The organism is Uniformispora flossi, assembly GCF_049534875.1.
Taxonomy (GTDB): Bacteria; Actinomycetota; Actinomycetes; order Streptomycetales; family Streptomycetaceae; genus Yinghuangia; species Yinghuangia aomiensis.
This window is the reverse complement of sequence record NZ_JBMULZ010000005.1, coordinates 370403-428073: the sequence shown is the minus strand read 5'-3', so window position 1 is coordinate 428073 and position 57671 is coordinate 370403. Positions and strand designations below refer to the sequence as shown.

Annotated in this window: 44 protein-coding genes and 1 tRNA gene (1 of these 45 cut by a window edge); 30 read left to right on the top strand and 15 right to left on the bottom strand. The window is 70.6% G+C overall.

Annotation, left to right across the window (positions count from 1 at the left end):
* The 3 genes in view from ACPA54_RS14555 to ACPA54_RS14545 are tightly spaced (at most 33 nt apart) and all read left to right on the top strand, a layout consistent with a single transcriptional unit that may run on beyond the window.
* Nucleotides 1-1081, top strand: the 3' portion of a protein-coding gene (locus ACPA54_RS14555; RefSeq protein ID WP_345680906.1) for a lipid II:glycine glycyltransferase FemX. Its footprint begins 38 nt before the window's first position; the window shows 1081 of its 1119 coding nt (coding positions 39-1119); its start codon lies off the left edge, out of view; it ends in the stop codon at nt 1079-1081.
* Nucleotides 1082-1114: 33 nt separating this feature from the next.
* Nucleotides 1115-2146: an alanine racemase gene (locus tag ACPA54_RS14550; protein ID WP_423529644.1), complete on the top strand. Its 1032-nt coding sequence runs from the start codon at nt 1115-1117 to the stop codon at nt 2144-2146.
* 29 nt (nt 2147-2175) lie between these two features.
* Nucleotides 2176-2688: a nitroreductase/quinone reductase family protein gene (locus ACPA54_RS14545; protein ID WP_423529642.1), complete on the top strand. Its 513-nt coding sequence runs from the start codon at nt 2176-2178 to the stop codon at nt 2686-2688.
* Here the strand turns inward: ACPA54_RS14545 and ACPA54_RS14540 are convergent.
* From ACPA54_RS14540 to ACPA54_RS14525, 4 genes are all read right to left on the bottom strand, one after another.
* Nucleotides 2681-3262, bottom strand: coding sequence for an LppU/SCO3897 family protein (locus tag ACPA54_RS14540; protein ID WP_423529640.1), 582 nt, complete (start codon nt 3260-3262; stop codon nt 2681-2683). The genes ACPA54_RS14545 and ACPA54_RS14540 overlap by 8 nt on opposite strands.
* 112 nt (nt 3263-3374) lie before the next feature.
* Nucleotides 3375-4580, bottom strand: a complete 1206-nt coding sequence (locus ACPA54_RS14535) for a mannosyltransferase family protein (RefSeq protein WP_423529638.1) — start codon at nt 4578-4580, stop codon at nt 3375-3377.
* Between the two features lie 13 nt (nt 4581-4593).
* Entirely contained in the window at nt 4594-6093 is a 1500-nt protein-coding gene (locus tag ACPA54_RS14530; protein WP_423529636.1) for a glycosyltransferase family 87 protein, read from the bottom strand.
* A 173-nt stretch (nt 6094-6266) separates the two neighbouring features.
* Nucleotides 6267-8807: a transglycosylase domain-containing protein gene (locus ACPA54_RS14525; RefSeq protein ID WP_423529634.1), complete on the bottom strand. Its 2541-nt coding sequence runs from the start codon at nt 8805-8807 to the stop codon at nt 6267-6269.
* A gap of 711 nt (nt 8808-9518) precedes the next feature.
* On the opposite strand from ACPA54_RS14525, the gene ACPA54_RS14520 reads away from it, so the two are divergent.
* The 5 genes from ACPA54_RS14520 (at nt 9519) to ACPA54_RS14500 (ending at nt 14202) form a co-directional block, all read left to right on the top strand.
* The gene (locus tag ACPA54_RS14520) at nt 9519-10187 is read left to right on the top strand and encodes a PadR family transcriptional regulator (RefSeq protein ID WP_423529632.1); all 669 of its coding nucleotides are present in this window, start codon (nt 9519-9521) and stop codon (nt 10185-10187) included.
* Between the two features lie 50 nt (nt 10188-10237).
* On the top strand, nt 10238-11317 hold the full coding sequence (locus tag ACPA54_RS14515; protein ID WP_423529630.1) for an inositol-3-phosphate synthase: 1080 nt from the start codon (nt 10238-10240) through the stop codon (nt 11315-11317).
* Between the two features lie 94 nt (nt 11318-11411).
* Complete coding sequence (locus ACPA54_RS14510) at nt 11412-12731, top strand: MFS transporter (protein WP_423529628.1); 1320 nt, start codon at nt 11412-11414, stop codon at nt 12729-12731.
* Nucleotides 12732-12966: 235 nt separating this feature from the next.
* Entirely contained in the window at nt 12967-13461 is a 495-nt protein-coding gene (locus tag ACPA54_RS14505) for an LppU/SCO3897 family protein (RefSeq protein WP_423529626.1), read from the top strand.
* 210 nt (nt 13462-13671) lie between these two features.
* On the top strand, nt 13672-14202 hold the full coding sequence (locus ACPA54_RS14500; protein ID WP_423529624.1) for an LppU/SCO3897 family protein: 531 nt from the start codon (nt 13672-13674) through the stop codon (nt 14200-14202).
* Nucleotides 14203-14277: 75 nt separating this feature from the next.
* On the opposite strand, the gene ACPA54_RS14495 is transcribed toward ACPA54_RS14500, so the two are convergent.
* Nucleotides 14278-15786 (bottom strand): CCA tRNA nucleotidyltransferase, encoded by a 1509-nt coding sequence (locus tag ACPA54_RS14495; protein WP_423529622.1) that lies wholly within the window; start codon nt 15784-15786, stop codon nt 14278-14280.
* A gap of 222 nt (nt 15787-16008) precedes the next feature.
* Between ACPA54_RS14495 and ACPA54_RS14490 the strand changes: the two genes are divergently transcribed.
* The 9 genes from ACPA54_RS14490 to ACPA54_RS14450 all read left to right on the top strand — a co-directional run bounded on the left by ACPA54_RS14490 (nt 16009) and on the right by ACPA54_RS14450 (nt 29142).
* Nucleotides 16009-16470 carry an NUDIX hydrolase gene (locus ACPA54_RS14490; protein WP_423529620.1) on the top strand — a complete coding sequence of 154 codons (462 nt, stop codon included), beginning with the start codon at nt 16009-16011 and terminating at the stop codon, nt 16468-16470.
* Entirely contained in the window at nt 16467-18863 is a 2397-nt protein-coding gene (locus ACPA54_RS14485; RefSeq protein WP_423529618.1) for a DUF6049 family protein, read from the top strand. Before ACPA54_RS14490 ends, ACPA54_RS14485 begins: the two co-directional genes overlap by 4 nt.
* Before the next feature lie 159 nt (nt 18864-19022).
* On the top strand, nt 19023-21629 hold the full coding sequence (gene murJ / locus ACPA54_RS14480; RefSeq protein ID WP_423529616.1) for a murein biosynthesis integral membrane protein MurJ: 2607 nt from the start codon (nt 19023-19025) through the stop codon (nt 21627-21629).
* Nucleotides 21630-22005: 376 nt separating this feature from the next.
* Nucleotides 22006-24054, top strand: coding sequence for a serine/threonine protein kinase (locus tag ACPA54_RS14475; protein ID WP_423529614.1), 2049 nt, complete (start codon nt 22006-22008; stop codon nt 24052-24054).
* 71 nt (nt 24055-24125) lie between these two features.
* Nucleotides 24126-24779 (top strand): RNA polymerase sigma factor SigM, encoded by a 654-nt coding sequence (gene sigM, locus ACPA54_RS14470; RefSeq protein WP_423529612.1) that lies wholly within the window; start codon nt 24126-24128, stop codon nt 24777-24779.
* On the top strand, nt 24776-26140 hold the full coding sequence (locus ACPA54_RS14465; RefSeq protein WP_423529610.1) for an anti-sigma factor family protein: 1365 nt from the start codon (nt 24776-24778) through the stop codon (nt 26138-26140). The genes sigM and ACPA54_RS14465 overlap by 4 nt, the downstream gene beginning before the upstream one ends.
* Nucleotides 26141-26305: 165 nt before the next feature.
* Entirely contained in the window at nt 26306-27259 is a 954-nt protein-coding gene (trxB, locus tag ACPA54_RS14460; protein ID WP_423529879.1) for a thioredoxin-disulfide reductase, read from the top strand.
* A gap of 136 nt (nt 27260-27395) precedes the next feature.
* Nucleotides 27396-27722, top strand: coding sequence for a thioredoxin (gene trxA / locus ACPA54_RS14455; RefSeq protein ID WP_345673942.1), 327 nt, complete (start codon nt 27396-27398; stop codon nt 27720-27722).
* A gap of 232 nt (nt 27723-27954) precedes the next feature.
* Nucleotides 27955-29142, top strand: a complete 1188-nt coding sequence (locus ACPA54_RS14450; RefSeq protein ID WP_423529608.1) for an N-acetylmuramoyl-L-alanine amidase — start codon at nt 27955-27957, stop codon at nt 29140-29142.
* 173 nt (nt 29143-29315) lie between these two features.
* Here ACPA54_RS14450 and ACPA54_RS14445 read toward each other — a convergent pair whose 3' ends face one another.
* Nucleotides 29316-29540, bottom strand: coding sequence for a hypothetical protein (locus ACPA54_RS14445; RefSeq protein WP_423529606.1), 225 nt, complete (start codon nt 29538-29540; stop codon nt 29316-29318).
* A 337-nt stretch (nt 29541-29877) separates the two neighbouring features.
* Between ACPA54_RS14445 and ACPA54_RS14440 the strand changes: the two genes are divergently transcribed.
* Complete coding sequence (locus tag ACPA54_RS14440; RefSeq protein ID WP_479729420.1) at nt 29878-31209, top strand: aminotransferase-like domain-containing protein; 1332 nt, start codon at nt 29878-29880, stop codon at nt 31207-31209.
* Between the two features lie 290 nt (nt 31210-31499).
* Nucleotides 31500-32453 (top strand): D-alanine--D-alanine ligase family protein, encoded by a 954-nt coding sequence (locus tag ACPA54_RS14435; RefSeq protein WP_423529604.1) that lies wholly within the window; start codon nt 31500-31502, stop codon nt 32451-32453.
* A 1653-nt stretch (nt 32454-34106) separates the two neighbouring features.
* Here ACPA54_RS14435 and ACPA54_RS14430 read toward each other — a convergent pair.
* The 8 genes from ACPA54_RS14430 to rpmH all read right to left on the bottom strand — a co-directional run bounded on the left by ACPA54_RS14430 (nt 34107) and on the right by rpmH (nt 40375).
* Complete coding sequence (locus ACPA54_RS14430) at nt 34107-35258, bottom strand: ParB/RepB/Spo0J family partition protein (RefSeq protein ID WP_423529602.1); 1152 nt, start codon at nt 35256-35258, stop codon at nt 34107-34109.
* Nucleotides 35258-36343: a ParA family protein gene (locus ACPA54_RS14425; protein ID WP_423529875.1), complete on the bottom strand. Its 1086-nt coding sequence runs from the start codon at nt 36341-36343 to the stop codon at nt 35258-35260. Before ACPA54_RS14425 ends, ACPA54_RS14430 begins: the two co-directional genes overlap by 1 nt.
* A gap of 235 nt (nt 36344-36578) precedes the next feature.
* Entirely contained in the window at nt 36579-37376 is a 798-nt protein-coding gene (gene rsmG / locus ACPA54_RS14420; RefSeq protein WP_423529873.1) for a 16S rRNA (guanine(527)-N(7))-methyltransferase RsmG, read from the bottom strand.
* A 143-nt stretch (nt 37377-37519) separates the two neighbouring features.
* On the bottom strand, nt 37520-38062 hold the full coding sequence (locus ACPA54_RS14415; RefSeq protein ID WP_345673949.1) for a Jag family protein: 543 nt from the start codon (nt 38060-38062) through the stop codon (nt 37520-37522).
* 91 nt (nt 38063-38153) lie between these two features.
* Nucleotides 38154-39308 carry a membrane protein insertase YidC gene (gene yidC, locus ACPA54_RS14410; protein ID WP_423529599.1) on the bottom strand — a complete coding sequence of 385 codons (1155 nt, stop codon included), beginning with the start codon at nt 39306-39308 and terminating at the stop codon, nt 38154-38156.
* Nucleotides 39309-39310: 2 nt separating this feature from the next.
* Nucleotides 39311-39658, bottom strand: coding sequence for a membrane protein insertion efficiency factor YidD (yidD, locus tag ACPA54_RS14405; protein WP_345673951.1), 348 nt, complete (start codon nt 39656-39658; stop codon nt 39311-39313).
* Nucleotides 39655-40071 (bottom strand): ribonuclease P protein component, encoded by a 417-nt coding sequence (gene rnpA / locus ACPA54_RS14400; protein WP_423529597.1) that lies wholly within the window; start codon nt 40069-40071, stop codon nt 39655-39657. Before rnpA ends, yidD begins: the two co-directional genes overlap by 4 nt.
* A gap of 166 nt (nt 40072-40237) precedes the next feature.
* Complete coding sequence (gene rpmH, locus ACPA54_RS14395; protein WP_010849920.1) at nt 40238-40375, bottom strand: 50S ribosomal protein L34; 138 nt, start codon at nt 40373-40375, stop codon at nt 40238-40240.
* Between the two features lie 555 nt (nt 40376-40930).
* Here rpmH and dnaA point away from each other — a divergent pair.
* From dnaA to ACPA54_RS14350, 9 genes are all read left to right on the top strand, one after another.
* On the top strand, nt 40931-43333 hold the full coding sequence (gene dnaA / locus ACPA54_RS14390; RefSeq protein WP_423529594.1) for a chromosomal replication initiator protein DnaA: 2403 nt from the start codon (nt 40931-40933) through the stop codon (nt 43331-43333).
* A 1162-nt stretch (nt 43334-44495) separates the two neighbouring features.
* A complete protein-coding gene (gene dnaN, locus ACPA54_RS14385) occupies nt 44496-45626 on the top strand; it encodes a DNA polymerase III subunit beta (protein WP_345673953.1) in 1131 nt (376 codons plus the stop codon).
* A 97-nt stretch (nt 45627-45723) separates the two neighbouring features.
* The gene (gene gnd, locus ACPA54_RS14380) at nt 45724-46680 is read left to right on the top strand and encodes a phosphogluconate dehydrogenase (NAD(+)-dependent, decarboxylating) (protein WP_423529871.1); all 957 of its coding nucleotides are present in this window, start codon (nt 45724-45726) and stop codon (nt 46678-46680) included.
* 129 nt (nt 46681-46809) lie between these two features.
* Nucleotides 46810-47940 (top strand): DNA replication/repair protein RecF, encoded by a 1131-nt coding sequence (recF, locus tag ACPA54_RS14375; RefSeq protein WP_423529592.1) that lies wholly within the window; start codon nt 46810-46812, stop codon nt 47938-47940.
* Nucleotides 47940-48518, top strand: a complete 579-nt coding sequence (locus tag ACPA54_RS14370) for a DciA family protein (RefSeq protein ID WP_423529590.1) — start codon at nt 47940-47942, stop codon at nt 48516-48518. The genes recF and ACPA54_RS14370 overlap by 1 nt, the downstream gene beginning before the upstream one ends.
* A gap of 366 nt (nt 48519-48884) precedes the next feature.
* Complete coding sequence (gene gyrB / locus ACPA54_RS14365) at nt 48885-50927, top strand: DNA topoisomerase (ATP-hydrolyzing) subunit B (protein WP_423529869.1); 2043 nt, start codon at nt 48885-48887, stop codon at nt 50925-50927.
* 154 nt (nt 50928-51081) lie between these two features.
* Nucleotides 51082-53646 (top strand): DNA gyrase subunit A, encoded by a 2565-nt coding sequence (gene gyrA / locus ACPA54_RS14360; protein ID WP_423529588.1) that lies wholly within the window; start codon nt 51082-51084, stop codon nt 53644-53646.
* A 382-nt stretch (nt 53647-54028) separates the two neighbouring features.
* Nucleotides 54029-54559, top strand: a complete 531-nt coding sequence (locus ACPA54_RS14355) for a DUF3566 domain-containing protein (protein ID WP_423529586.1) — start codon at nt 54029-54031, stop codon at nt 54557-54559.
* Between the two features lie 86 nt (nt 54560-54645).
* Nucleotides 54646-54719: transfer RNA gene (locus ACPA54_RS14350), tRNA-Ile, on the top strand.
* Between the two features lie 360 nt (nt 54720-55079).
* Here the strand turns inward: ACPA54_RS14350 and ACPA54_RS14345 are convergent.
* Nucleotides 55080-56123, bottom strand: coding sequence for an SGNH/GDSL hydrolase family protein (locus ACPA54_RS14345; protein ID WP_423529584.1), 1044 nt, complete (start codon nt 56121-56123; stop codon nt 55080-55082).
* A 455-nt stretch (nt 56124-56578) separates the two neighbouring features.
* Here ACPA54_RS14345 and ACPA54_RS14340 point away from each other — a divergent pair, with 455 nt between their 5' ends.
* Both ACPA54_RS14340 and ACPA54_RS14335 read left to right on the top strand, forming a co-directional pair.
* Nucleotides 56579-57244, top strand: a complete 666-nt coding sequence (locus ACPA54_RS14340; protein WP_423529582.1) for a hypothetical protein — start codon at nt 56579-56581, stop codon at nt 57242-57244.
* A gap of 148 nt (nt 57245-57392) precedes the next feature.
* Nucleotides 57393-57527, top strand: coding sequence for a DLW-39 family protein (locus ACPA54_RS14335; protein WP_345673961.1), 135 nt, complete (start codon nt 57393-57395; stop codon nt 57525-57527).
* Nucleotides 57528-57671: the final 144 nt, after the last annotated feature.

The window sequence follows — 57671 nt, the reverse complement described above, 5'->3', positions numbered from 1 at the left end:
CCTCGCCTTCATCAAGGGCAAGCCCTCCGTGAGCTTTCTCCAGTGCCCGTCGTGGGGTGAAGTGAAGAGCGAGTGGCGGAGCGAGAGCATCGGCTGGATCGACGCCGGCGGCGCGGTGGTCGGCGCCGCCGAGGTGCTGTACCGGCAGCTGCCCAAGATCAAGCGCTATCTCGCGTACATGCCCGAGGGGCCGGTCATCGACTGGTACGACGGCGACCTGAACCGCTGGCTGAACCCGATGCTGGCGCACCTGAAGAGCCAGGGCGCGTTCTCGGTGAAGATGGGCCCGCCGGTGGTGGTGAACCGCTGGGAGTCCGAGACCATCAAGAAGGCGATCGCCGCGAAGTCCGCCAACCGGCTGCGCGACCTGCCGCCGGACTGGACCGACGAGCGCGCCGCCGACGTGGGCCGCAACCTGCGCCGCCTCGGCTGGCTCCAGGACACCTCCGGCGGTGCCGGCTTCGGCGACGTGCAGCCGCGCTACGTCTTCCAGGTCCCGCTGATGCGCCGCTCGCTCGACGACGTGCACTCCGGCTTCAACCAGCTGTGGCGCCGCAACATCAAGAAGGCGCAGAAGGCCGGCGTCGAGGTCGTGCAGGGCGGCCGCGAGGACCTCGCGGTGTTCCACGAGGTCTACAAGGTCACCGCCGTCCGCGACCACTTCACGCCGCGGCCGCTGCCGTACTTCGAGCGCATGTGGGACGTCCTCAACGCGGAGGACCCCGAGCGGATGCGGCTGTACCTGGCCAAGCACGAAGGCGAAGTGCTGGCGTCGACGACGATGGTGACGGTCGGCGACCACGTCTGGTACTCATACGGGGCATCCGCGAACCACAAGCGCGAGGTTCGCCCGTCCAACGCGATCCAATGGCGGATGCTGCGCGACGCCTACGCGCTCGGCGCCTCGGTCTACGACCTGCGCGGCATCAGCGACACGCTCGACGAGAACGACCACCTGTTCGGCCTGATCCAGTTCAAGCTGGGCACCGGCGGCCAGGCGGTCGAGTACCTCGGCGAGTGGGACTTCCCGCTGAACAAGGTGCTGCACAAGGCGCTCGACATGTACATGTCGCGCCGCTGACAACCGCACGACCCAACGGGAGGTCCCGCGCCGATGGCGCTTTCGCTGTACGTCGATTCCGCGCGCTGGCGCAAGCACATCGACCAACTCGCAGGTACCTATCCGGGCATAGTGCCGGTCATGAAGGGCAACGGCTACGGCTTCGACAACGCCCGCCTCGCCGAGGAGGCGTCGCGGATGGGCGTCGACACCGTCGCGGTCGGCACCACGTACGAAGCCGCGCGCGTGAAGGACCACTTCGACGGCCGCGTCATGGTCCTCACCCCGCATCTGCGCGGCGAGGACGCGGTGCCGCTGCCCGACCGGGTGATCCGCACGGTTGCGTCCGTGCAGTCGGTCCGGGACCTGGTCGGCACGCGGGTCGTGGTCAGCTGCATGACCAGCATGAAGCGCGACGGCATCACCCAGGAAGACCTGATGGCGCTGCGCGGGTCCCTCGAAGGCGTGCGCTTCGAAGGCTTCTCGGTGCACCTGCCGCTCGACCACCCGGACGGCGGCAGTCCCACCGACGAGGTATCCCAGTGGGTCGAGCGGCTGGGCGCCGCCAAGCTGCCGCTGCACACCATGTACGTCAGCCACGTTTCCGCGACGGGCCTCAACACGTTGCGCGAACGCCACCCGCACACCACGTTCCGCCCGCGCATCGGCACCGACCTATGGCTGGGCGACCACGGCGCGATGGTCGCCCGCGGCACGGTGCTGGACGTCGTGCCGATCGCCCGCGGCGAGCGGTTCGGCTACCGGCAGCGCAAGGCGCCCGCGGACGGGCACCTGCTGGTGGTCAGCGGCGGCACCGCGCACGGTGTCGGCCTGGAAGCGCCGAAGACGGTGCGCGGCGTGATGCCGCGGGCCAAGGGCGTCGCGCGGGCCGGTCTCGCCACCGTCAACCGGACGCTGTCGCCGTTCTCGTGGGCGGGCAAGCAGCGCTGGTTCGCCGAGCCGCCGCACATGCAGGTCAGCCTGCTGTTCCTGCCCGGCGAGGTCGCCCCGCCGCAGCCCGGCGAGCAGCTCGACGCGGAACTCCGGCACACCACCACGCACTTCGACCGGGTGGTGCTGCACTGACCCGGGGCTGACGCGGGTACGCAGCACGCATGGGCCTGTATACGCGTGTCCTCAAGCGACTCGGCCACCGCCGCTGGATGGCCGCGTTCGGCCGCCGCATGGTGCCCGCCGACCGGTGGGTCCAGCGGCGGACCGGCGGCCGGGTCGCGATGATGGGCCGCGGATTCGACGCACTGCTGCTCACCACCACGGGGCGGCAGTCCGGACAGCCGCGCGTGTCGCCCCTGGTGTACGCCCGGGTCGACGGCGGCTTCGTCGTCGCGGGCACCAACTTCGGGCAGCCGCACCACCCGGCGTGGACCGCGAACCTGCTGGCGCACCCCGACGCGACGGTGTCGGTCGGCGGCGAGTCGGCCGCCGTCCGCGCCCGGCTCGTCGCCGACGGGCCGGAACGCGAACGGCTGTGGCGGGCGATGACCGCGGTGTGGCCCGCCTACGACACGTACGCGGCGCGGGCGGGGCGCCCGATCCGGCTGTTCCTGCTCTCCCCCGGGCAGGCCGCCGCGGACGCCCCGAAGGCACAGGGCACCGACGTTACTTGACGTCCCGCACACCCAGCAGGTCGAGCTGGTCGCGCATCCGGTCGAGGCCCGCCTGGTCCGGGTTGAGGCCCTTGTACTGGTCGAAGTCCGAGGGCTTGGTGTGCTTGGTGATGGTCAGGCACAGCACCTGCTTGTCGCGGCCGGTGAACTCCAGCGCCGCAACGCGCCCCTGCTCCTGCAGCGCCGGGGTGTCGCACTTGTTCGTGTCGCCCGTGTCGTCGAACTTCTCGACGACCCGGAACGCCGCGTTCTCCGCGCCGCAGGAGACGATCTTGGGCTGCTTGGCGCCCGTGATGCAGTCGTCCTTCTTCGCGTTCGCCGCGTCGTCGCGGGTGGTGAAGTAGCCGATGACCGCCAGCGCGACGAAGCAGACCACGACGCCGCCCACGATCCACGGCCACTTCTTGCGGCGCCGCGGCGGCGGCGCGTAGTAGCCGGGCGGCGCCGGGTATCCGGGCGCGCCCCAGGCGGGTGCGCCGGGCTGGGGCATGCCCGGATAGGGATTGGCGGCGCCGTAGGGATTCTGCGGCGGTATGGGGCCGCCCTGCTGCGGCCCGCCGTACTGATGCGACACGAGGTCCCCCCTTGTGTGCTTGTGTGTGCTTTCTCGGGACGCCGTGGCACCGCGGGCGGTTGCACAACAGGGCCCGCGGAGCCCGCCGAGGCCGCCTAGCTGTATTGCCCGTTTAGCCCGCCCACCGCCCCGCGCCGAACAGCAGGGCGAACACCACGGCGAACGGGGCGATCAGTGCCAGATAGCCGGTGAAGGCCGCCCGGTACTTGAGGGTGATCTGCGCCAGGACGATCCACAGCGGCCACCACAGCAGCGTCGCGCGCGGCACCGAGAAGTACGTGCTGGAGATGCCCAGCGAGACCACCGTCAGGCCCACATAGGTGGCCTCCGCCCAGCGCCGTTTCCGCAGCAGGTAGCCGGTCAGCAGCACGCCGACGAGCACCGCGACCATCTCCCAGCGCGCCATCCAGGTGAAGTTGAGGATGGTGCCCGGGCCGGTCTTGAAGGCTTCGTGCCATGTGTTGGTGAACGCCTGGACCGGGCCCACCAGATGGCGGTCCCAGCCGGTGGCCTGCGCGCTGTTCCACGCCGTCCAGTCGCCCGTGCGGCGGTACAGGTAGGCCATGTAGATCAGCCCGGGCAGCGCCCCGATCACGATCCACGGCGCGTCCCGCCACCGGCGCCGGCCGTCCTTCGCAGTCAGGAACTCGACGGCGACCGCGCACAGCAGGAACGCGCCGTTGACGCGCACGGTGAGCGCGGCCGCGGTCAGCAGGCCCGCCCAATGCCACACCCCGCGGCGCGCGCACAGCCACGCGGCCAACGCGAGCATCAGGAACAGCGCCTCGGTGTAGCCGGCCGCCAGGAACACCGCCGGCGGCGACAGCAGGAGCAGCAGCACCGCGCGCTCGCCGACGCTTTCGGGGTGGTCGAGGCCGGCGACGCGCGACAGCAACACCACGGCCGCGGCCCCGCACACCAGCGAGATCAGCAGGCCCGCGGCGATCCAGCTGCCGACGAAGACGTGCACGACGTGCAGCGCCGCCGGGTAGCCGGGGAAGAACGCCTCCAGCGGCACCGCCGGGCCGCTCTTGGGATTTCCGGCGTAGCCGTACTCGGCGATCGTCCGGAAGTGCTTGAAGTCCCAGCGGTCCCAGGTGCCGAGGTAGGACGTGGGCTTGGCGGCGCCGTCCGCGGCGAAGACCCACCCGGAGGCGCCGACCAGCAGGAATATCGCCGGGCGCGTGACCAGCCACCAGCGCAGCGCGGCGCGGTCGCCGCGTGCGGGCGGGCGCAGCCACCGGCGCGGCGCGGCGGACGCTTCCGCCGGGCCGCGCGCGAAGGGTGCTGCAGCGGGTTCGGCGTCCGTGCTGGTCACGCGAACCGGTCTCCTATTTGTAGACCTTCCCGGGTACATCCGGAACGTACGTTTTGTCGTCGTACTGGTCGGAATAGTAGTCAGGACCGGCGCCGAATTCCGCTCGGTCGCCGGGGATCAGGGTGAACACGTCGGGGGCGTCTTCGAGAACACCGCCGGACGGGTCGTCGCCGCCGTCGCGGCGCACCGGGTCGTACTCGGGGCGCAGGATGTCGCGGACCACGAGCGCGGCGATGTACAGGATGCCGATCAGGTGGACGGCGATCATGACGTGGTACGCGTTCTGCGACAGGCCCTTGCCGTGGTCGCCGGCCGGGCCCGCGTAGGACTCGATGTACATCCACACGCCGAGGAAGTAGATGACTTCGCAGGCCTGCCAGATGAGGACGTCGCGCCAGCGCGGCCGGGCGAGCACCACGAGGGGCAGCAGCCACAGCACGTACTGCGGCGAGTAGACCTTGTTGGTGAGCAGGAACGCCGCGACGATCAGGAACGCGAGTTGCGCGAACCGCGGCCTTCGCCGCGCGCACAGCGCGAGGGCGGCGATGCCGACGGCCATGAGGACGAGCAGGATCGACACCCACATGTTGACGCTGTCGACGCTCATGCTCGTGCCGCGCTGGGTGAGGATCAGCCAGAACGAGCCGAAGTCCGGGCCGCGTTCCTGGCTGAACGTGTAGAAGAGCTTCCAGCCGTCGAAGGCGAAGATCATCACCGGCAGGTTGACCACCAGCCAGGCGGCGAGTGCCGCCGCCGTGGTCTTGCCGAAGTCGACCAGCCGTCCGGCGCGCAGGCAGAGCAGGAACAAGGGCCCCAGCAGCAGGACCGGATAGAGCTTGGCCGCGGTCGCCAAGCCGATGAGCACGCCGGCCAGCACGACGTTGCGGCGGGCCCACGCCATCATGCCGACCGCGGCGATCGCGACGGCGACCAAGTCCCAGTTGATGATGCCGTTGAGGGCGAGGACGGGGGCGGCGGCCACCATGGCGGCGTCCCAGAACCGGCGTCCGGACGTGCGCGCCACGGCGAGGACCACGACGACCGCGCAGGCCATCATGATGAGCGAGTTGATGGTGACGAACCAGAGCTGCTGGTCGTGCGTGTCGCCGCCGAAGGCTCGGGCGAGCGTGCCGGCGAAGAACATCACGCCGCCGGTGATGACCGGGTACTCCAGGTACGGCATGTTCGGGTCGCCGGTCGTGTCGAAGTACGGGACCTTGCCGTCCGCGAACCCGCGCCCGGTGAACAGGTGCGGCATGTCGCTGTAGCAGGCCTTCGAGTACTGCGACCCCTGGCCGAACCATCCGCCGTCGTAGCACGGCTGCTTCTGCAACAGGCCCAGCGCGAACGTGACGACCGCCAGCAGGATCAGCACGCGCACCGGGTTCCACCACGCACCGGACGGGCCGAACCGGATCCGCCGGCCCGCGGGCCCGCCCGCGACCTCGCTGCCGGCGCGGATGAGCGGATCGTCGCGCGAGGGCAGGACGGGCTCGGACGGAGTCGGCATCATGCCGCCAATCCTCTCGCAGGGGTTCGGGTGCTCGCGGGCCGCCGCGGGCCGGAAACGCCGGTGCCCCGCCGCGAAGGACGGGGCACCGCGATGGTACGCGGCACGGGCGGCCGAAGGAGCGTCCGCGACGCTTCCCGGCCGCCCGGCCGTCTACTGCCGGATCAGGCCCCGCGTCATGGCTTGTTTTTGCCGTTCTGCGGGAACAGCGTCCATCCGCCGCCGGTCGATGTGGCCGTCGGTGTTCCCGTCTGCCACGGCGGCCCGGGCCGCTTAGTCGTCGCCGTCGCCGTCGGCGTGCCGCTCGGGTCGCCGGTGGGCGAGGTGGTCGGCGGAGCCGTCGTCGGAGGCGCAGTCGTCGGCGGCGCGGAGGTCGGCGGCGCGGTCGTCGCACTCGGCAGCGCCGTCGGGGTGGGCGACTGCTTGGGCGCCGGGTTCTCCGGAGCGGTGAACGCGGACGCCGGCAGGTTCGCCGTCGCCCCCTTCATATAGGCCGTCCAGATCTGCGTCGGGAACGCACCACCGTGCGTTTCCTTCTCGCCCGCCAGGCCCTTGAGCGTCAGCCGCTTCTGCCGGTCGTCCTGTCGGAACAGCGCGACCGAGGTGGCCAGGTTCGGGGTGTAGCCGACGAACCACGCCGACAGGTTCTCGTCGGTGGTGCCGGTCTTGCCCGCCGCGGGCCGGCCGAGCGCCTGCGCCTTGCGGCCGGTGCCGTCCTTCGCCGTGATCACGCCTTGGAGCATGTCGTTGATCGTGTCGGCGACCTGCTCGTCGAGTACCTGCTTGACGTCGTGCGCGGGCAGGTTGACCTTCTTGTCGTTCTTGCGCAGCTCCTTGACCATGTACGGTGCCGCCCGCTTGCCGCGCGCCGCGAAGGTCGCATATGCGTCCGCCATGTCCAGCGCGCTCGGCTGGCTCACGCCGAGCGCCATGGACGGCGTCTGCACATCGAGTTCGGGAGTGTTCTCGGGCAGGCCCGCATCGATGGCCGCCTGCTTCACATTGGTGAACCCGACGTCGGCGGCCAACTGCGTGAACACCGGGTTCAGCGACAACTCCATCGCATGTCTGATGCTGGTCGGGCCGTGGTCGAGGCCGTCTTCGTTGGGCACCAGCCAGGTGCCCTCCTTATCCGCCCACGGCTTGCCGTTCGGCGGCATCAGCACCGGGATCTTGTTGTTCGCGTTGTACAGATCCTCGATGGTGATGGGTTTGCCGTCGTACTTCCCGTCCTTCAGCGCGGCCGTCACCACGAACGGCTTGAACGTCGAGCCGACCTGGATGTCCCGGCGGGTCGCGTCGTTGTACTCCTGCTTGAGGAAGTCCGGCCCGCCGTACAAGGCGACCACCGCCCCGTCGCCGGGGATCACCGACGCCAACCCCGTACGCACGTACTTGTCGTCCGCTTCCTTGTCCGGCTTCAGCTTCGACGTCAGCTCGTTCTGCACCGCGGCCACCGCGGCGTCCTGCTTGTCCTTGTCGAACGTGGTGATGATCTTGTAGCCGCCGAGCGCCAGTTCCTCCTCGGAGATGATGTTGTTCTTCTCCAGGTAGGCGTCGGCCTGCGTCATCAGGTAGCCGGCCTGGCCCGCCTTGCTCGCGGACGGCTGCGGCTTGATCGGCAGCGGGAACTGGAGGCCGGCGGCTTCCTCCTGGGTCAGCCACTTCTCCTTGACCATGCCGTCGATGATGTACTTCCAGCGGCCCTGCACACGGGCCAGCCGCGTCTCGCTCACCTCACCCGAGACGTACACGTCGTTGATGCTCGGCGCGTTGAGCAGCGTCGCGATGTACGCGCCCTCGCCGACCGTCAGGTCCTTGGCGTCCTTGTTGTAGTACGCCTGCGCCGCGGCCTGTATGCCGTAGGCGTTGCGGCCGTAGAACGACGTGTTCAGGTAGCCGGCCAGGATGTCGTCCTTCGACATCTGCCGGTCCACCTTGATCGCGATGAACATCTCCTTGAACTTGCGTTCGAAGGACTGCTCCTGCGACAGGAACGCGTTCTTCACGTACTGCTGGGTGATCGTCGAACCGCCCTGCGTCTGCCCGCCCTTGGCCATGGTGACCGCGGCGCGCGCGAGGCCCTTGGGGGAGACGCCGGAGTCCGAGTAGAAGGTCCGGTTCTCCGCGGCGAGCACGGCCTGCTGGACCTTCTTCGGCACCTGGTCGAGGTTGACGTTCTGCCGGTTGTACTTGCCGGACTGGCCGATCTCCGTGACGCCGTCGGAGTAGTAGTAGACGTTCGACTGGATCTGCGTCGCGGCGTTGATGTCCGGGATCTGCACCAGCGAATACGCCAGCCCCGCCAGGCCGACCAGCAGCCCGATGAAGAACAGGAACATCGCCAGCATCTGCCGGATGGACGGCAGCCAGCGCCACACGCCCTTCTTGCCGAAGCGCGGGTAGTCGATCCACCGGCGCTTGCCGTTGGCCTTGCGCTTCTTGCTTCCGCGGGGCCCGGTGTCGCCGTCGCCTTCGGCGTTGCGCCCGGGCCCGGTGGGTCCGCCCGGGCCGCCGCCGCCGCGGCGGCCGCCACCTCTGCCCCGGCCGCCCGCGCCGCGGCCGCCGGACCGCGTGGCCTGGCGCGCCGCGGCGCGGGTCTGCGCCCGGGGACCCGCGCCCGCGGCCTCCGATGCGGATGCGGAAGGGGCAGGCGAGGGAGATCCGGAGCCGCCGTCCGGCGCCGGAGCCGACGGAGACGCCGCCCGGGGCCGCACGGGCCCCGGTTCCGCGGCGTTTTCGGACGGCGTGCTCCCCCGAACATGCGAAGCGCGCCCTTCCGGGCGCGGCTGTGCCGACCTGCGACGGTGCTCACTCATGAATTCGCTGCTCCTCGGCCGTACGGCGGGGAGACCGCACGGGTCGTGGCTGTCCGTTCCCCAGGACGCGCGCGGGCGTCGAACGGTTGCGGAGGCGGTCCGGGGTACCACATGGCGGACCAGAGTACGCGCGGACGCAACGCCGGAAATCCGGACTCCTCAGGGCAATTCCGCACGAGTGGCCCACCGCGGAACCTGGAAATGCCCTGGGAGTTCGCCCTTCGCGGCACCGCCCCCCGCCGGCCGCCCCGTGTCGGTCTACGCGCCCGCACCACCGGACGCCGAGGCGCGAATCCCCCGCAAATGACCGCCGGACGACGGCGAAGAGACCGTGCGGAGACCTGGACGTAACCCTCCTGTGACTTGCGTCACCGACCCCGTTGTTGCACGGCATGCCGAGGAGACCTATCGTTCCGATGTATCGACTCGATACATCGAGCCGATACGACAGCCGGGATGCACCACGTCCCACTTCACACCCACCGCCTGTGGGTGGTCGTGGAACGGGGTGGATCCCCCGGTCTTCAGGCCGTCGGCGACCGTATCCCACGCGGCCCCGGCGGGACCGGGCAGTCCGGTGGCGGCCACGCGAAGGTTGGAGGGAAGCGGATGAGCAGACGCGGAGGCGTCCTCGAGTTCGCCACTCTCGGCCTGCTGCACGACACCCCGATGCACGGGTACGAACTGCGCAAGCGGCTCAACACCGTGCTCGGGCCGTTCCGTGCGATCGCGTACGGGACCCTCTACCCGTGTCTGAAGTCCCTGCTCGAGCGGGGCCTGATCATGGAAGAGGAGCCCGAGCAGGTCGCCGCCGCCCTGGCCGGCGGCAAGCGGGCGCGCATCGTCTACAAGCTCACCGCGCACGGCAAAGAGCACTTCCAGGAGCTGCTGTCCGACTCGGGAGTCAACTCCTGGGAGGACGAGAACTTCGGTGTGCACTTCGCCTTCTTCAGCCGCACCGACCGCGAGGTGCGCATGCGCATCCTCGAAGGCCGGCGCAGCAAGCTCGAAGAGCGCCTGGAGCGCGTGCGCAATTCGCTGTCCAGCACGCGCGAGCGGTTGGACGGCTACACGCTCGAGCTGCAGCGCCACGGCCTGGAGTCCGTGGAGCGCGAGGTGCGCTGGCTGAACGAGCTGATCAACGCCGAGCGGTCGGCCGGGGAGACCCCGGAGGCCGGCGGCGGCGAGCAGCCCGAGAAGACCGAGCAGAACACCGGGAAGACCACCCGGCAAAACCATCAGGACGCGGCCTCGGACCCGTCCGCAGCAACCAGTTGATGTCCGCCGATTCACGGCGGAGATCATTGAGACCACAGGGAGCAACCGGAATGGGTTCGGTTCGCGTAGCCATCGTCGGCGTGGGCAACTGCGCCGCTTCGCTGGTGCAGGGCGTCGAGTACTACAAGGACGCCGACCCCAACAGCCGCGTACCCGGCCTCATGCACGTGCAGTTCGGCGACTACCACGTGCGTGACGTCAAGTTCGTTGCCGCGTTCGACGTGGACGCGAAGAAGGTCGGATTCGACCTGGCGGACGCCATCGGCGCCAGCGAGAACAACACCATCAAGATCTGCGACGTGCCTCCGACCGGCGTGACCGTGCAGCGCGGCCACACCCTCGACGGTCTCGGCAAGTACTACCTGCAGACCATCGAGGAATCGCCCGAGCAGGCGGTCGACGTCGTCAAGGTCCTCAAGGACACCGAGGCCGACGTCCTCGTGTGCTACCTGCCGGTGGGTTCGGAAGCCGCCGCGAAGTTCTACGCCCAGTGCGCCATCGACGCGGGCGTGGCGTTCGTCAACGCGCTGCCGGTGTTCATCGCGGGCACCAAGGAGTGGGCGGACAAGTTCACCGAGGCGGGCGTCCCGATCGTCGGCGACGACATCAAGTCGCAGGTCGGCGCCACCATCACGCACCGCGTGCTGGCCAAGCTGTTCGAAGACCGCGGCGTCATCCTCGAGCGCACGATGCAGCTCAACGTCGGCGGCAACATGGACTTCATGAACATGCTCGAGCGCGAGCGCCTGGAGTCCAAGAAGATCTCCAAGACCCAGGCGGTCACCTCGCAGGTCAACCGCGACCTGGGTGCGAAGAACGTGCACATCGGCCCGTCGGACTACGTCGCCTGGCTCGACGACCGCAAGTGGGCGTACGTGCGCCTCGAAGGCCGCGCCTTCGGCGACGTCCCGCTGAACCTGGAGTACAAGCTCGAGGTGTGGGACTCCCCGAACTCCGCGGGCGTCATCATCGACGCGGTGCGCGCCGCGAAGATCGCGAAGGACCGCGGCATCGGCGGCCCGATCCTGTCGGCGTCCTCGTACTTCATGAAGTCCCCGCCGGTGCAGTACTTCGACGACGAGGCCCGCAACGCCGTCGAGGCGTTCATCAAGGGCGAGGTCGAGCGCTGAATTCCGGCGTGACCGGCTGAGCGTTCCGACCGGAGGCCCGGTATCCCCCCAGGGGGTGCCGGGCCTCCGGTCTTTCCCGGGTACGTTTGCCTGCGTGTCACTGGTGCGCGATCTGCGCGAGCTGCTGCGGCTGCGGGACTTCCGACGGCTGTTCGCGACCCGGCTGACGTCCCAGCTGTCCGACGGGGTGTTCCAGGTCGCGCTCGCCGGGCACGTGTTCTTCTCGCCGGAGAAGCACACCGGGGCCGGCGACATCGCGGCGGCGTTCGCCGTACTGCTGCTGCCCTACTCGCTCGTCGGCCCGTTCACCGGCGTGCTGCTCGACCGGTGGCGGCGCCGCCAGGTGCTGGTGTGGTGCAACCTGCTGCGCGCCGGGCTGGTCGTGGCGACCGGCGCGCTCGTACTCGCCCGGGTGCCCGACGCGGTGTTCTACGTCGCCGCGCTCGCGGTGCTGTCCGTCAACCGCTTCGTGTTGGCCGGGCTGTCCGCGTCGCTGCCGCGCGTGGTCCCCGAAGAGAAACTCGTCGTCGCCAACGCCGTCTCCCCCACGGCGGGCACCGTCGTCGCGTCCGCCGGCGCGCTCGCCGCGGTCGTCGTGCACCTGTTCGTGCCCGCGGGCACCATGGCGACCGCACTGGTCATCTTCATCGCCGCCGCGCTGTACGTGGGCTCGGCCGCGGTCGCCTCCACGATGGCCGTCGACCTGCTCGGCCCGGATCCCGGGGAAGTCGTGCCGCGGGTCCGCGACGCGGTGCTCGGCGTCGCCCGCGGGCTGCGGGACGGCGCCCGGCACGTGCGGCAGCGTCGGGCGCCCGCCGACGCGCTGCTCCTCATCACCGCGATGCGGTTCTGCTTCGGCGTGCTCACCGTGATGACGCTGCTGCTGTGCCGGAACGTGTTCAACAACCCGGCGGACACCGACAAGGGCCTCGCCACGCTCGGCGTGACGGTCGCGGTGACCGCCGCCGGGTTCTTCGTCGCGGCCGTGGCGACGCCGATCGTCACGCCGCGGATCGGCGTGGCCGCGTGGATCGTGGTGTGCGCGGGGGGCGGCGCCGTGGGGCAGCTGCCCATCGGGGTGTTCCGGCTCGGGCCGCTGCTGGTCGCCGCCTTCCTGCTCGGGCTGGTGTCGCAGGGCGCCAAGATCGGCGTCGACACCATCGTGCAGACGACCGTGGACGACGCCTACCGCGGCCGGGTGTTCTCCGTCTACGACGTCCTGTTCAACGTGTCCTTCGTCGGCGCGGCGGCCGTCGCGGCGGTGACGCTGCCCGCCGATGGGCGCTCGGTCGGGGTGCTCCTCGGGGTGGCCGCGCTGTACGCCGCCACGGCACTGCTGTACGCGTTCGCGGTGCGCCGCAGGCCGCCCATCGAGGCGGTCTTCGCGGCCCAGGCGTCCGCTGGGCAGGACTGAGAGTCCCGGGAAACGGGACGGTAACACCGAAAAGTTGGTCGCTTTTGGTCGGCAATCGCGGCATTTGTCGACCGCAGGGCGAGACCGATGTGAAGCATCTCAAAGATCGACTTTGCGGTAGCTAGTGCGCGCCGGGTCGCGGCGTTCTAATCTGCCTCATCACCGATCGACCAACGATCCTTTTTCGTTGGGTATTCGTCGTATCCGCCGCATCCTGGCCATCCGGAGACCCATCATGACCAACTACCCGCGTGCGTCCGATCCCGACCGGGCCCCGTACGTACCGGCTTGGTCGGATGCCACCCCGCCGCAAGGCCAGCCGGCGCCGGGGTACGGCGGGGCGCCTGCCGAGCTGCCCGGGCCCGGCGGTGGGGCGCACGCGGGCGGCCGCCGCGGCCGGGCGGTCCGCAAGGAACGCAGTGTGTGGCTCAGCCCGCTGGTCATCGGCCTTGTCGTGGTGCTGGCCGCGGTCGTCGGCGGCGGCATCTACCTGTATGTTTCCGGCGGCAAGTCGCGCGGGCTCACCCAGGGCGACTGCCTCGACCAGCTGTCCGGCACCAGCCCGCACGTGGTCGACTGCACGTCGTCCGGAACCAAGTACCAGATCGTGGCCATCATCAGGAACGCCATCGACGAGGGCCAGTGCCTGTCGGTCACCGGGGCCAACATCCCGTTCGTCATGGACGAGGACGGCAAGCGCTCGGTGCTGTGCCTGACGAAGCTCGACTGATTTTCCGGCCGCCCCGATTGTCCTCCGCAGGCACAAAACTGAGTCGGGTACGCGCAATATCGATCACCAAACCATCAAGTTATTGAGGCATTTGCTGATCGATGACCGATTTGCCTGTCGGAAACGACTACACGATGTCATCAGGACCCCCTAGGGTGCTGGCCACTTGAGTGTCCCCCTCACGCAAATCCCCCCCGACGGAGTCATCCCGTGTCGAACCCGTTCGCGAACGGTCCCCAGGGTCCCGCCGGCCAGCAGCCGCAGGGCCAGCCCTACGGCCAGCAGCCTTACGGCCAGCAGCCTCCCCAGCAGCCCTACGGCCAGGTCCCGCCGCAGGGGTACTACGGCGCCCCGCAGCCCCCGCAGCCGCAGCGCAAGCCGTGGCTGAAGTACCTGCGGATCGCCGTGCCGGTGATCGTGGTCGTTATTGCCGTCATCGGCTACTTCGCCAGCAAGAAGGACTCCACCGCGGAAGCCGCGAAGGTCGGCGACTGCATGGAGCACGTGAAGAAGTCGGGCAAAGACGACATCAAGAGCGCCACATGCGGCACACCGCAGGGCCAGTACACGGTCGTCGGGAAGTTCTCCGGCACGACCAACTCGGACAAGTGCAGTTCGGTGGCCGAGTGGAAGACGGACCCCGGGGTGTCCTTCTACTACCAGGACGGCGGGGACAAGTTCCTGCTCTGCTTGAACCCGAACGCGTCGGCGCCCGACCCGTATGAAGTCGAGGCCGGCTGACCGGCGCAACAACGGCCGAGGCCGCCGCGGGAGCTCCCTCCGCGGCGGCCTCGGCCGTTTCCGTGTGCGCTGCGCCTACTGCCGCTCCGCCCACCACTTCTTCAGCGCGGAGACGGCCGTCTCGTGGTCCATCGGGCCGTGTTCCAAGCGCATTTCCAGCATGTGCTTGTAGGCCTGCCCCACCTGCGGGCCCGGCGGGATGTCCAGGATCCCCATGATCTCGTTGCCGTCGAGGTCGGGCCGGATCGCGTCGAGCTGCTCCTGCTCCTGGAGGCGCGCGATGCGCTCCTCCAGCGAGTCGTACGCCCGCGCCAGCGCGGCCGCCTTGCGCCGGTTGCGCGTGGTGCAGTCCGACCGGGTCAGCTTGTGGAGCCGGTCGAGCAGCGGGCCCGCGTCCCGCACGTAGCGCCGCACCGCGGAGTCCGTCCACTCGCCGGTGCCGTAGCCGTGGAACCGCAGGTGGAGTTCGACCAGGCGCGCGACCTCGTCCGTGACGTCCTTCGGGTACTTCAGCGCCTTCATGCGCTTCTTCGTCATGTGCGCGCCGACCACCTCGTGGTGGTGGAACGAGACCCGCCCGTCGTCCTCGAAGCGCCGGGTGCGCGGCTTGCCGATGTCGTGCAGCAGCGCGGACAGCCGCAGCACCAGGTCGGGGCCGCCGGGCTTCTCCAGGTCCATGGCCTGTTCGAGCACGGTCAGGGTGTGCTCGTAGACGTCCTTGTGCCGGTGGTGCTCGTCCGACTCCAGCCGCAGTGTCGGGAGTTCCGGCAGCACGCGGGCGGCGATGCCGGTCTCGACGAGCAGCAGGAGGCCCTTGCGCGGGTTGTCGGACAGCACGAGCTTGGTGAACTCGTCGCGCACCCGTTCGGCGGAGACGATGTCGATGCGCTCGGCCATCGCGGTCATCGCGGCCACCACCTCGGGGGCCACCTCGAAATCGAGCTGGGCGGCGAACCGGGCGGCGCGCATCATCCGCAGCGGGTCGTCGGCGAACGACGACTCGGGGGTGCCGGGGGTACGCAGCACGCGGTCGGCGAGGTCGGCGAGGCCCCCGTACGGGTCGACGAAGGTGGTGCCGGGGAGGTCCACGGCCATCGCGTTGACGGTGAAGTCGCGGCGGACCAGGTCGTCCTCGATGGAGTCGCCGTAGCTGACCTCGGGCTTGCGCGAGGTGCGGTCGTAGGCCTCGGACCGGTATGTGGTGATTTCGATCTGGAAGTCCTGCTTGCGGCAGCCGACCGTGCCGAAGGCGATGCCGACTTCCCACACCGCGTCGGCCCACGGCCGGACCAGGGCGAGGACCTGCTCGGGGCGGGCGTCGGTGGTGAAGTCGAGGTCGTTGCCGAGGCGCCCGAGGAGCGCGTCCCGGACCGAGCCGCCGACCAGGGCGAGGCGGTGCCCGGCCGCGGCGAATCTGCGTCCGAGGTCGTCGGCGACGGGTGCCACGCGCAGGAGTTCGGCGACGGCGCGGCGCTGGACGACGGACAGCTGGTTCGACGCGCTCGCATGCTCGGCGGGCGCGGCCGCCTGGCCGGCGGGCGCGTCGGGCACGGCGGCGTGCGGGGTGTTCTTCGCGTGGGGCACGACGTACAAGGGTACGGGGACCGTGCCCGGCGCTCGTCACCTTTATGGCGTCACCCACTCCGCGGGCGCCCCGAGCCGCCCGCCCGCCCGGCCCCGAACGCCCCAGCGACGACCCCAGGACGACCCGGCAACCGGCCGCGGAGCGAGGATCGGGCAGTCCGCGCGCGGCGATGGGGTGATCTTGTATCCCCCGCGCCCGACCCGGCGCACTAGGATTTCAGGATGCCCTCTGAGACCAACCCGCCGCGGCGGAGGCTCAAGGCGGTCGAGGAGCACTCGGCCGGTGGCCTTGTCGTGGACCGGGACACACTGCGGGCCGCGCTGATCGCACGCCGCGATCGGCGCGGCCGGTTGGTGTGGTCGCTTCCCAAAGGGCATATCGAAGACGGTGAGAGCGCGGTCGAAGCCGCCCTCCGCGAGGTCGAGGAGGAGACCGGCATCGTCGGCCGCGTCCTCGCCAAGCTCGGGGTGATCGACTACTGGTTCACCGCACCCGACCGCCGTGTGCACAAGACCGTCCACCATTACCTGATGGAGGCGGCAGGCGGGGATCTTTCCGACGACGACATCGAGGTCGAGGCGGTGGCGTGGGTTCCGTTGGGCGCGCTTTCGGCCCGGCTCGCGTATCCCGACGAGCGCAAGCTCGCGGTGCGGGCTCCGGAGCTGTTGGCGGACACGGCGTGATCCGTGCCCGGGCCGGCGCGGGACGCGCGGCCGCAATACTGCTCGCCGTCCTCATGCTGGCCGGTCTGGTGACCGTGCTGCCGGGGGTCCCCCGCGCGGGTGCCGCCGAGTCGGGCGGCATCGACGTTGCACCGACGAGCGTGTCGTCGCCCGTGCTCACGTCCAAGGGCGCGCCGCTGGTCCTCGGGTTCGACTTGGCGAACACGACCGGGCGCGACCTAGACCAAGTGACCGTGCGCGTGCGCATGAGCCAGCCGCTGACCCTCCGCGGCCAGCTCGCCAACGAGAAGGCGCAGGGGACGCCGCTGACCGACAAGGAAGCGGCGTTCAGCGTGTCCCGGTTGGCAGCGGGCCAGCGCGCCTCGGGCCAGGTGAAGATCAACCTGGAGAAGGTGCCGTCGCCGTTGTCGACCGGCAAGGACGGGAACGCCACGTACGCGTTCACCCTGGAAGCGTCCGCGGGCGGTGATTCCGCCGGTTCGGCGCGCGTGCTCGTGCCGTGGATGCCGAACGCCCCGACCAAGAACAAGACCCAGCTCGGCGTCCTGTGGCCGCTGGTCGACCAGCCGCGCCGGGACGGCACCACCATCCCCGACGACCAGCAGACGCCGGTCTTCGAGGACGACGGCCTCACCGCCGAACTGGCGGACAAGGGCCGCCTCGACCGCCTGGTCGCGGCCGGCGACAAGCTCGGCGACAAGCTCACCTGGGTCGTCGACCCGGACCTGCTCGACACCGCCGCCGCCATGCAGCGCGGCTACCGGGTCGCACCGCCGCCCACCGCGGAGAGTACGAACGACCGCGACGCGCGCAAGGACCGCAAGAGCGGCGACAAGAACGGCCAGGCGACGCCCGGAACCGGCGACGGCGACACGGGGGCGGAGTCCCTGGCGAACCCGCGCACCGAGGACACCACGACGCCGGGCACCGGCGGTCCGGTCGCCGGGACCTGGCTCGACCGGCTCCGGGCCGCGACCGCCCAGGGCACGGTGGTCGCGCTGCCCTACTCCGACACCGACGTCGCGACGGTCGCCCACGCGCCCACCACCGCGGGCACCGACCTGTCCGCCGAACTCTCCGGCGCCGTCGCGCAGGGCGGCGCCGCCGCGCAGCGCGTGCTCAACCGGCCGGTGCGCACCAACCTCATGTGGCCGATCGAAGGCGGCGTGGACCCGTCGATCGTCGCCCTCGCGAAGACATCCGGCGCATCGATGCTGGTGGCTTCCGGCAGCGGCATGCCGACGAAGAAGTCGCTCAACTACACGCCTTCCGCGCGCGCCGAGGTCGGCCCGCAGCTCGACGCGATCGTCACCGACCCGCGCATCGACGCGCTGCTCGCCCAGGACGCGTCGGCGCCCGGCCGCAAGATCGAGATCCAGCAGCAGCTGATCGCCGAGCTGTTCACCATCACGATGGAGGACCCGAACCGGCAGCGGACGCTGCTCATCGCGCCGCCGCGGAACATGTCGGCGGACCTCGGCGAGGTCCTCGCACAGGCCGTCACCACGGCCACCACGGCCGCGGCGTGGGCCGACATCGCCTCCCTCGACAGCGTCGCGCAGTCCGCCCTCGGCGAGGAGCGCACGGTCAAGCCGTACCCGCAGGAGCTGAGCCGGACCGAGCCGAGCCCGCGCTACCTCAAGGCCATCCCGGAACTCCAGCAGTCGCTGGCCACGTTCGCGGCGATCCTCACCAAGCCCGAGCGGGTCACCGGGCCGTACACGCCGGCGGTGTTCGGCACGCTGTCCACCGCGTGGCGGGCGCCCGGCCTGGACGCCGAAGCGTTCCGGCTCGACGTCGCACGCAGCCTCCGGGTCCTCGAACAGCTCGTCTATATCGCGCCGAAGTCAGGCGTCACCTTGTCCGGCGACAAGGGCAAAATCCCGGTCACCGTGGTGAACCGGCTCACCCAGCCGATCTCCATCCGCGTCGAGGTGACCTCGCGCCAGCCCAACCGGCTGAGCCTGACCCAGGCCGAAGCGGTGACGATCGAACCGGGCCGCACGCGCGCGATCGAGGTCGAGGCGGAGTCCGCGGCCAACGGCAAGGTGCTCGTCGACGCCCGGCTGCTGACCCCGGACGGCAGCGGTGCTTTCGGGCCGGGACAGACGTTCTACGTCAACACCACCAGCATTGACGGCATCACGTTGGGCATCATTGGAGTCATCGCCGCGCTGCTGCTCCTGTTCTCGCTCCGGGCGTACCTCCGCAGGCGGAGGTCCGGGTCGGGACGGGACGAGGGCGAGGAGCATCATAAGGACGACGGCGACGACGGTCCGGAGGGCGGACCGGGCACGTCCGGGCATCCGCAGGACGACGGGGCGCATCACCGGGGGGACACGACGGGGCACACGAGCTGGGATCGGCCGGGAGACCATCACGCACCGGCTTGACCGAATATGCGCCATATTTTCGCGTTCTGGCACAATATCCGCGAACATACCCGCGAACATGTGGCGTCGGGACCACCGCTTGCCGGGTCCCGAATGAGAAAGTGGGCACCTGGAGCCGACTGACGACCTACTGATGCGGAAGACGAGGACCTGGCCCGTATGAACGACCGGAGCGACGAACGGCAGCCGTACGGCGGCGCCACGGACGACCCCGGCGACGGGCGCGACCCCTATCTGACACCGCATCAGGACCCGTACGCGGCCCCGTACGGCCAACCGGTCCAGCCCGGGCAGCACTACTCCGACCCGGCCCACGAGTACGCCCCCTACGCTCAGCCCGCCGCCGCGCAGACCGGCGGCGACCCGTGGTTCCGCGACGACGACGGCAGCGGTGGCGCGGGCCTGGACGGCGCGTTCTCCCCCACTCCGCAGGCCCCGCCCGTCGACCCGGGCTACGGGCAGCAGCAGTACGGCCAGTACCAGCAGGCCCAGGCGTACGGCGACCCGCAGCAGGGCGGCCAGTACCCGCAGGGCGGGCAGTACACCGACCCGTACGCGCAGCCCGACGACGGGCAGCACTACGGCTCCCAGGTCCCCTACGGCCAGAGCGGCGCCCAGGTGCCGCCCCCGTACGCCCCCGAGCAGCAGCAGTACGCCCCCGAACAGCAGCAGCAGTACGGGAATCAGCAGGCCCAGCACGGTCACCCGCCGGACCCGGGCTACGGCGGCCACTCCGGCTACGACCAGCCCGGCGCCGTCCAGGCGTACCGCGAGCCCGAGCCCCAGCAGCCCCAGTCGGGCGGCCGCGGCTCCGGTTCGGGTTCCGGCGGCTACGGCGGCGGCTGGGGCGACTACGACCGCCCCGGCGGCTGGCTCATGGACCAGACGCTCACCGGCATCCACCTCGGACTCACCGGTGAAATCGGCATGCCCACGTACACCGAGGCGTACCAGCGGTACGAAAGCCGCCAGCGCGCCGAAGCCGAAGCGGCGGCCGCGGCCGCCGTCTCGATCGCCGAACCCGACCTGGCGCCGCTCCCCGGCCCCTCGCAGTCGCCCGTCTACCGGCTCCCCGGCAGCGGCGCCGAAGAGCGCATGGCCGGCATCCCGGTCGGCGGCAAGAAGGGCGGCAAGCTCTCCGGGATGATGCGGTCCAGCGCCCTCATGGCGTCGGGCACGATCGTCTCCCGCATCACGGGCTTCGTCCGCAGCCTCGTCATCGCCGCGGCCCTGGGCACGGCCGTGTTCGCCAACACGTACAACGTGGCGAACACGATCCCCACGATGCTCTACATCCTCGTCGGCGGCGGCGCGCTCAACGCGGTCTTCGTCCCGCAGCTCGTCCGCTCCATGCGCAACGACGACGACGGCGGCGAGGCCTACGCCAACCGGCTCCTCACCCTGGTGATGACCGGCCTGCTGGCCCTCACCGGCATCGCGGTGATCGCCGCCCCGTGGCTGATCCGCATCATGGCCAACTCGCTGGCCAAGCAGGACGCCGAGTTCGAACTGGCCACCACGTTCGCGCGCTACTGCCTGCCCATCATCTTCTTCATGGGCCTGCACGTGATGTTCGGGCAGATCCTCAACGCCCGCGAACGCTACGGCCCGATGATGTGGACCCCGGTCCTCAACAACATCGTCATCATCATCACCTTCAGCCTCTACATCTGGGTCGCGGGCACGCAGAACAGCTCCGGGATGACCGCCTCGCGCATCACCCCGGACGAGGCCCGGCTACTCGGCATCGGCACCCTGCTCGGCATGGTCGTGCAATCGCTGGCGATGGTCCCGTACCTGAGAGCCGCCCGCTTCCACTTCCGGCCGCGCTTCGACTGGCGCGGGCACGGCCTCGGCAAGGCCGCGGGTCTGGCCAAGTGGACCTTCCTGTTCGTCCTCGCCAACCAGGCCGGGTACCTCGTGGTCACCCAGCTCGGCAACGCGATCGACAGCAACGCGCAGACCGAAGGCATCACGTACGGCGTCGGCTTCTCCGCCTACAGCAACGCCCTGCTGGTGTGGCAGTTCCCGCAGGCGGTGATCACCGTCTCGGTCATGGCGGCGATGCTCCCGCGCATGTCGCGCGCCGCCGCGGACAACGACGCCGCATCGGTGCGCGACGACATCTCGGCGGGTCTGCGGCTCTCCGGCGTCGCGATCATCCCGTGCGCGGTGCTGTTCGTGGCGCTCGGCCGCGACATCGGCGGCCTGCTCTTCGCCCCGACCGGCGAGGACAGCGCGCACTGGATCGGCTACATGCTCGCCGCGCTGGGCCTCGGCCTCATCCCCTATGCGGCCCAGTACGTCCTGCTGCGCGGTTTCTACGTGTACGAGGACACCCGCACGCCGTTCCTCAACACCGTGTGGGTCGCCGCCTCCAACGCCGCCCTCGTCGGCCTCGCCTACATCGCGCTGCCGACCAAGTGGGCGGGCGTCGGCATGGCCGGCGCCTACGGCGCCGCCTACGTCATCGGCGTCTTCCTGGCCGCCGGCCGGCTCAAGAAGCGGCTCGGCGACCTCGACGGGCCCCGTGTCACCCGCACCTACACCCGGCTCTTCGTCGCCGCGGGCATCGGCGGCGCTGCGGCGTTCGCGGTCGCCCGCGTCGCGACGGGGGCGCTCGGCAGCGGCTTCGGCGGCTCGCTCGCCGCGGTACTCGGCGGCAGCGTCGTGATGTTCGGTGTGTTCTTCGTCGCGGCCAGCAAGATGCGGATCGAGGAGATGTCCGCGATGACCGGAATGGTGAAGGGCCGCCTCGGCCGCTGACCCCCGCAGCGGGCCGCACAAGCCCCGAAGTGACCGGGAAGTGATCGTGATGATCACCAATCGTGGCCCACAATGCCTGTGTCAGATGAGACGATAGTTGTCACAAGTGGCATCGTTTTGACGCGGCGTCCCGTGCAAAATCAGCCACATCACGGTTCCAACGCGCGTTTTCCCGTGTCATGGATCACGATGGGGCGTACGGATGGTGCCCGCCGGCGCATCGGGGTAGGAGAGCCCGGGACGCCGGACGGTCCAACCACAACGGCGGGAGCAACCGGTTGCTCCCGTCGCGAGTCGTATCAAGTGGCGGGCGTGCTCCGGGGTCATCAGGCGCCGCTCGTACGATGGGGCGGGCTATGAGGAGGGTGAGGATACGGTGACGGACCGGACCGCAGGCTCCGTCAACCTGGTCGAGGACGGTCCGTCCGAGGCCTCCGACACCACCAAGACCTCCGATACCGGGGGCCCGTCCGCGGGCCGCAAGCCCACCGACCCGAAGGCTTCCCAGGTCGCGATCGAGACGATGCCCATGAGCACCCTCGACGAAGACGACATCGACGGCGAACTCGACGGTGGAACCGACGGCGTGGCCGACGGCACCGCGAAGTCCGGTGGCGCGCCCGACACTCGGCGCACCGGCACACCCAAGTCGAACAGCGCGTCGAACACTTCGAACGGTTCCGCGCCGAGGAACGGCACCGCCGCCTCGGCGCCCGGGAAGTCCCCCGCCGAAGCCGCTGCCTCCCCCGCCGCCGAAGGCGGTTCGACCGACGCCGCGGAGGAAACCGGAGCGCCCGCCTCCGGACCCGGGAAGTCCGACGAGCCGAAGGGCCGTTCACTCGGCGACATCACCCGCGGCACCCGGCTCGCGGACCGCTACCGGCTTGAGGACAAGCTCAGTTCGCACGGCAAGAGCGCCACGTGGCGCGCCGTCGACGAGAAGCTGCGCCGCGCGGTCGGCGTCCACATCGTCGTCGCGGGCAGCGAGTACGCGCGCAGCGTGATGGCCGCCGCGCGGGCCGCCGCGCTGGTGGGCGACCCGCGGTTCGTGCAGGTGCTGGACGCCGCCGAGGAAGACGGCCTGGTCTACGTCGTCAAGGAATGGCTGCCGGACGCCGACAACCTCGCGACGCTGCTGGCCACCAACCCGCTGCCGCCGCACGAGGCGTACGAGATGACCCGGTCGGTCGCCGACGCCATGGCGGTCGCGCACCGGGCCGGGCTGTCGCACCTGCGCCTCGACCCGGACAACGTGCTGCGGATGCACACCGGGCAGTACAAGATCGTCGGCCTGTCGGTGGAAGCCGCGCTGTACGGCCACGACACCACCGACGCGGCACGTGACGACACGCGGGCGATCGGCTCGCTGCTGTACGCGTGCCTGGCGCGGCGGTGGCCGGACAGCGAGGCGTACGGCCTCGCGCAGGCGCCCCGCGCGGGCGGCAAGCTGTGCAGCCCCGGCCAGGTCAAGGCCAACGTGCACAAGCCGCTCGAAACGATCGCGATGCGGGCGCTCGGCCACGAGGTCAAGCACCAGGCCCCGTTCGAGGCACCCGAGGACGTCGTCGCGGCGCTCGCCGCGATACCCCCGATCCTGCCGCCCGAGCCGGAACCGCCGGTCAGCGCGGCGGGAGCGGACTTCGACGACGAGTACACCCCGACCGCGGTGCTGTCCCCGCACGGCGGCTTCACCAGCGGCCCGCCGCCGGCCGTCCGGCGCCCGGTGCCGGCCGGTCCGCCGCCCGCGCTCGGCGGGGGATTCGGCGGCGCGGTGAAGGTGATCGTGTCGCTGGTCGTGCTGGTCGCGGTGGTGTTGGCGACGTGGCAGATCGCCGTGCACTTCAATGCGCAGAAGGACGACAACACGCCCCCGTCGCCGTCGCCGGGGACCGCGTCGGCACCGCAGGCGCCCGCGGCACCGCAGAAGCCGACGGGATTGAACATCGTCGGCGCCAAGGAGCTGAACGTCGACAAGAACGGCAGCCCGGCCAGCGCCCAGAACACCGACGACATCGCCAAGTCCTTCGACGGCGACCCGACGACGTTCTGGCGTACCAGCTCGTTCTACGACGGTCCGCCGATGAAGCTCCGCGACGGGCTGGGCATCGTCTACGACCTGGGCTCGGAGCAGGAACTGCGGACCGCGCACGTCAAACTGATGGCGGGCGGGAACTACACCGAGATCGAGCTGCGCGCGGCACCGGCCGGCAGCGGAGGCTCCCCCTCCTCGCTGTCCGCGTTCACCACGCTGAAGAAGCAGAAGACCTCGGACGCGGACCTGGACTTCACGCTCGACCAGCCGGTCAAGGCGCGCTACGTCCTGGTCTGGATCACCGCGATGCCGCACCGCACGAGCAACAGGGACATCGGCGTCTACGAACCCGGTTACCAGGACAGCATCGCGGAAGTCTCGTTCACCAGCTGACCGGCTCACCCGTCGGGCGTCGCGGCATGCCAGGATGACTCCCGGGAATTCCACGTCACCGGGGGGTGAGCTTGGGCATCGAGTCCGCGTACGCCGAAGTCGGCGACGCCGAACTGCTCGGGCTGCACGCCTCGGGCGACGCACACGCGTTCGGTGAACTGATACGCCGTCACCGCGACCGGCTGTGGAGCGTCGCGCTCCGCACCCTGGGCGACCGCGAGGAAGCCGCCGACGCCCTCCAGGACGCCCTGGTGTCCGCCTACCGGGCGGCAGGACGGTTCGAGGGCCGCTCGGCCGTCACCACGTGGCTGCACCGCATCGTGGTGAACGCCTGCCTCGACCTGGCCCGCCGCAAAGCGGTCCGTCCCGCGGTGCCGCTGCCCGACGACCTCGACCAGCGGCTGCCGTCCCCCGCCGGGGAAGACCCCGCGGTCCGCGGCGAGACCCGCGACACGCTCCTCTCCGCCCTGGCCACGCTGCCGGCCGACCAGCGCGCCGCGCTGGTCCTGGTGGACATGGAGGGCTACCCGGTCGACGAGGCCGCCCGCGTCCTCGACGTTCCGGTCGGCACCATCAAGAGCCGCTGCGCCCGCGGCCGCGCCCGGCTGCTGCCGCTGGTGCGCCATCTGCGCGACGGGAACCGGGTTCCCGGCCCGGCCGTCAGACCGACAGGCGACAGGGTCGCGCACCACGACGGGCACAAGGACGGAGGTGTGACGCGATGACCGCGGAGAACCGCGTGGTCGGCCCGGACGGGCACGTCGACGTCGACTTCCTCGCCGATTTCGCCGAGGGTCTGCTGTCCGGTGCGGACGCCGCCACGGCCGAGGCGCACATCGCCACCTGCGCGGACTGCCGCGCCACCTTCGACGCGCTCGCGGAAGTCCGCACGCTGCTGGCCGGCCATCCGGCCGAGCCGATGCCCGCCGACGTGTACGCGTCGATCCAGGACGCACTCGCGGACGCCGCCGCGGCGGACGCGCTGCTTGCCGAAACCGGCTTCCGACCCGCCGCGGCCACACCGGCGTTCCCGGCGGCCGATGCGGATTCCGACGCGGACTGGGCGGACTTCGCCGCCCCGCGCCGGGCACGGGCCGTCCCGGCGGCACCGATCGCCCCGGCCCCGGCACCTACAGCTCCGTCGGCTCCGTCGGTGCCGCCCGTGCCGCAGCCTCCGGCCGGCGACGGTGCCACCCGGTTCCTCGGCGCGGCCCCCGCGCCGCATGCCGCACCGCCCGCGCCCCGCAGCGCCACCGACCCCACGCAGGTGCTCGGTGCGGCGCCGGGCAGTTCCGGCAGTGCGGGAGCCGAGGACGCCACGCGGGTCATCGGAGCCGGCGACGTGCACCCGTTCGGAGTCGCCGCGGTACCGCCGATGCAGCCGCCCCCGCCGCCGATGCCGGCCCCGGGCAGTGCCCCCGGCGGCGGGCCGGTGGTCGCCCTGGACAGCGCACGCCGCCGCAAGCGCCGCTACTTGCTGCTCGCCGCGGCCGCCGCCGGCGTCGTGCTGGTCGGTGTGGGCGCGGTCACCCTGCTCGGTTCGTCGTCCGACGACAGCAAGACCAACGCCTCCGAGAAGGGGTCCGTCGCGGAGGCGTCACAGCCGCGCGACGCCGCACCGTCGGCGGGTGCGTCCGCACCCACCCGCACCGGTGGCGGCCAACCCGGAGCAGGTACCGCAGCCGCACCGAACGCCCCGGCGAGCAGTCCCACCACACTGCCCGCCTACACGCGCGCCGATCTGTCGGTCCGGGTTTCCGCGATGCTCGACCGGCAGACGTCGGCGGCGACCGGCGTGAAGCCGGGTGCCACCACGTCGTCCGACCCCGGCCGGACCCAGCCCGACCGGGAGACCCCGGTCACCCTGCCGGCCTGCGTGAGCGCACAGTCCAGGCACGACAAGCCGCCGACCGCCGCGGAACTCGCCCGCTACGAAGGACGCACCGCATACGTGCTGGCCTACGCCGAACCGGGCAGGCGCAACGCCGAGGTGGTCGTCATCGACGCGTCCTGCGCCTTCGCGCGGCCCGGCAGCGGCGACCAGACGTCCGGCGTGCTGCTGGAGACCGTCGTCCAGGTGCGCTGAGCCGGCGGCGGACCGCCGGTGGTCGGAGCGGGAATGGCGCGCACCTAGGATCGGTTGAGCGGAACGTGCCGCCTGCCCGCCCGACGGGGGGCGGCTCCGCAACCGCCGGCAACAGCCGTCCGAAACGGTCGGGCGGCTCGACGAGAAGCAGGGATGGGTCCCAGCGTGAGCGACGTCCGCAACGTGATCATCATCGGTTCCGGCCCGGCCGGATACACCGCCGCCGTCTATGCCGCTCGCGCCGACCTGAACCCGCTGGTCTTCGAAGGCGCGGTGACCGCCGGCGGTGCGCTCATGAACACCACCGAGGTCGAGAACTTCCCCGGCTGGCCCGAGGGCATCATGGGCCCGGACCTGATGGACAACCTGCGCAAGCAGGCCGAGCGCTTCGGTGCCGAACTGGTTGCCGACGACATCGTCGAGGCCGAGCTGGAAGGCGACATCAAGGTCGTCAAGGACGGCTCGGGCAACGTGCACCGCGCCAAGGCGGTCATCCTCGCGACCGGGTCCGCGTACCGCGAGCTGGGCCTGCCGAACGAGAAGGAACTGTCCGGGCACGGCGTCTCGTGGTGCGCCACCTGCGACGGCTTCTTCTTCCGCGGCCAGCACATCGCCGTGGTCGGCGGCGGCGACTCGGCCATCGAAGAGGCCACGTTCCTGTCCCGGTTCGCCGAGTCGGTCACGGTCATCCACCGCCGCGAGGAACTCCGCGCGTCGAAGATCATGCAGGACCGCGCGTTCGCCAACGAGAAGATCTCGTTCGCGTGGAACAGCGAGGTCGCGGAGGTCGTCGGCGACGGCAAGCTCACCGGCGTGAAGCTGCGCGACACGGTCACGGGCGAGCTGCGCGACCTGCCGGTCACCGGCCTGTTCATCGCGATCGGCCACGAACCGCGGACCGAACTCCTCAAGGGCCAGATCGATCTGGACGAAGAGGGATACGTGAAGGTCGCGCACCCCACCCAGCACACCAACCTGACCGGCGTGTTCGCCTGCGGCGACGTCGTCGACCACATCTACCGCCAGGCGATCACCGCGGCCGGCACCGGCTGTGCCGCGGCGCTCGACGCGGAGAAGTACCTGGCCGACCTCAAGCACCGCGAGGAAGCCGCGGTCTGATCCGCCGCCGCTCCGCACGCTCCCCCGGCACCCCGCCCCGCGCGGGGTGCCGCCCCGGGGCCCCGGCCCCGCCCGCACGCCCACCCCGTGCCCGTCCGAACCCATCCCGGCACCAGCCCGACCCGAGGAGGCCGCCATGGCCGAGAACACCGTGAAGGTCACCGACAAGACCTTCGACGCCGACGTACTCATGAGCGAGAAGGCCGTGCTCGTCGACTTCTGGGCCGAGTGGTGCGGCCCGTGCCGCCAGATCGCCCCGGCGCTCGAGCAGATCGCCGCGGAGCACGGCGACAAGCTCACCGTGGCGAAGCTCAACATCGACGAGAACCCCGAGATCACCACGCGCTACGGCGTGATGTCGATCCCGACCCTGCACGTCTACAAGGGCGGCGAGATCGTCAAGACGATCGTCGGCGCCAAGCCGAAGTCGCTCCTCCTGAAGGACCTCGCCGACTTCATCTGAGCCCACCCTGTGCGGGCTCCGCAGGAAAGGCGTCTCCCGGAACCGGGAGGCGCCTTTTCCGCGTGTTGGGGCCGGGGACCCGGCCTGCCGCCGGAGACCCGCGCGACCCGCCGCCCCGGGTCCGTGCGGACGTCACGCGGAACGGCTTCCCCCACCCCGTCGAAGGCGGTTGGATGACGCTTCGCCGCGCGTACGATCGGGTGTTGCGACAACCTCGGGAGGATTCCGTTTCATGACCCTGCAGCGGCAGTACCGGCGCGGAGACACCGGCCCCGCGGTCGCCGAGATCAGGTCGAAACTCGTGCTGCTCGGTCTGCTCGACGCGGACGCCCGAGCGATACCGGCCGAGAACCGCGACCGCGGCGACGCCTTCCCCGACGACACCGTCGAGGCGGTGTTCGACGACGCGGTGGACCGCGCGGTGCGGCACTTCCAGCAGCAGCGCGCGCTGACCATCGACGGCGTCGTCGGCACCGAGACCTACCGGCAGCTCGACGAAGCCCGCTGGCGGCTCGGCGACCGCGTGCTCAGCTACTCGGTCAGCCACATGCTCGTCGGCGACGACGTCGCGACCCTGCAGCAGCGGCTGCTCGACATGGGCTTCGACTGCGGCCGGGTGGACGGCATCCTCGGCGCCGCCACCGAACGCGCGCTGCGCGACTTCCAGCGCAACTACGGCCTCCGCGCAGACGGCACGTGTGGACCCGCGACGTTCCGCGCCCTCGACCGCCTCGCCCGCACCGTCGTCGGCGGCCACCCGCACGCCATGCGCGAATCCGAACTCATCCTTCGCTCCGGCCCCGCACTGGCCGGCAAGGTCGTGGTGATCGACCCCGGCCACGGCGGCGGCGACCCGGGCGTCGTCGCGCAAGGACTCGGCGAAGCCGACGTCGTCTGGGACTTGGCCCGCCGCCTCGAAGGCCGGCTGTCCGCGCTCGGCGTCCAGGCCTACCTGACCCGCGGTCTCGACGGCGACGGACCCGTGCCCGAAGAGCAGCGCGCCGCATTCGCCAACGCCACCAACGCCGACCTGGTCATCTCGCTCCACTCGGACCGCAACGACAGCCCGCACGCCCGCGGCGTCGCGACGTTCTACTACGGCAGCGGCGACCACCACGGCCTGCGCTCCCCCACCGGCGAGAAGTTCGCGGGCCTCGTCCAACGCGAACTCTGCGCGCGCACCGGCATGGTCGACTGCCGCACGCACGGCAAGGCCTGGCCGCTCCTGCGCATGACCCGGATGCCCGCCGTGCGGGTCGAGCTGGGCTACCTGACCAACCCGGACGACGCGGCGCTGCTCACCCAGGCGCTCTTCCGCGACCAGGCCGCCGAGTCGATCGTCGTGGCGCTCCAGCGGCTCTACCTGCCGCCGGACCAGGACGAGCCGACGGGCATGCTGCGGCTCCCGGCGTTCACCTGACGGTTCGTCCGGCGCCCGACCCGCGGGCTCCGACACCTGTCCGCACACGAGGGCGGCGGCAGCCTTGCGGCGCCGCCGCCCTCGCATGTTTCACGTGAAACCGCGCCTCGGAAACGTGCGCCGCGGTGCGCCCGAAAGCACGTGCGCACCGCCGTGCATGTCGTGAGAGGGCGTCAGGCGCCGTACTCGGCAAGCGGTTCGCCGACCGCGATCGGCCGGGGCACCCCGGGCAGCCGCCGCTCCGCACCGGGCAGCTGGCGCAGCGGCACCGCGGGCCCGTCGGGCAACCAGGGGTCCTCAGCCCGCGTCTCCGTCCGTGGTGCGGCCAACAGCCCGGCGACGAACCCGCCGGCGATGCCGATTCCGAGACCGGTGATAACCCATCGCACCGTGCGCATGGGGCCTCCAGAATGGGTGGTTACGCCATGCCGCATCGTAATCGTCCCGAGGGCGGCATACCGAATACGCCTGCACGGCGCAGTCGGTTGCTTCCCTCAGCGCCCCCGCGGCGCCGCCCGGCCTGCCGCCCGCGGTACTCCTATGGCGGCAATCACAGGGCGCGGACGTGTCCGATTTCGGATACTCGATGCACGGCCACGGCCGCCGCACCCCAGCGTCGGCCGGATACCCGTCCGCCGGACACCCGCCAAACGAAGAACCGATAACCACAGACCGACACCACGCCGACCGTCCGGACCCCCGGCGGCACCGGCATCGCCTCGAGGAGGCTGGTACGTGAACGTCCCGCAGAGCACCCCCGGATCCCGACTCGACAACTACGTCGACCGCTACGCCGCCCGCACCGCAGGCATGACGGCATCCGAGGTCCGCGCTCTGTTCGCCGTGGCATCACGGCCCGAGGTCGTCTCACTCGCCGGCGGCATGCCGAACCTCCACGCGCTCCCGATGGACGCCGTCGGCGACGCCGTCGCCCGGCTGATCCAGGAGCGCGGCACCGTCGCCCTCCAGTACGGCTCCGGCCAAGGCGACGAGACGCTGCGCGGGCAGATCTGCGACGTGATGCGCCTGGAAGGCATCGAGGCGCACCCGGACGACGTGACCGTGACGGTGGGCTCGCAGCAGGCCCTCGACCTGGTGACCCGGATCTTCGTCGACCCGGGCGACGTGATCCTCGCCGAGGCGCCCAGCTATGTCGGCGCGCTGTCGACGTTCGCGTCGTACCAGGCGAACGTCGTGCATGTGGAGATGGACGACGACGGGCTCGTCCCCGAGCACCTGGAGAACGCCATCGCGGCGGTGAAAGCCTCCGGGAAGCGCGCCAAGTTCCTCTACACGATCCCCAACTTCCACAACCCGATGGGCGTCTGCCTCTCGGCGGAACGCCGGGCGCGGATCCTGGAGATCTGCCGCCGGGCGGACCTGCTGATCGTCGAGGACAACCCGTACGGGCTGCTGGGCTTCGACGGCGACCCGATGCGCGCCCTGCGCGCCGACGACAGCGACGGCGTGGTCTACCTCGGATCGTTCTCCAAGACCTTCGCCCCCGGGCTGCGGGTCGGCTGGGCGGTGGCCCCCCACGCGGTCCGCGAGAAGCTCGTGCTGGCCGCCGAGGCCTCCGTGCTGAGCCCGCCGGTGTTCTCCCAGATGACCGTCTCCACGTACCTGGAGACGCAGCCGTGGCGGGCGCAGATCAAGAACTACCGCGAGATGTACCGCGAGCGCCGCGACGCCATGCTCGACGCGCTCAAGACCCATATGCCGCCCGGCACCACGTGGACGAACCCGAGCGGCGGCTTCTTCGTCTGGGTCACCCTCCCCGAGGGCCTCGACGCCAAGGCGATGCTGCCGCGCGCGGTCACCGCCCGCGTCGCTTACGTACCCGGCACCGCGTTCTACGCCGACGGCTTCGGGGCGTCGTCGATGCGGCTCTCGTTCTGCTTCCCGACGCCGGAGCGCATCCGCGAAGGCGTCCGGCGGCTGGCCGGCGTCATCGCCCAGGAGCTGGAGCTGCGCGCGATGTTCGGCGGCGCTCCCGGTGCCGCGCCCGGAGCTGTGCTGCCGCCCGGCTCGCCGACCACGCAGGCGCCTGGGCCCGATCTGGCTTAGCCGGGGTCGGTCGGGGGAGGTCCGGTTGCCCGGGCCTCTTCCGGCGGCCGGGTTCGGGTCGGCCGGGTCGGCCGGTCCGGCTCGGTAGCTCGGCTGAGGTTTCCCGTGAAACATCGTCGCCCGGTCCCGCTTCGGGCTGACGGTGATGTTTCACGGGAAACCCCGGGCGGTCTCGGCCACCGGTTTTCCCGACCCCGGTCCACTCCGACGGTCCCCGCGACTGTCTTCCCACCGCGTTCCGGAGGTATACGACTGACATGCCTCCGACGCCCCCTTCGAAAGGACCACGGATGAGCGACCTCGGCCGCGTCGTCGTACTCGCCGGCGGACTCTCCCACGAACGCGACGTCTCGCTGCGTTCGGGCCGCCGTATCGCGGATGCCTTGCGGGCGATCGACGTGGACGTCGAGGTGCTGGACGTCGACGGGCGGCTGCTCGCGACGCTGGCCGCCGACCGCCCCGACGTCGTCTTCCCCGCGCTGCACGGCGCCTACGGCGAGGACGGCGCGGTCCGCGACGTCCTCGAACTGCTGGGCGTCCCGTACGTCGGCTCCACCCCCGACGCGTGCCGTCTCACGTTCGACAAGCCGATGGCGAAGGACGCCCTGCGCGCCGCCGGGGTCCGCACCCCTGACTCGGTGGCGCTTCCGCACGACACGTTCCGCGACCTCGGCGCGGCGGCGGTGCTCGACGCCATCGTCGCCCGGCTCGGCCTCCCGCTGTTCGTCAAGCCGGCCCGTGGCGGCTCGGCACTCGGCGCCTCGGTCGCCCACACGGTCGCCGAACTCTCCGCCGCGATGGTCGGCGCGTTCGCCTACGGCGACGTCGCGCTCGTGGAGACCTACCTGACCGGCACCGAGGTCGCGGTGTCCGTCGTCGACACCGGCGAGGGGCCCGAGGCGCTGCCGGTGGTGGAGATCGTGCCGGACACCGGCGTGTACGACTACACGGCCCGCTACACGGCCGGAATGACGGAGTTCTTCGTCCCGTCCCGGCTCGCGCCGGAAGCCGCTCAGGCGGCCGTACAGGCGGCTCTGACCGCCCACCGCGTGCTGCGGCTGCGCGACGTGTCGCGCACCGACCTCATCGTGGACGCGGACGGCACCCCGTGGTTCCTGGAAGCGAACGTCGCCCCGGGGATGACGGAGACCAGCCTGCTCCCGCAGGCGATCACCGCCGCGGGGCTGGATGCGGGAATCCTGTACCGCGAACTGCTGCAGCGAGCGGCGGTGCGGGGGGCTTAGCGGGTTGAGGGGGCTCCGGTCGAGCGGGCAGACGACGGCTGGGTAACCAGCGTGCTGACCGGCCGCGGCTGACCCGGCGAGGGTGGGCGCGCTGGCGGGGCCAGGGCTGCCAGGCCAGGCCGAGCGCCGCGGCGTGGTCGGCCGGAGGGGTCGGCCCGAGGAGCCGGCTGAAGGAGTCGACTCCGGAGGGGCCGACTGACGGGGTCGACCGGCTTGGCCATCCGGCCGCCCGGCGCGCGGACTGCATGGCCTACGCGCCGGCCGGGTGGTGAAAGGCCGAGGCCGACCGGCTCACCAGGCTCACTGGACGGCCGACTGACCGACCGACTTGCCGGTACACCAAGCACGCGGCCCCCGCCCGGATCATCTGGGCGGGGGCCGCGCCGTATCAGCGGAAGGTGCGGGCAGCTTCCGACGCTGCAGCCACCGCTCACCGTTTCACGTGGAACCGTGGACGGCAGCGGTGCGGTCCACGGGCTGGCCGACGCATCACGCGCGCCGGCTCCACCCGAATCTCCCGAGCGGGCCCGCATCCGGGTGGTGCCGTCGAGTCTGCCGCCCGACCGCCGTGTCCCCCGGGACCGCGGACGGCAACGGCGCGGGCCACAGCTGGCTGTGTCTGGCTGACTGGTTGACGCATCACGCGCGCGGCGTCCACGCGGCTATCCCGAGCGGGCCGGGCCGCATCCGGGTGGTGCCGCCGCGTCGGCCGCCCCGGCTGCCATGTCGCGCGGAACGACCGGCGGTCAGCCGTGCGCTCACTGGCTCACTCACTTACTGCCGACCCGGCTCATCGGCTAACTGGCTGACTGCCTGACGCACCGCGCTCGCGGCCCCACCGGAATCAACCGAGCGCGACCGACCTGCATCCTGCTGGTGCCGCCGCACGGTCAGCGTGTGGCCGCCCGACCCCCGTTTCACGTGGAACGGTCGGCGGCAGCCGAGAGGCTGAATGGCTCGCTCACTTGCTGCCCGCTCGGCTCCCTGGCGAGCTGCCTAACGCACCACGCTCGTGGCCCCACTCGGATCAACCTGAGCGGACCGACCTGCATCCGGCTGGCTGGTGCCGCCGCACGGTCAGTGTGTGGCCGCCCGACCCCCGCTTCACGTGGGATGGCCGACAGGTGCCGCAGCGACCGCCCCTGCTGTTTCACGTGGAACGGCAGACAGCAGGCGTGGGTCGTTCGCGGTCTGACGCACCAAGCACGGGGCCCACCGAGATCTCCCCAGGGGTCGATCGCACCGCATCGCGGGGGAGCTGCGGCAAGCGCCGGCGTAGTTTCCCCCGTGCAACACGGCGGTCGGCAAGCGAAGCGGCTGGCGGCTGACGGCTGACGGCTGACGGCTGACGGCTGACGGCCACGGTGCCGCGTTTCACGTGGAACGCCTGCCGACGTCGACCGGATACACCGCCGCCGTCTCCACCTCCGCCGCCCGACCCGCCCCCTCCGTCCTCGAACCTCCGCAGCCACGCCACCGGCACGGTGTGGCTCACGTTTCACGTGGAACAACTCTCCCGCGACATGACGAAGGCCCGACAGATCACTGTCGGGCCCGTCATGTCTCCGGCTCGGGTCCTCTCGGTCCTCCGGTCGCCGCGTGGGTCCGGCTCGGCCGGCTGCGGCTCGGCCGGCTGCGGCTCGGCCGTCCGGCTCAGCGCACCGGGTCAACCGCCTCCGCGGTGCTCTGCGCCGGAACGTCAGCAGCCGAGGCGAAGCGCGCCGCAAGCGCCTTCCCTTCGCCGGGCGCCATCACCGCGAGAATGCGCTGCAGGTCCTCGATCGACGCGAACTCGACGACGATCTTGCCCTTCTTCTGCCCGAGGTCGATGCTCACGCTGGTCTCGAAGCGGTCCTTGAGCCGGTTCGCCAGATCGTTCAGCTCGGGTGCCACGCGCTTGCCCGCACGCGGTCCGGGGCGCTTCGCCGTCGCGGGCCCGTTCTGTTCCTCGTCGAACTGCCGCATGCGGACGATCTCCTCGACCGACCGCACGGAGAGCCCCTCGGCGATCGAGCGCCGGGCCAGCTCGATTTGCGCCTCGGGGTCCTTGAGTCCCAGGAGCGCGCGGGCGTGCCCGGCAGTCAGCGTGCCCGCGGCGATCCGCGTCTGGACCTCCGGCGGGAGCCGCAGCAGTCGCAGCGTGTTGGTCACCTGCGGGCGCGACCGGCCGATGCGGTCGGCGAGTTCGTCCTGGGTGCAGGCGAAGTCCTTGAGGAGCTGGTCGTAAGCGGCCGCCTCCTCCAGCGGGTTGAGTTCCGCGCGGTGCAGGTTCTCCAGGAGCGCGTCCAGGAGGAGCTTCTCGTCCTCGGTCTCGCGGACGATCGCCGGGATGTTCTCCAAGCCTGCGATCTGGCTCGCCCGGAACCGGCGCTCGCCCATGATCAGCTCGTACCGGTCCGCCCCCAACGGCCGGACGACGACCGGCTGCAGCAGGCCGACTTCCTTGATGGAGACGACCAGTTCCTTCAGCGGTTCTTCGGCGAACTCGGAGCGCGGCTGCCGCGGGTTCGGCGTGATCGCGGTCAGCGGGATCTCCGCGAACCACGCGCCGGCCACCGTCATGGGCGCTTCGGGCTCCCCGGGCGCCCGCACGTCCACCGCCGCGGCCGGGTCCTGCTCCGGAGCGCCGAGACCGGTCGCGGCGGGCGCGGTGTGGTCGGGGAGAACCAGCGGCCACGAGGTCGGGGACGTCGGCGCGGCGGGTTCGGGCAGCGGCCTGGTCAGCGCCGCTGCCCCGGATCCGGCGCCCGCCGGAATGAGCGAGCCCAGCCCTTTGCCCAGTCCCCTGCGCGGTCGATCGTTCACTATGCCCCCTTCGCTTCTGCGGCGATTCCCCGAAGCGCGATCTCGCGCGCCGCCTCAAGATACGACAAGGCGCCGGTGGATCCCGGATCGTAGGTCATCACCGTCTGCCCGTAGCTGGGCGCCTCGGAGATCCGCACGGAGCGCGGGATCGACGTGTTCAACACTTCGGCGGGGAAGTGGTCACGCACCTCTTGGGCGACCTGCGAGGCCAGGCGGGTGCGCGCGTCGTACATGGTCAGCAGGATCGTCGAGACGTGCAGATGCGGGTTGAGATGCCCGCGCACCAGCTCGACGTTGCGGAGCAACTGGCCGAGCCCTTCCAGCGCGTAGTACTCGCACTGGATCGGGATGACCACCTCGCGGCCCGCCACCAACGCGTTCACGGTGAGCAGGCCAAGCGAGGGCGGGCAGTCGATGAGGATGTAGTCCAGCGGCTGTTCGTAGGCGTTGATGGCGCGCTGGAGACGGCTTTCCCGGGCCACCAGCGACACCAGCTCGATTTCGGCACCGGCGAGATCGATGGTCGCGGGCGCGCAGAACAGACCTTCGACGTCCACCACGGGCTGGACGACCTCGGCGAGGTCCTTGCCCTCCACGAGGACGTCGTAGATCGACGGCACGCTCGCGTGATGGTCTATCCCCAGGGCCGTGGACGCGTTCCCTTGCGGGTCGAGGTCGACGACCAGGACGCGGGCGCCGTGCATCGCAAGGGCCGCGGCGAGGTTGACGGTGGACGTGGTCTTGCCGACCCCGCCCTTCTGGTTCGCCACGACCATGACCCGCGTTTCGGCGGGACGCGGCAGCCCTTCGGCGGCTCGGCCCATGGTCTCGACGGCTTGGCGGGCGGCGCGGGCGATCGGCGTATCGTCGACCAGGGCATCGGCCGGATCGGGTCCCGTTTCACGTGAAACGTCGTGGAACCCGGGCTCGTCGCCCGCCGGTCCGGATGGATAGGGGTCGCGCGGCCCGGGGACTGGATCGGCGGATGTCCGGGCGGTGACGTCGGACGACAACGGTCCACTCTCCTCTGCTGCCAGAACCCCGGCGGAGCGGCGCGCACCGCCGGCACTCTCAGAGCCTGCCATGTTCGAGGCCGACTGCGTGGGCGAGGGACCAAGGTGCCGGGGCGTGGGGCGACCGGGGACTTCGATCTCAGCGTTTCCCCAGGTGCGCTTCCATGGAAGTCGTCGTTTCACGTGAAACACGATGCCCGGCGCCGCGCCCTCGGACCTTTACGACACACCGGGCAAGTCTCATATCAATTACACAGACGGGACAAAGAGGACTCGCCGCGGTGGGTTTGACTGGGCCGTTCCCGAGTCAGCGACGGCCCGAACGGCCGTTGCGGCCGGTGCCCTTCGTCGCCGCCCGCCCGCCGCGCGCACTCTTGCGGGCGCTCTTCGACGCGGGGCGCACGACATCACCCATCCGGACGCGAACAACCGTGGTGAGCGGTTCGACGATCCCCTCGCCGACCTGGACGACGTCCCAAGCGACGGCGCCGAGCTTGCGCAAATCCGCTTCGGACTCCTGGAGTTCGGTGGCCGCGGAGTCGCCCTTGAGGGCCAGCATTTCGCCGCCCGAGCGCAGCAGCGGCAGTCCCCACCCGGCGAGCTTGGAGAGCGGCGCGACGGCGCGGGCGGTCACCACGTCGGACTCGATGCTGCCACGCACCTCCTCGGCACGCCCGCGCAGCACGGTGACGTTCTCCAGGCCGAGTTCGCGGACGACTTCGTCGAGGAAGGTCGTCCGGCGCAACAGCGGCTCGACCAGCGTGATGCGCAAGTCGGGGCGCACCAAGGCGAGCGGAATGCCGGGCAGGCCGCCACCCGAACCGACGTCGTGAACGATCGCGCCCTCGGCGACGAGTTCGGCCAGCACCCCGCAGTTGAGGAGATGCCGCTCCCACAGCCGTTCGACTTCACGTGGCCCGATCAGGCCGCGGCGGACCCCGGCGTCGGCCAGGATGTCGGCATACCGCACTGCCTTGTCCAGGTTGTCGCCGAACAACCGTGCCGCGGAGGCAGGAGCCTCCGGCGCGCGCTCCGCACCGGCCGCGCGCTCCGCGCGCCGACCCCGGCCTTCCTCATCCGCTGACTGGTGTTCCACGTGAAACATCATCCCAGGAACCGCCGCGGGGTTGCCCACCAACAGGCGGGGCGAAGCTGAACTTGCCGAAACCCGCCCCGGCGCCACCACAAAAAAATCCGGCCGGGCCGCCCCGAAGGGCCACCCGGCCGGACCAAGCCGCACTTACCGCATCACGCCGGCAGCACGACCACGCACCGCTGCGGCTCCTCGCCCTCGGACTCGCTGCGCAGCCCGGCCTCAGCGACCGTGTCGTGCACCACCTTGCGCTCGAACGGCGTCATCGGGGCCATCTTGACCGGCTCGCCGGTCTCCTTGACCTTCTCGACGGCCTCGGTCGCCTGCTGGGCCAGGTCCCTGCGGCGCTGGGCCCGGAAGCCCGCGATGTCGAGCATCAGGCGGCTGCGCTCGCCGGTCTCGCGGTGCACCGCGAGCCGGGTCAGTTCCTGCAGCGCCTCCAGGACCTCGCCGTCCCGGCCCACGAGCCGGTCCAGGTCGCCGGCGGCCTCGTCGCCCTCGGCCGGGATGACCGACACCGACGCCCGACCGCCTTCGACGTCCATGTCGATGTCGCCGTCGAGGTCGGCGATGTCGAGCAGCGCCTCCAGGTAGTCCGCCGCGATCTCGCCTTCCTGCTCGAGGCGGCCGATGTCGTCCGCGGTCAGCGTGGCCTTCCGCGAGGCGGTCTCGACGGCGGGGGTCGTGCCTTCCGTCACCGGGGTACTCCTTTAACGCTTCATGTCTGCGGGGGCCGGAGAAGCCGGTCGGCCGGGCCGGGACGGGCCCGAGAATGCCGCCGGCACCCGGTCAGGACTTCTTGCGTCCCTGGTTCTTGCGCGGCTGGTTGCGGGTCTGCGCCTGCTTGCGGGCCTGACCGTTGGCCGCGCCACCCGTGGACGCGCCCTCCGACGCGTTGCCGTTGGCCGTCGGAGGCGTCCGGGCCGTGGAGCCCTTCACCGCCGGACGCTGCGGCTGCGAGCCCGAGGTTCCGTGGCCGCCGCCCTTGCGCTGCGACTTCGTGGTGGCCTTCGGCTGAACGCGCTTGGCCGCGCGCTCCTTCTCCTCGGCGATCTTGGCCTCGTACTCGGCCGCGTCGACGATCTCGCCTTCCGGCGTCATGACCTTGCCCTGGCGCTTGGCCTTCTCCGCGAGGCGCTCCTGGCGCTGCGTGAACGCGATGCTGCCCGGGGTGGGGTTGCGGCGGATGACGATGAGCTGCTGGCCCATGGTCCACAGGTTGGTGGTCAGCCAGTAGACGAGGACACCGACCGGGAAGTTGATGCCGAAGACGGCGAACATGACCGGGAAGACGTACATCAGGATCTTCTGCTGCTGCGCGAACGGGTTCGCGGCCATGGCAGTGGGATCCGTGTTCTTCACCATCAGCTGGCGCTGCGTGATGAACTGCGACGCCGACATCAGCAGGATCATGACGACGGTGACGATGCGGACGGTGGTGAGGTCCGCGCCGAGGCTCTGGATCTTGGCCTCGGAGTCGAGGAACTTGGCGGCCAGCGGGGCCCCGAAGATGTGCGCGTTCTTCGCGCTCTCCACGAGGCTCTCGTTGATGAAGCCGACCGTCTTGCCGTTCGCGATGTTGCTGAGCACGTGGAACAGCGCGAAGAAGAACGGCATCTGCACAAGGATGGGGAGACAGCTCGAAAGCGGGTTCGTCCCCGTTTCCTTGTAGAGCTTCATCATCTCCTGGGACTGGCGCTCTTTGTCGTTCTTGTAGCGCTGCTGGATCTCTTTGATCTTGGGCTGCAGGATCTGCATGTTCCGGGTGGCCCGGATCTGCTTCACGAACAGCGGGATCAGACAGATCCGGATCGCGACCACGAGACAGACGATCGAGAGGCCCCAGGCCCACCCGCTGTCATTCCCGAAGATCGGGCCGAACAGCTTGTGGAACTGGACGATGATCCAGGAAACGGCGTCGTAGAGGGGGTTCAAGATCCCCACGGTCAGGCTCCTCGGGCGATGGTTTTCGTACCGGGCACGTGATCCGCATGGGTGTGGTCAGCGGTGCACTCGGTACGGGAGGTCTGCTGCGCCTCGGGGGCTGTCCCGGAGGACCGGAGACGCCATGGGCGGCGGGTACGCGGCGGGACGAAGTCGACTCCGCCGGAGTTCCAGGGGTTGCAGCGCAGGATGCGCCAGACGGTCAGGTACGTGCCCTTGATCGACCCGTGTGTCTTGATCGCCTCGTAGCCGTAGCGCGAACAGCTCGGGTAGAAGCGACACACCGGGCCCAGCATCGGACTGATCGTCCACTGGTAGACCCTGATCAGTCCCATGAGCAGGTACTTCATGGCTTCGCTCCTGGCTGTGCCGACCGCCCGAGCAGGCGTCCGAGCGCCGCGTCGAGGTCTGCGGCCAGGTCGGCGAAATCCGCGTCCGCGGCGGGCGGCAATGCCCGTACCACGACCAGGCTACCGTCCGGCAGCGCGGCCAAGCGGTCGCGCACGAGGTGCCGCAGGCGCCGCTTCACCCGGTTCCGCACCACGGCGGGCCCGACGGCTTTGCTCACGACGAAACCCGCACGCGGCGGCGGGGCTCCCCCCGGAGTCACGTACGGGTCGGTGGCATCGGCGGCCGAGCGGCCGGCATCGCCCGCGGACCGGCGGTAATGCACCACCAGCAGCGGACGCCCGGCCCGGCGGCCGCGGCGGACCGCGGCGGCGAATTCGTCGCGGTGCCTGAGCCGGTTAACGGGAGGGAGCATCGACGACCCCCTCTCCTGGACAGGCCTGACCGGATGCTTCAGAGGAAGAAACGGCGGGGCCCGCTCCAACGTGCCCGAAGCACGTTGTGGAGCGGTCCACCACCGTTCTCATCCGGCTGCCATCCGGCGTCGGTCCGGCACGCGTCCGGCTCGGACGTCGCGCGGATCAGGCGGACAGCTCGGCGCGACCCTTGCGACGGCGGGCGGCCAGGATGGCGCGGCCGGCGCGGGTGCGCATGCGCAGCCGGAACCCGTGGGTCTTCGCCCGGCGACGGTTGTTCGGCTGGAAGGTGCGCTTGCTCACTCGGGGGCTCCAGATATTGACTCGGAGGCTGGCGGTAAGGCCGCCGGCCATCACCGTACGTCCGCAACATGCAGTCGCTGTGTTTACGGACATGCGGCAGCGGTCGTCGACAACTAGACCGGCTTACGGTACGTAGAAACGCCCGACGCGGTCAAATGGGGGATGCGCGACTGCCTCCGCCCGGGTGTTCCGAGGGGTCTTCCGGGACCGCCCCCGAAGCCGTCACGGGCCGCAGTGTACGCCGTTGAGCTGGCCTTCTAGCTGCGGCAACGCAGTCTCCACAGCCTGTGGACAACAGGTTGAGTCGAAGCCCGCACGGCGGCTACCGTTGTGGGTTCTGCGAGTGGGTCCACGGAGTCAAGGGGGAGATCAGCGGACCGTCCGCCCGGGGCCATGCGGCCCTGAGACTTCCCCGCCACCGGTTTCGCGCCGCGTGTGACACGTGCGGCCGCGGGGATCGCCCGGTCCTGTGTCGTCGTCCCCGTGTCGTCGTCCCGTCCCGACACCCGCCTCCGATCCGCCCGATCGACCGACGCAACCGAAAGAGCGTGCACTGTGGCCGACATCACCAGCGACCTCGCCGCAGTCTGGGCACGGTTCCTGGAACGACTCGGCACGGACGAAAGCGTCGAGGCGAAGGACAAGGGGTGGCTCCAGCGCACCCAGCCGCTCGCCCTCATCTCGGACACGGTTCTGCTGGCCGCGCCGAACGAGTTCGCCAAGCAGGTGCTGGACGGCCGGCTGCGGCAGCTGGTGACCGAGACCCTCAGCCAGTCCTTCGGCCGCGCCGTCACCTTCGCGGTCACCGTCGAACCGGGCGCGGCGGGCGAACCGGAGCCGGCGCGGGACGAGCGCGAGCCGGAGTCCGGCGGCTACCGGGCCGAGCGGCCGTGGCAGGACGACTACGCCGCGGGCGGCGGTTATCCGCAGCCGGAGCGCGGCCACGGGCAGCCGGCGTTCTACGGGCAGGAGCCGTACGGGCAGCCGCCGTACCGCACCGAGTCGCCGTACGCCGACCCGTACAGCACCGAATACGGCACGGAATACGGGCAGGACCGTTTCGGTGGCGCGCCCCGGTACCCGCAGGACCCGCGCGACCGCCGCGAGGCATACGACGGCGGCTATCCCCAGGAGCGCTACGGCGCCCCGGGCCGCTATCCCCAGGACCCGTACGCGTCCGAGCACCGGTACGGCGGCGAAGCCCCGTACCGCCCCGCACCGTTCCCGCAGGACGACCACCGCGGCCCGGGGTCGTACGCCGACCCGTACGGCGACCAGGGCCACCGCCCGGACCGGAACGAGCGGAACGACCGCGGTGACCGGGAGCGCGTCGACGGCGACGACGTCCGCGGCGACGGCGGCCACGGTTCCGCGCACCCGTCCGGCACCCACGCTCCCGCGCACGGCGACGCCCGCCGCCCGGAGGCCGACTGGGCGGCGAACGCGCCGTCCCACGACGCGGACCGTGCGGGCGCGCCGCCCACCGGGAATCCCCCGGCTGTGGACGGCGGTTCGGCAGCGGGTCCGCACGGGCCCGGCATCGACCGAATGCCGGACGACCGCATGGCGTCCATCGCCGCCGACGAAGGCACGCTGTTCTCCGGCCGCGACGACCTGCTGGCCGCCCCCGCACCGCGCGTGGACCGGCCGCCTGCCCCGGAACGCACCGACCGTGCCGAGCCGTTGGGCCGACCCGGCGGTCGCCCGGGCTCCGCCGTGCCGGGCATCCCTGGCGGCCATCCGGTCGCCGAGCCGATGACGCGCGTCGACCGGCCGGACCGCATGGACCGCCCGACCCCCTACGACCGTCCCGGGCACCCGGAGCGCATGGACCGCCCGGACCGGCCGGATCAGGGCGACCCGGAGCGGCCGGTGCGGCTGCCGCGCCCCGGCACCGGGCGCGAGCAGGCCGCGACCGGCAAGGAGAACGAGCCGGCCGCGCGGCTGAACCCCAAGTACCTGTTCGAGACGTTCGTCATCGGCTCCAGCAACCGGTTCGCGCACGCGGCCGCGGTCGCGGTCGCCGAGGCGCCGGCCAAGGCGTACAACCCGCTGTTCATCTACGGCGAGTCCGGGCTGGGGAAGACCCACCTCCTGCACGCCATCGGCCACTACGCGCGGAGCCTCTACCCGGGGACGCGCGTGCGCTACGTCAGCTCGGAAGAGTTCACCAACGAGTTCATCAACTCGATCCGGGACGGCAAGGCGGACGGCTTCCGCCGCCGGTACCGGGATGTGGACGTGCTGCTCGTCGACGACATCCAGTTCCTGGAGACGAAAGAGCAGACGCAGGAAGAGTTCTTCCACACCTTCAACACGCTCCACAACGCCAACAAGCAGATCGTCATCTCGTCGGACCGCCCGCCGAAGCAGCTCGTGACCCTGGAAGACCGGTTGCGCAACCGCTTCGAGTGGGGTCTGATCACCGATGTGCAGCCGCCCGAGCTGGAGACGCGCATCGCGATTCTGCGCAAGAAGGCGATCCAGGAAGGCCTCAACGCGCCGCCGGACGTCCTGGAGTACATCGCCAGCAAGATCTCCCGGAACATCCGCGAGCTGGAAGGCGCGCTCATCCGCGTCACCGCGTTCGCGAGCCTCAACCGGCAGCCGGTCGACCTCCAGCTGACCGAGATCGTCCTCAAAGACCTCATCCCGGACAGCGCCGGCCCGGAGATCACCGCGGGCACGATCATGGCGCACACCGCGTCGTATTTCGGCCTGACCGTCGAGGACCTGTGCGGGACTTCGCGCAGCCGGGTGCTGGTGACGGCCCGGCAGATCGCGATGTACCTGTGCCGGGAGCTGACCGACCTGTCGCTGCCGAAGATCGGTGCGCAGTTCGGCGGCCGCGACCACACCACGGTGATGCACGCGGACCGCAAGATCCGCTCGCTGATGGCCGAGCGGCGGTCGATCTACAACCAGGTCACCGAGCTGACCAACCGCATCAAGAGCTGATCGGCGAACTCCCCACCCCCTCCTGCCGCTCCGGGCCGGTTTGCGGCGCCCTGGCGCGCCCTCGGCCGGTTCGCGGTGCCTTGTCGCGCCCGGACCCTGCCCACAGCTGTGCGCACACCTATATGTGTGGGTAATTCACCCACAGGCGCAGCGAGTTCGTTATCCACAGGCCTGTGGCTTGCGCCACGGCTTCCGACCTGCGCGGACGTGCCCGCGGCGGCTTCGGTCGCGGTGAAGTTGTCCACAGGGCACGGGTGTTGACCCCTTCCAAGCCCCGATTTCCCCATCCGGATCGTGCCGCGGGCGGTCGCGGGCCCGGACCGCGCCGCGAAACGTCCGCCGACCCCGATCCGCCCCGAATCGGGGCTCTGTGTTCCCCGTTTTCGCCGTACATCCATACCGTTTCTTTGTGAGCTTCATCACATAGACATCAGGTTTGGTCGAGTTTTCCACCGCAGATGCCCGAATCGCCCGTCCACATCACCGGTAAGAGTGGTGGAAAACTTCGTTGCGCACAGGGGCTGGGTACAACGGAGGCAAACGGGCAGGTCACCAGCCTGGGGATCTGTGCATGAAGCTTGTCCACACTCTGTGGACAACGGTCGCGGATCACCTGTCCCCATCCGCCCGTCATCCGTTGTCCACCGACTGTCCACCGGATCCGGCCAGTTGTCCCCAGGTTGTCCACCGACTCGTCCACAGGGAAGGGCCGTTCATTCGATCCGGTGAGGGAAAACCTCGTCGGGCGGGGACAGCCATGGGGACAACCAGGTCGAAGTCTGGGGATTGAGTGGGGACAACCGGGGGTAAACCTGGGGACGGCTTGTGGAGCAACTTTGCTCATCCACAGCGGACCCCTGGTTTTCCACCGGTCGTACACACCCTCGCAGTGGACAAAAAACGGGGCCTGACCTGCGCAAATACCGGTTATCCACCGTATCCACAGCCCCTACTATGACGACTACCTGTAAGTTCCCGGATTTCCTCGTCTAAAGGTGGGGTGCGCGCCGAACTGTGGATCGCGGCGCCGGCAGGGGTGGCAGCGGGCTGTCGGCCCGGTGCGTCAGACTGTGATGCGGCAGCCGGACCCCGACGAGGACCGCAGGCCGATCGAGCAGGACCAGACAGCAGGACAACTGGCGGCAGCAGGAGGCGGTGACCGGTGAAGTTCCGGGTCGAGCGTGACGTTCTGGCGGACGCGGTGGCGTGGACCGCCCGGAGCCTCCCGGCCAGGCCCGCGGTCCCCGTCCTGGCCGGCCTGCTGCTGGAGGCGAACGAGGGCGTCCTGATGCTCTCCGCCTTCGACTACGAGGTGTCCGCGCGGGTGGGCATCGAGGCCGAGTTCGAGGAGGAGGGCCGGATCCTGGTGTCCGGCCGCCTGCTCGCGGACATCTGCCGCAGCCTGCCGAACCGCCCCGTCGAGATTTCCACAGACGGTGCAAAGGTCGCCGTGGTCTGCGGAAGCGCACGCTTCACGCTGCCGACGCTGCCCGTCGAGGACTACCCGTCGCTGCCCGAGATGCCGACCGCCGCCGGCTCGGTGCCCGGCGACGTGTTCGCCGCCGCCGTCGCGCAGGTGGCCATCGCCGCGGGCCGCGACGACACGCTCCCGATGCTCACCGGTGTGCGGATCGAGATCGAGGGCGACAAGGTCACCCTCGCCGCGACCGACCGCTACCGGCTCGCCGTCCGCGAGTTCGACTGGAAGCCGGACCAGCCGGGCCTGTCGTCGATCGCCCTGGTGCCCGCCAAGACGCTGAACGACACGGCGAAGGCGCTGACCAACGGCGACAGCATCCAGATCGCCCTGGCCGGCGACAAGCTCGGCGAAGGCATGATCGGCTTCGAGGGCGCCGGGCGGCGCACCACGACCCGGCTGCTGGAGGGCGAATTCCCCAAGTACCGGGCGCTGTTCCCGGGCGAGTCGGCAACCGTCGCGACGGTCGAGACGGCGCCGTTCGTCGACGCGGTCAAGCGCGTCTCGCTGGTCGCCGAGCGGAACACCCCGGTGCGGCTGACGTTCTCCGACGGCCGCTTGGTGCTCGAGGCGGGCTCCGGCGACGAGGCCCAGGCGTCCGAGGCGCTCGAGGCGTCGCTGGACGGCGAGGAGATCTCGATCGCCTTCAACCCGGCGTTCCTGCTCGACGGACTCAGCGCCATCGACTCCCCGGTCGCCCAGCTGTCCTTCACCACGTCGACCAAGCCGGCCGTCATGACCGGCAAGCCCGACCTCACCGCCGAGGCCACCGACGAATACCGCTACTTGATCATGCCGGTCCGGCTCTCCGGCTGAGCCGCCGACGCGATCCGCACGAGCGTGCCCGGACTCCCGGGCACGCTCGTGGGCCGTTGCGGGGTACCGCCCCGCGGCCCGACCAGCGCACCGATGTCTGAATGCCGCCACAAGGGGCACCAGCAGACGGTGCCGTAACCATCGGCATCAGGGCAGCGAAGTAAGGATGCAGGACATGGAGCTTGGACTCGTCGGCCTCGGCAAAATGGGCGGCAACATGCGCGAGCGGATCCGCCGCGCGGGCCACACGGTCGTCGGTTACGACCGCAATGCCGACCTCGCCGATGTGGACAGCCTCAAGGCGCTTGTGGACAGCCTGCCCGCGCCGCGTGTCGTGTGGGTGATGGTCCCGGCCGGGGCACCGACCGCGTCCACCATCGACGACCTCGCCGAGCTGCTGTCCCCGGGCGACGTGGTGGTCGACGGCGGCAACTCCCGCTGGACCGACGACATCGCGCACGCCAAGAAGCTCGCCGCCAAGAGCATCGGCTTCGTCGACTGCGGCGTCAGCGGCGGCGTGTGGGGCCTGGAGAACGGCTACGCGCTGATGTGCGGCGGGGACGCGGCCGACGTGGCCAAGGCCAAGCCGGTCTTCGACGCGCTGAAGCCGGAAGGCGACTTCGGGTACGTGCACGCCGGCAAGGTCGGCGCGGGCCACTTCGCCAAGATGGTCCACAACGGCATCGAGTACGCGATGATGCAGGCCTTCGCCGAGGGCTGGGAGCTGCTGGAGGCCTCCGACGAGGTCACCGATGTGCGGGAGGTGTTCCGCAGCTGGCAGGAGGGCACCGTCATCCGTTCGTGGCTGCTCGACCTGGCGGTCCGGGCGCTCGACGACGACGAGCACCTCGACAAGCTCAAGGGCTACGCGCAGGACTCCGGCGAGGGACGCTGGACGGTGGAGGCCGCGATCGACCTCGCGGTGCCGCTGCCCGCGATCACCGCGTCGCTGTTCGCCCGCTTCGCGTCGCGCCAGGACGACTCGCCGTCGATGAAGATGGTCGCCGCGCTGCGGAACCAGTTCGGCGGTCATGCGGTCGAGTCGACCAAGTAGCACCCGGACCCGGGGCGGCGCCGACCGCCGTCCCCGGGGCCGCCAGGGCCCGTCGGGGTTCGTAGTCGAAGAGCTTGTCCACAGCCGTTGTGAGGGGAGGCCGGCGCGGAGGGCGCCGCATCGTCAGCCATGTACGTCGCGCACCTGTCACTCGCCGACTTCCGTTCGTATGCCGGGGTCGAGGTTCCGCTGGACCCCGGGGTCACCGCGTTCGTGGGCCCCAACGGCCAAGGCAAGACCAACCTGGTCGAGGCCGTCGGCTATCTCGCCACGCTGGGCAGCCACCGGGTCGCCAACGACGCGCCGCTGGTCCGGCTCGGGGCGGAACGCGCCTATGTGCGGGGCAGCGTCGTCCGGGACGGCCGGACCACGCTGGCCGAGCTGGAGATCAACCCGGGCCGGGCCAACCGGGCACGTATCAACCGCTCGCCCGTCCCCAAGCCGCGGGAGATCCTCGGGCTGCTGCGGACCGTGCTGTTCGCCCCGGAGGACCTGGCGCTGGTCAAGGGCGACCCGGGGGAGCGGCGGCGGTTCCTCGACGAGCTGCTGACCGCGCGGGCGCCGCGCATGCTCGGCGTGCGGCAGGACTACGAGCGGGTCCTCAAGCAGCGCAACGCGCTGCTGCGGACCGCGGCGATGGCGCGCCGGGCGGGCGGTCGCGGGGCGTCGCTGAGCACGCTGGACGTGTGGGATTCGCATCTCGCGGTGGCGGGTGCGGAGTTGACCGCGGCGCGCCTTGAACTCGTGGGTGCGCTGCAGCCGTTGGTGGACAAGTCGTACGACGCGCTGTCCTCCGGCGGCGGCCCCACGGTGCTGGAGTACCGCAGCTCGATCGGGGACGAGCCGCTGCCGCCGGACCGCGGGCGGATCCACGATGCGTTGATGGAGGCGATCGGGCGGCAGCGCCCGAGCGAGATCGAGCGCGGCATCACGCTGGTCGGGCCGCACCGCGACGACGTGCTGCTGAAGCTGGGGCCGCTGCCCGCCAAGGGGTATGCCAGCCACGGCGAATCGTGGTCGTACGCGCTGGCGTTGCGGCTGGCTTCGTACGAGCTGCTGCGGGCCGACGGCGGCGAGCCGGTGCTGATCCTCGACGACGTGTTCGCCGAGTTGGACGCGCGCCGCCGGGAGCGGCTGGCCGGGCTCGTGGCGCCGGGCGAGCAGGTGCTGGTCACCGCCGCGGTCGAGGAGGACGTCCCGCCCGCGCTGGCCGGCGCGCGCTACACGGTCGCCGCGGGCGAAGTGCGGAGGACCGTGTAGTGGCCGCGGATCTTCCTTCTCCCGCGCCGGGTGCGGACGCCGGCCGACCCGGTACGGCCGGGACTTCCGGGGAGCCGTCCGGCAAGCAGCAGGACGGGCAGCCGGCGAAGCAGCCGGAGAAGAAGGGCATCGACCTCGCGCGTGCCGCGCTCATGCAGGCCCGCGCGCAGGCCAAGGACCGGTTCGACCAGCAGCAGGAACGCCGGGACGGCCGCCGCGGGTTGCGCCGCAGCGGGTCCGGTCCGGACGACCGGGATCCGCAGCCGCTGCGCCGGGTGATGGGGCGGATGATCGCGGAGCGCGGCTGGCAGACGCCGGCGGCGGTGCACGGGGTGATGGGGCGCTGGTCGGACATCGTCGGTCCGGGCATCGCGGCGCATTGCGTGCCGGAGCGGTTCGAGGACGGGCGTCTCGTGGTGCGTGCGGACTCCGACAACTATGCGACGCAGGCGCGGTGGCTGGCCCCGCAGTTGCTGAAGCGGATCAATCAGGAACTGGGCGACGGCACCGTGACGTATATCGAGGTGCGGGGTCCGGCGTCGGAACGGCGCCGGGGCCGCTGGTCGGCGGGGCGCTGACGCGGCGGGTGCGCCGGCGGGCGGAGGTCGGCCGAGGGGCCGGGTGTGGGGCCGCTGTGCGGCCTGGCAGGGGTGGTCCGGGGTGGGTTCCCCGGGGCTTCGGCAACCGGCTGTCGTACCCGGCTGACAGGGTGTCATGGACGGTGCGGGTCGGGCCCGTCAGGCGGCATGAGAGCCGCGAAACACCCCCTGGCGCATGGGGGGACTTGTGGAAAGGTCCGCCAGAGCGCCACACACGAACTGAGGGCCCTTGGTAACCCCCGTTTGTGTCGTCCGGACCGGTAGACTATGGGAGCAGTCCGCTTGAGCGGATTACCCAGTGTCGACTTCCGCGGCTCCCCGCCCCGCGCCATAGGGCAGGGGGCCGTGCTGTGCCAGAAAGGGCGCTTTGTGGCCGACCCCGGCAACCCCAAGGAGAATCACGTGGCAGACTCCTCCGGCAGCGGGGCGCCTTCACCGAACGGTGCGTCGTACGACGCCAGCTCGATCCAGGTGCTCGAAGGCCTTGCGGCGGTCCGCAAGCGTCCCGGTATGTACATCGGGTCGACCGGTGAGCGCGGTCTCCACCACCTCGTCTACGAGGTCGTGGACAACGCGGTCGACGAAGCGCTCGCGGGCCACAACGACCACATCGAGGTCCGGCTGCAGGCCGACGGCGGGGTCAGTGTGCTGGACCGGGGCCGCGGCATCCCGGTCGCCGAGCACCCGACGAAGAAGCGTCCGGCGGTCGAGCTGGTGCTGACCGTGCTGCACGCGGGCGGCAAGTTCGGCGGCGAAGGCTACGCGGTGTCCGGCGGCCTGCACGGCGTCGGTGTGTCGGTGGTGAACGCGCTGTCGACCCGGCTGGCCGTGGACATCAAGCGCGACGGCTACCGGTGGACGCAGGAGTACAAGCTCGGCGAGCCGGTCGAGCCGCTGGAGCGGCACGAGGCGACCGAGGAGACCGGGACGCGCGTGACGTTCTGGGCCGACCCGGACGTGTTCGAGACGACGACGTACTCGTTCGAGACGCTGTCGCGCCGCTTCCAGGAGATGGCGTTCCTCAACAAGGGCCTGACCATCGTCCTGATCGACGAGCGGCCGGACCACCTGGACCTCGAAGAGACCGAACGTGTCGTGACGTACCACTACGAAGGCGGCATCTCCGACTTCGTGCGGTACCTCAACTCGCGCAAGGGCGAGCCGGTCCACAAGGACGTCATCGACTTCGAGGCCGAGGACAAGGACCGGCGGATCTCCGCGGAGATCGCCATGCAGTGGAACTCGCAGTACACCGAAGGCGTGTACAGCTTCGCGAACACCATCCACACGCACGGCGGCGGCACCCACGAGGAGGGCTTCCGCTCCGCGCTGACCTCGCTGGTCAACCGCTACGCGCGCGACAAGAAGCTGCTCAAGGACAAGGACGACAACCTCTCCGGCGAGGACATCCGCGAGGGTCTGACCGCGATCATCTCGGTCAAGCTGGCCGAGCCGCAGTTCGAGGGCCAGACCAAGGACAAGCTCGGCAACACCGAGGCCAAGACGTTCGTCCAGAGGGTCGTCAACGAGCACCTCGCCGACTGGTTCGACCGCAATCCCGTCGACGCCGCCGACATCGTGCGCAAGTCGATCCAGGCGGCCACCGCCCGCGTCGCCGCCCGCCGCGCGCGCGACCTGACCCGCCGCAAGGGCCTGCTGGAGACCGCGTCGCTGCCGGGCAAGCTGTCCGACTGCCAGAGCAACGACCCCGAGAAGTGCGAGATCTTCATCGTCGAGGGCGACTCGGCGGGCGGTTCCGCCAAGTCCGGGCGCAACCCGATGTTCCAGGCGATCCTGCCGATCCGCGGCAAGATCCTGAACGTCGAGAAGGCCCGCATCGACCGGGTGCTGCAGAACACCGAGGTCCAGGCCCTCATCTCGGCCTTCGGCACCGGCATCCACGACGACTTCGACATCGAGAAGCTGCGGTACCACAAGATCGTGCTGATGGCCGACGCCGACGTCGACGGCCAGCACATCCGCACGCTGCTCCTCACCCTGCTCTTCCGCTTCATGCGCCCCCTGGTCGAGGCCGGCCACGTCTACCTCGCGCAGCCGCCGCTCTACAAGATCAAGTGGGGCAAGGACGACTTCCAGTACGCGTACTCCGACCGCGAGCGCGACGCGCTACTGCAGATCGGCCGCGAAGCCGGCCGCAGGCTGCCCAAGGACGACGCCATCCAGCGCTTCAAGGGCCTCGGCGAGATGAACGCCGAGGAACTCCGGGTCACCACGATGGACGTCGAGCACCGCGTGCTGCTCCAGGTCACCTTGGAAGACGCCGCCCGCGCCGACGACCTGTTCTCGATCCTCATGGGCGAGGACGTCGAAGCGCGCCGCTCGTTCATCCAGCGCAACGCCAAGGACGTGCGCTTCCTCGACATCTGACGGGCCGCACCGGACGGTTGCCGCCGGCGAATTCCCGCCGGTCTGCAACCGGTCCGTCCCCGCAACCGTCTGACGCCTCGACAGGTCACGCGGCGTACCACCACCCGAACATCCGAACGCGGTACGCCGCAGTGCGAAAGGAACCGGACCAGAGATGGTCGACGCGACCCCCCCTCCCACTCCCACGAGCGACCGCATCGAAGAGGTCGAGCTGGAAACGGAGATGCAGCGCTCGTACCTCGATTACGCGATGAGCGTGATCGTCGGGCGTGCGCTCCCCGAGGTCCGCGACGGCCTCAAGCCGGTGCACCGCCGCGTGCTGTACGCGATGTACGACGGCGGCTACCGGCCCGAGCGGGGCTACTACAAGTGCGCCCGCGTGGTCGGCGACGTGATGGGTTCGTACCACCCGCACGGCGACACCTCGATCTACGACACCGTGGTCCGCCTCGCCCAGCCGTGGTCGATGCGCATGCCGCTGGTCGACGGCAACGGCAACTTCGGCTCGCCGGGCAACGACCCCGCGGCCGCGATGCGCTACACCGAATGCCGCATGGCCCCGCTGGCCATGGAGATGATGCGCGACATCGACGAGGAGACCGTCGATTTCGGGCCCAACTACGACGGCCGCCAGCAGGAGCCCGAGGTCCTGCCGGCGCGCTTCCCGAACCTGCTGGTCAACGGCTCGGCCGGTATCGCGGTCGGCATGGCCACCAACATCCCGCCGCACAACCTGCGCGAGGTCGCGTCGGGCGTGCAGTGGTACCTGGAGAACCCCGAGGCGTCCGCCGAGGAACTCCTCGAGGCGCTGATCGAACGGATCAAGGGCCCGGACTTCCCGACCGGCGCGCTGATCGTCGGCCGCCGCGGCATCGAGGACGCGTACCGCACCGGCCGCGGCTCGATCACCATGCGCGCGGTGGTCGAGGTCGAGGAGATCAACAACCGGCAGTGCCTGGTCGTCACCGAACTGCCCTACCAGGTCAACCCGGACAACCTGGCGCTCAAGATCGCCGAGCTGGTCAAGGACGGCCGCATCCAGGGCATCGCCGACGTCCGCGACGAGACCAGCTCGCGCACCGGCCAGCGCCTGGTGATCGTGCTCAAGCGCGACGCGGTCGCCAAGGTCGTGCTCAACAACCTCTACAAGCACACGCAGCTCCAGGACACCTTCGGCGCGAACATGCTCGCGCTGGTCGACGGCGTTCCGCGCACGCTCCCCCTCGACGCGTTCATCCGCTACTGGGTCGAGCACCAGGTCGAGGTCATCGTGCGCCGCACCCGCTTCCGGCTGCGCAAGGCCGAGGAGCGTGCGCACATCCTCATCGCGCTGCTCAAGGCCCTCGACGCGATCGACGAGGTCATCGCGCTGATCCGCGCGTCGGCGACCGTCGAGGAAGCCCGCACGGGCCTCATGGGCCTGCTGGAGATCGACGAGATCCAGGCCAACGCGATCCTGGAGATGCAGCTCCGCCGCCTCGCGGCCCTGGAGCGGCAGAAGATCACCGCCGAGTACGACGAGCTGATGGCGAAGATCGCCGAGTACAACGCGATCCTGCAGTCGCAGGAGCGGCAGCGGCAGATCATCAGCGAGGAACTCGCCGCGATCGTCGACAAGTACGGTGACGACCGGCGCAGCGCGCTGGTGCCGTTCGACGGCGACATGTCCATCGAGGACCTCATCGCCGAAGAAGACATCGTCGTCACCATCACGCGCGGCGGCTACGTCAAGCGCACCCGCACCGACCTGTACCGCTCGCAGAAGCGCGGCGGCAAGGGCGTGCGCGGCGCGCAGCTGAAGCAGGACGACATCGTCGACCACTTCTTCGTGACGACCACCCACCACTGGATCCTGTTCTTCACGAACAAGGGCCGGGTGTACCGCGCGAAGGCGTACGAGCTGCCCGACACCGGGCGCGACGCCCGCGGTCAGCACGTGGCGAACCTGCTGGCGTTCCAGCCGGACGAGAAGATCGCCCAGGTGATGGACCTGCGGGACTACGAGGTGGCGCCGTACCTGGTGCTCGCCACGAAGGCCGGCCTGGTCAAGAAGACCGCGCTGAAGGAGTACGACACCAACCGCGCGGCCGGTGTCATCGCGATCAACCTGCGCTCGGACGAGGCCGGCGAGGACGACGAGGTGATCGCCGCCGAGCTGGTGTCCGCCGAGGACGACCTGCTGCTGGTCAGCCGTAAGGCCCAGTCGATCCGGTTCACCGCCACGGACGACGCGCTGCGGCCGATGGGCCGGGCCACGTCGGGTGTGAAGGGCATGAGCTTCCGCGAAGGCGACGAGCTGCTGTCGATGAGCGTGGTGCGCGAAGGAACGTCCGTTTTCACCGCGACGGACGGCGGGTACGCGAAGCGGACCAGCGTCGACGAGTACCGTGTGCAGGGCCGCGGCGGCCTCGGCATCAAGGCCGCGAAGATCGTGGAGGACCGGGGCTCGCTGGTCGGGGCGCTGGTTGTGGATGTAACGGACGAAATCCTGGCGATCACGCTCGGCGGCGGTGTGATCCGCACCCGTGTTTCCGGAGTTCGGGACACCGGGCGTGACACGATGGGCGTGCAGCTAATCAACCTGGGTAAGGGCGATGCGGTGGTCGGCATCGCGCGGAATGCCGAGCCGGAGCCTGAGGGCGATCCCGAAGGCGATGCGGTCGGCGACCCGGAAACCGAGGGCGCCGCGGCGGCCTCCGGGCAGGAAGGTGACGCGTGAGGCACCGGTCGGTTGAGCGGGGAGCGTTCCGCGGTCCGCGGAACTCCCGGGAGAGGCGCGGCTTCGCGGCCGCGTGCGGGCGAGGTGCGGCGTGAGCGGACAGTCCCCGCAAGGCGGGTCCTCCGGCGCGGTGCCGCCCCGTCCTGCGGCTCCTCCCCCGGCCCCGCCCGCGGCGGCCCCTGCGACGCCGCCGCGCCCCGCGGCGACGCCTCCCGCAGCCGCCCCCGCCGGCGGGACGTCCGGGGGGACGTCCGGCGGCACCTCCGGCGGCACACGCGGCCGGGCCAAGTCCGGTGCGGCGTCCGGCGGTAGCCGCCGCCGTGCGGATTCGCGGCAGAACCCGTCGGGGAGCGACGGGTACGGCCGGTCCGCGACGAGCACCATGACGACCGCGCGCCCGGCCGCCGACCAGAACCAGACGTCAGCGCAGCAGGTGGGGACCATGGCGCAGAACTCGACCCAGGCGGGCGCCCCGGCGGCCCGCCCCGCGGCCTCCGCCGCGCGCCCGTCCGCGGCTGCGGCCGCGGTAGGCCCGACCCGCACCCGGCGGGCCCGGCTCAAGGCCGCCCGGGTCGACCCGTGGTCGGTGATGAAGGTCAGCTTCCTGCTGTCCGTGGCGCTCGGCGTGGTCACCATCGTCGCCGTCACCGTGCTGTGGCTGGTGCTCGACGGCCTCGGCGTCTTCAACTCGCTGGGCAACACCGTCAAGGAAGTCACCCAGTCCGAGACGGACCCGCAGGGCTTCGACCTCAAGGCCACGCTGTCGATGAAGAACACCATGGTGTTCAGCACGGCGATCGCCATCATCGACGTCGTCCTGGTCACCGCCCTGGCCACCCTCGGCGCCTTCCTCTACAACCTCAGCGCGTCCTTCACGGGCGGCATCGAGGTCACCCTGGCGGAGGAAGACTGACGCCTTGCCGCACCCCTGCCCAACGGCCGGAATCCCGTTTTGGCGTGCGGGAAGGGGTGCGGTACTCTCTTGGAGCACACCAACGAGGGCCTATAGCTCAGACGGTTAGAGCGCTTCCCTGATAAGGAAGAGGCCACAGGTTCAAGTCCTGTTAGGCCCACTCAAGAGCGTGCACATCAGGCCACCGATCCGGTTCACCGGGACGGTGGCCTTGATTGTTTTAGAGGCGGATTAGGCGCGGGAGACTCCGCACCGAGTCGGCAGCGCCACCGCCCGTCAGGACCGGAAACCGGACCGCTGCTCTTCGAGGCGACCCACACGGCAGCTGACGCTAGGCACGCGACATATCGGCTCATTGTGCGGTTCTGCTCGTGCCGCCGTGCCCGGGGAGCGGGCGCGCGTACCTCTATATAGGCGCAGGTTCGGCCCTGGCCTGGACTTCGTTCAGGAGTGCTGCCGCGAGCCGCGCTGCGTGAAGTGTGGTGTGCGGCACGGCTCTTGGCAGGAGTCCGTGCGGTTCCTACTGGTTGAGGATCTCTTCGATCTTGTCGGCCACGCGCTGCGCCTGAATGTCCCGTCCACGCTCATTGGGGTGGCCGTACCACGGGAGTTTCTGCCCGAAGAGTTCGACCTGGGAGTCCTCCAGCAGGCCCCCGATCCCCCGCTCGGCCCCGTCGCAGGCGGTGTTCGCCCAGGTGTGCCCGTACAGCTCCACGAATTCGGCACCGGCGTCCGCGGCAGCCTGCTTCATGACCTGGTCCAGCCGCTTCTGGACCTGGTCCAGGAACGGCATGGCGTCCTGGGTAATGTCGGCGAGCGGTAGTTCCGTTTGGCCGGGTGCCGGGGTCAGGCACTTGGCGGTGTCGTTGGGCACGAGCCGGGAGTAGCCGACCAGGACCCGGGTGGCCTCGGGGGAGAAGTACGCCATGCGGTCGAACATCTCCGCCAACTGCGCGCCGACCAGCTCGAATTGGGAGTCCAGCCACTGCTGCCCGTCCCCCGAGGCGAAGAACTCCTGGCACTTGTCGGCCGGCGAGTCCGCGTCCACCGGATCCCCGGGCAGCAGCGACGGCTCCCGCAGCTTGGCGGAGCACTGCTTGAGGATGCGGTTGAAGCCCAGTGTGTTGCCGCCCATGCTGCCCACGACCAGCTTGGTGTCCGGCTTGAGCGCGTCCTGCTGCGCCGGGACCTTGTAGTCCGTACCGGGGAACGTCGTCTGCTCCTCCCAGAAGTTGCCGACGAGCGCGCCTCCGCAGGAGACGTCCGCTTGGACGTCGAGCTTGACGCCCTTGTCCGTGAGGCGCCGGGCGGCGAGGGCGGGGTAGTTCTCCTTCGCCTGGAAGCAGAGGGCCCTGCTCGGGTCGTTCTCGTTGTTGACGGGCGCGATTCCGTAGTTGGCGGTGTAGGAGTCGCCGTAGAAGACGGTCGGTACGGGTTCGGCGGGTGCCGCGCCCGCGCTCCCCGCCGGGACGGAGAGCGCCAGGCAACTGCCCAGCGCAACGGCGGCGGCCGCCAGCCGTCGTACCGCGGGAGTCTTCGTCGTCTTACGCAGGGACGCAGGCATCGATGTGCCCTTTCGTCGGATACCGATGCAGGACAGCAGGCATGTAACACTGCGTATTCATACAGAATTATGGAGTGATCATGCGATAGGCGCGCGTCGCAACTGGGTGACTCCCGGGGGTGCCGGTTCCACGCACGTTCCACAACGCCCCGGGGTGTGGCGTGGGCGCGGCTGCGAAGTGGTTGGTCTGCTCGCGCGACCGCCGGCCGAGTGGATTTCCCGGTGGGTGGGAGTGGGTGTCCCGAAGTCGGGCAACCAGGTCGTTGTCTCCTGTTGTCTCCTGTTGTTCCTTGGTGTCCCCGGTGGTCCCAGTCCCGAGAGGGAAGGTCATGAGGCGTGCCCGTTTCGCTGCTCTGGCAGTCGGTCTGATCGTGTCCGTCGTTGTTCCCGCCGTAGGGGCGCAGGCGGGTGAACGGGCTGCGGCGCCTGCCCGTTCGACAGTGCAGGGCCAGCCCGTGACCATCGCCGCGAACCAGCCGTTCGACTTCCCGCGGCTCGCCTGCCCGGCCGGGCAGACGTCCACGGGCGGCGGGGTGACGGTCAGCCCCGAGGACGGGGTGTTCATCCGGTCGTCGAACCCCGTCGGGACCAGCTGGGAGGTGTCGGTGCGCAACCACAGCGACGGGCCGCGCACCGTGACGCCTGTGGTGGTGTGCACGTCGGACCCGTCTATCACGCACCAGATCGGCAACACCGTCAGCGGCAACACGGCGATCAGCGTGGCGACCTGCCCGGCGAACCAGCATGCGGCCGGCGGCGGCGCGGCCGCGGCCCCCTTGAACTACCTCAGCCGGTCGAGCCCGTCCGACATCAACTGGGACGCCCGCGCCAAGAACACCGGCTCCGGCCCGTCGTCCGTGACGGCGTTCGCCCGGTGCTCCGACCGGCCGCACAGCTGGAAGGCGAACGACATGGGTGTCGTCGTCCCCGCCGCGGGCGTGCGCTCGGCGCACATCGAATGCCCCGCGGGCGAGGTGCCGAGTGCGGGCGGCGCCATCGGCGACCCGATGGTCCTGCACAACGAGTCGTTCCCCACCGCGACCGGCTGGACGGTCCGCGCGACGAACACCGACAACGTCCAGCACGCCATCGTCGCCGAGGTGCTCTGCGCCGCTCCCTGACGGTGCTGCGGTCGTTCCACGTGGAACCACCGCACCACCCGTGCGGTTCGGCACGCCGCGGTAATCAAGCTGTTATTGTCGAGGGCATCCCGGATTCCTGTGCGGTGTCCGGGGCATGGACGTCACTCGCAGGACGGAGAGGCACGCGATGAAGAAGCTGATCCTGGTGGCCCTGGCCGCAGTTGCCGGCCTGTTGGTCTACCGGCAGATCCAGGCGGACCGTGCCGAGCAGGATCTGTGGACCGAGGCGACCGACCCGGTCCCGGCCGGCTCCGCGCGCTGACACCCGCGCGCACGCAGGCACTCGCGGGATAACCCGAGACACCCCTCGCGGGGGCCCGCCGCCCCCCCCCGGGGCCCCGGGGGTGGCCCCCCCCCCCAAACAGGGGCTTTAAAAAAAAAGAAGCGGGCGCCCGCAAAACCACGG

What these genes read in the sequence shown, in the direction of transcription:
- ACPA54_RS14335 (WP_345673961.1), top strand. Translation starts at nt 57,393, where the DNA reads ATGAAGAAGCTGATCCTGGTGGCCCTGGCCGCAGTTGCCGGCCTGTTG.
- ACPA54_RS14550 (WP_423529644.1), top strand. Translation starts at nt 1,115, where the DNA reads ATGGCGCTTTCGCTGTACGTCGATTCCGCGCGCTGGCGCAAGCACATC.
- ACPA54_RS14445 (WP_423529606.1), bottom strand. Translation starts at nt 29,540, where the DNA reads ATGCGCACGGTGCGATGGGTTATCACCGGTCTCGGAATCGGCATCGCC.
- ACPA54_RS14520 (WP_423529632.1), top strand. Translation starts at nt 9,519, where the DNA reads ATGAGCAGACGCGGAGGCGTCCTCGAGTTCGCCACTCTCGGCCTGCTG.
- ACPA54_RS14530 (WP_423529636.1), bottom strand. Translation starts at nt 6,093, where the DNA reads ATGATGCCGACTCCGTCCGAGCCCGTCCTGCCCTCGCGCGACGATCCG.
- ACPA54_RS14505 (WP_423529626.1), top strand. Translation starts at nt 12,967, where the DNA reads ATGACCAACTACCCGCGTGCGTCCGATCCCGACCGGGCCCCGTACGTA.
- rsmG (WP_423529873.1), bottom strand. Translation starts at nt 37,376, where the DNA reads ATGTTTCACGTGGAACACCAGTCAGCGGATGAGGAAGGCCGGGGTCGG.
- ACPA54_RS14425 (WP_423529875.1), bottom strand. Translation starts at nt 36,343, where the DNA reads ATGGCAGGCTCTGAGAGTGCCGGCGGTGCGCGCCGCTCCGCCGGGGTT.
- yidD (WP_345673951.1), bottom strand. Translation starts at nt 39,658, where the DNA reads ATGAAGTACCTGCTCATGGGACTGATCAGGGTCTACCAGTGGACGATC.
- ACPA54_RS14515 (WP_423529630.1), top strand. Translation starts at nt 10,238, where the DNA reads ATGGGTTCGGTTCGCGTAGCCATCGTCGGCGTGGGCAACTGCGCCGCT.
- ACPA54_RS14345 (WP_423529584.1), bottom strand. Translation starts at nt 56,123, where the DNA reads ATGCCTGCGTCCCTGCGTAAGACGACGAAGACTCCCGCGGTACGACGG.
- trxA (WP_345673942.1), top strand. Translation starts at nt 27,396, where the DNA reads ATGGCCGAGAACACCGTGAAGGTCACCGACAAGACCTTCGACGCCGAC.
- ACPA54_RS14450 (WP_423529608.1), top strand. Translation starts at nt 27,955, where the DNA reads ATGACCCTGCAGCGGCAGTACCGGCGCGGAGACACCGGCCCCGCGGTC.
- murJ (WP_423529616.1), top strand. Translation starts at nt 19,023, where the DNA reads ATGAACGACCGGAGCGACGAACGGCAGCCGTACGGCGGCGCCACGGAC.
- rnpA (WP_423529597.1), bottom strand. Translation starts at nt 40,071, where the DNA reads ATGCTCCCTCCCGTTAACCGGCTCAGGCACCGCGACGAATTCGCCGCC.
- ACPA54_RS14545 (WP_423529642.1), top strand. Translation starts at nt 2,176, where the DNA reads ATGGGCCTGTATACGCGTGTCCTCAAGCGACTCGGCCACCGCCGCTGG.
- ACPA54_RS14355 (WP_423529586.1), top strand. Translation starts at nt 54,029, where the DNA reads ATGACGACCGCGCGCCCGGCCGCCGACCAGAACCAGACGTCAGCGCAG.
- ACPA54_RS14435 (WP_423529604.1), top strand. Translation starts at nt 31,500, where the DNA reads ATGAGCGACCTCGGCCGCGTCGTCGTACTCGCCGGCGGACTCTCCCAC.
- recF (WP_423529592.1), top strand. Translation starts at nt 46,810, where the DNA reads ATGTACGTCGCGCACCTGTCACTCGCCGACTTCCGTTCGTATGCCGGG.
- gyrA (WP_423529588.1), top strand. Translation starts at nt 51,082, where the DNA reads ATGGTCGACGCGACCCCCCCTCCCACTCCCACGAGCGACCGCATCGAA.
- ACPA54_RS14465 (WP_423529610.1), top strand. Translation starts at nt 24,776, where the DNA reads ATGACCGCGGAGAACCGCGTGGTCGGCCCGGACGGGCACGTCGACGTC.
- ACPA54_RS14490 (WP_423529620.1), top strand. Translation starts at nt 16,009, where the DNA reads ATGCCCTCTGAGACCAACCCGCCGCGGCGGAGGCTCAAGGCGGTCGAG.